General features: G+C 54.6%; 46 protein-coding genes and 1 riboswitch (1 of these 47 running past the window's edge). Of the genes, 25 read left to right on the top strand and 21 right to left on the bottom strand.

What is annotated here, in order from left to right; all coding sequences use genetic code 11:
* Nucleotides 1–18: 18 nt before the first annotated feature.
* The gene (locus tag K0H80_RS04100; RefSeq protein ID WP_220073200.1) at nt 19–1,683 is read right to left on the bottom strand and encodes a methyl-accepting chemotaxis protein; all 1,665 of its coding nucleotides are present in this window, start codon (nt 1,681–1,683) and stop codon (nt 19–21) included.
* A 306-nt stretch (nt 1,684–1,989) separates the two neighbouring features.
* Nucleotides 1,990–7,107: a S8 family serine peptidase gene (locus K0H80_RS19795; RefSeq protein WP_220073199.1), complete on the bottom strand. Its 5,118-nt coding sequence runs from the start codon at nt 7,105–7,107 to the stop codon at nt 1,990–1,992.
* A gap of 753 nt (nt 7,108–7,860) precedes the next feature.
* Between K0H80_RS19795 and K0H80_RS04090 the strand changes: the two genes are divergently transcribed.
* Genes K0H80_RS04090 through K0H80_RS04075 form a run of 4 tightly spaced genes read left to right on the top strand, consistent with a single transcriptional unit; the run spans nt 7,861 to nt 11,018 of the window.
* Nucleotides 7,861–8,697, top strand: coding sequence for a MipA/OmpV family protein (locus tag K0H80_RS04090; RefSeq protein ID WP_258406170.1), 837 nt, complete (start codon nt 7,861–7,863; stop codon nt 8,695–8,697).
* Complete coding sequence (locus K0H80_RS04085) at nt 8,687–9,082, top strand: DUF3019 domain-containing protein (protein WP_220044365.1); 396 nt, start codon at nt 8,687–8,689, stop codon at nt 9,080–9,082. The genes K0H80_RS04090 and K0H80_RS04085 overlap by 11 nt, the downstream gene beginning before the upstream one ends.
* Entirely contained in the window at nt 9,079–9,783 is a 705-nt protein-coding gene (locus K0H80_RS04080) for a response regulator transcription factor (protein WP_220073197.1), read from the top strand. The genes K0H80_RS04085 and K0H80_RS04080 overlap by 4 nt, the downstream gene beginning before the upstream one ends.
* Complete coding sequence (locus tag K0H80_RS04075) at nt 9,780–11,018, top strand: sensor histidine kinase (RefSeq protein WP_220073196.1); 1,239 nt, start codon at nt 9,780–9,782, stop codon at nt 11,016–11,018. Before K0H80_RS04080 ends, K0H80_RS04075 begins: the two co-directional genes overlap by 4 nt.
* Nucleotides 11,019–11,052: 34 nt before the next feature.
* Here the strand turns inward: K0H80_RS04075 and chrA are convergent, their stop codons facing one another.
* From chrA to ohrR, 4 genes are all read right to left on the bottom strand, one after another.
* Nucleotides 11,053–12,261, bottom strand: a complete 1,209-nt coding sequence (gene chrA / locus K0H80_RS04070) for a chromate efflux transporter (RefSeq protein ID WP_220073195.1) — start codon at nt 12,259–12,261, stop codon at nt 11,053–11,055.
* Between the two features lie 148 nt (nt 12,262–12,409).
* Complete coding sequence (gene rlmC, locus K0H80_RS04065; RefSeq protein ID WP_220073194.1) at nt 12,410–13,549, bottom strand: 23S rRNA (uracil(747)-C(5))-methyltransferase RlmC; 1,140 nt, start codon at nt 13,547–13,549, stop codon at nt 12,410–12,412.
* Nucleotides 13,550–13,591: 42 nt separating this feature from the next.
* Complete coding sequence (locus tag K0H80_RS04060; RefSeq protein WP_220073193.1) at nt 13,592–14,833, bottom strand: glycerol-3-phosphate dehydrogenase/oxidase; 1,242 nt, start codon at nt 14,831–14,833, stop codon at nt 13,592–13,594.
* Nucleotides 14,834–14,866: 33 nt separating this feature from the next.
* On the bottom strand, nt 14,867–15,334 hold the full coding sequence (gene ohrR, locus K0H80_RS04055) for a transcriptional regulator OhrR (RefSeq protein WP_258406169.1): 468 nt from the start codon (nt 15,332–15,334) through the stop codon (nt 14,867–14,869).
* A 322-nt stretch (nt 15,335–15,656) separates the two neighbouring features.
* On the opposite strand from ohrR, the gene K0H80_RS04050 reads away from it, so the two are divergent.
* The 4 genes from K0H80_RS04050 to K0H80_RS04040 all read left to right on the top strand — a co-directional run bounded on the left by K0H80_RS04050 (nt 15,657) and on the right by K0H80_RS04040 (nt 19,065).
* Nucleotides 15,657–16,094, top strand: coding sequence for an OmpA family protein (locus K0H80_RS04050; protein WP_220073191.1), 438 nt, complete (start codon nt 15,657–15,659; stop codon nt 16,092–16,094).
* Between the two features lie 541 nt (nt 16,095–16,635).
* On the top strand, nt 16,636–18,054 hold the full coding sequence (locus K0H80_RS04045; RefSeq protein WP_220073190.1) for a cytochrome C biosynthesis protein: 1,419 nt from the start codon (nt 16,636–16,638) through the stop codon (nt 18,052–18,054).
* Nucleotides 18,055–18,160: 106 nt separating this feature from the next.
* Entirely contained in the window at nt 18,161–18,358 is a 198-nt protein-coding gene (locus K0H80_RS19730) for a hypothetical protein (protein WP_011864602.1), read from the top strand.
* 302 nt (nt 18,359–18,660) lie between these two features.
* Nucleotides 18,661–19,065: a hypothetical protein gene (locus K0H80_RS04040; RefSeq protein WP_011864601.1), complete on the top strand. Its 405-nt coding sequence runs from the start codon at nt 18,661–18,663 to the stop codon at nt 19,063–19,065.
* Between the two features lie 27 nt (nt 19,066–19,092).
* On the opposite strand, the gene K0H80_RS04035 is transcribed toward K0H80_RS04040, so the two are convergent.
* The 4 genes from K0H80_RS04035 to K0H80_RS04020 form a co-directional block, all read right to left on the bottom strand.
* Nucleotides 19,093–20,277: a GGDEF domain-containing protein gene (locus tag K0H80_RS04035; RefSeq protein ID WP_220073189.1), complete on the bottom strand. Its 1,185-nt coding sequence runs from the start codon at nt 20,275–20,277 to the stop codon at nt 19,093–19,095.
* Between the two features lie 112 nt (nt 20,278–20,389).
* On the bottom strand, nt 20,390–21,955 hold the full coding sequence (gene ahpF, locus K0H80_RS04030) for an alkyl hydroperoxide reductase subunit F (protein WP_011864599.1): 1,566 nt from the start codon (nt 21,953–21,955) through the stop codon (nt 20,390–20,392).
* A 176-nt stretch (nt 21,956–22,131) separates the two neighbouring features.
* Complete coding sequence (gene ahpC / locus K0H80_RS04025) at nt 22,132–22,701, bottom strand: alkyl hydroperoxide reductase subunit C (protein WP_011864598.1); 570 nt, start codon at nt 22,699–22,701, stop codon at nt 22,132–22,134.
* Between the two features lie 197 nt (nt 22,702–22,898).
* Nucleotides 22,899–23,642 carry a spermidine synthase gene (locus tag K0H80_RS04020; RefSeq protein WP_220044353.1) on the bottom strand — a complete coding sequence of 248 codons (744 nt, stop codon included), beginning with the start codon at nt 23,640–23,642 and terminating at the stop codon, nt 22,899–22,901.
* Between the two features lie 328 nt (nt 23,643–23,970).
* Between K0H80_RS04020 and K0H80_RS04015 the strand changes: the two genes are divergently transcribed.
* Both K0H80_RS04015 and corA read left to right on the top strand, forming a co-directional pair.
* Entirely contained in the window at nt 23,971–24,522 is a 552-nt protein-coding gene (locus tag K0H80_RS04015) for a mechanosensitive ion channel domain-containing protein (protein ID WP_220073188.1), read from the top strand.
* Between the two features lie 16 nt (nt 24,523–24,538).
* Entirely contained in the window at nt 24,539–25,507 is a 969-nt protein-coding gene (corA, locus tag K0H80_RS04010) for a magnesium/cobalt transporter CorA (protein ID WP_220073187.1), read from the top strand.
* Between the two features lie 89 nt (nt 25,508–25,596).
* Here the strand turns inward: corA and K0H80_RS04005 are convergent, their stop codons facing one another.
* Together K0H80_RS04005 and K0H80_RS04000 are read right to left on the bottom strand one after the other, a co-directional pair.
* The gene (locus tag K0H80_RS04005; RefSeq protein ID WP_220058984.1) at nt 25,597–26,334 is read right to left on the bottom strand and encodes a dienelactone hydrolase family protein; all 738 of its coding nucleotides are present in this window, start codon (nt 26,332–26,334) and stop codon (nt 25,597–25,599) included.
* A gap of 99 nt (nt 26,335–26,433) precedes the next feature.
* Nucleotides 26,434–27,423 carry a 2-hydroxyacid dehydrogenase gene (locus K0H80_RS04000; RefSeq protein WP_220073186.1) on the bottom strand — a complete coding sequence of 330 codons (990 nt, stop codon included), beginning with the start codon at nt 27,421–27,423 and terminating at the stop codon, nt 26,434–26,436.
* Nucleotides 27,424–27,641: 218 nt separating this feature from the next.
* Here K0H80_RS04000 and K0H80_RS03995 point away from each other — a divergent pair, with 218 nt between their 5' ends.
* The 6 genes from K0H80_RS03995 to K0H80_RS03970 all read left to right on the top strand — a co-directional run bounded on the left by K0H80_RS03995 (nt 27,642) and on the right by K0H80_RS03970 (nt 34,315).
* Nucleotides 27,642–28,058, top strand: a complete 417-nt coding sequence (locus K0H80_RS03995; RefSeq protein WP_220073185.1) for a hypothetical protein — start codon at nt 27,642–27,644, stop codon at nt 28,056–28,058.
* The gene (locus K0H80_RS03990) at nt 28,033–28,563 is read left to right on the top strand and encodes a class I SAM-dependent methyltransferase (protein WP_220073184.1); all 531 of its coding nucleotides are present in this window, start codon (nt 28,033–28,035) and stop codon (nt 28,561–28,563) included. The genes K0H80_RS03995 and K0H80_RS03990 overlap by 26 nt, the downstream gene beginning before the upstream one ends.
* A 25-nt stretch (nt 28,564–28,588) precedes the next feature.
* On the top strand, nt 28,589–28,876 hold the full coding sequence (locus K0H80_RS03985; protein WP_011864590.1) for a hypothetical protein: 288 nt from the start codon (nt 28,589–28,591) through the stop codon (nt 28,874–28,876).
* Nucleotides 28,877–28,969: 93 nt separating this feature from the next.
* Nucleotides 28,970–29,647, top strand: coding sequence for a bifunctional tRNA pseudouridine(32) synthase/23S rRNA pseudouridine(746) synthase RluA (gene rluA / locus K0H80_RS03980; protein WP_220073183.1), 678 nt, complete (start codon nt 28,970–28,972; stop codon nt 29,645–29,647).
* Nucleotides 29,648–29,781: 134 nt separating this feature from the next.
* Nucleotides 29,782–30,243 carry a transcriptional regulator AsnC gene (gene asnC / locus K0H80_RS03975; RefSeq protein ID WP_011864588.1) on the top strand — a complete coding sequence of 154 codons (462 nt, stop codon included), beginning with the start codon at nt 29,782–29,784 and terminating at the stop codon, nt 30,241–30,243.
* A gap of 220 nt (nt 30,244–30,463) precedes the next feature.
* Nucleotides 30,464–34,315 carry a S8 family serine peptidase gene (locus K0H80_RS03970; RefSeq protein ID WP_011864587.1) on the top strand — a complete coding sequence of 1,284 codons (3,852 nt, stop codon included), beginning with the start codon at nt 30,464–30,466 and terminating at the stop codon, nt 34,313–34,315.
* Nucleotides 34,316–34,434: 119 nt separating this feature from the next.
* Here the strand turns inward: K0H80_RS03970 and K0H80_RS03965 are convergent, their stop codons facing one another.
* The 3 genes from K0H80_RS03965 to K0H80_RS03955 all read right to left on the bottom strand — a co-directional run bounded on the left by K0H80_RS03965 (nt 34,435) and on the right by K0H80_RS03955 (nt 37,737).
* On the bottom strand, nt 34,435–35,541 hold the full coding sequence (locus K0H80_RS03965) for a succinylglutamate desuccinylase/aspartoacylase family protein (RefSeq protein WP_220073182.1): 1,107 nt from the start codon (nt 35,539–35,541) through the stop codon (nt 34,435–34,437).
* Nucleotides 35,538–36,896: a lysine-sensitive aspartokinase 3 gene (gene lysC, locus K0H80_RS03960; protein ID WP_220073181.1), complete on the bottom strand. Its 1,359-nt coding sequence runs from the start codon at nt 36,894–36,896 to the stop codon at nt 35,538–35,540. The genes K0H80_RS03965 and lysC overlap by 4 nt, the downstream gene beginning before the upstream one ends.
* 129 nt (nt 36,897–37,025) lie before the next feature.
* A riboswitch (Lysine riboswitch) is annotated at nt 37,026–37,202 on the bottom strand.
* A gap of 103 nt (nt 37,203–37,305) precedes the next feature.
* Entirely contained in the window at nt 37,306–37,737 is a 432-nt protein-coding gene (locus tag K0H80_RS03955) for a DUF3293 domain-containing protein (protein WP_011864584.1), read from the bottom strand.
* Nucleotides 37,738–38,314: 577 nt separating this feature from the next.
* Between K0H80_RS03955 and arcA the strand changes: the two genes are divergently transcribed.
* Nucleotides 38,315–39,034, top strand: coding sequence for a two-component system response regulator ArcA (gene arcA, locus K0H80_RS03950; protein WP_011864583.1), 720 nt, complete (start codon nt 38,315–38,317; stop codon nt 39,032–39,034).
* A gap of 421 nt (nt 39,035–39,455) precedes the next feature.
* Here arcA and K0H80_RS03945 read toward each other — a convergent pair whose 3' ends face one another.
* On the bottom strand, nt 39,456–39,992 hold the full coding sequence (locus K0H80_RS03945; protein ID WP_220073180.1) for a dihydrofolate reductase family protein: 537 nt from the start codon (nt 39,990–39,992) through the stop codon (nt 39,456–39,458).
* A 99-nt stretch (nt 39,993–40,091) separates the two neighbouring features.
* Between K0H80_RS03945 and K0H80_RS03940 the strand changes: the two genes are divergently transcribed.
* Nucleotides 40,092–40,649, top strand: a complete 558-nt coding sequence (locus tag K0H80_RS03940) for a TetR/AcrR family transcriptional regulator (protein WP_220073179.1) — start codon at nt 40,092–40,094, stop codon at nt 40,647–40,649.
* 147 nt (nt 40,650–40,796) lie between these two features.
* On the opposite strand, the gene K0H80_RS03935 is transcribed toward K0H80_RS03940, so the two are convergent.
* Entirely contained in the window at nt 40,797–43,049 is a 2,253-nt protein-coding gene (locus tag K0H80_RS03935) for a S9 family peptidase (protein ID WP_220073178.1), read from the bottom strand.
* A gap of 206 nt (nt 43,050–43,255) precedes the next feature.
* On the opposite strand from K0H80_RS03935, the gene K0H80_RS03930 reads away from it, so the two are divergent.
* Nucleotides 43,256–44,245 carry a class 1 fructose-bisphosphatase gene (locus K0H80_RS03930; RefSeq protein ID WP_144203984.1) on the top strand — a complete coding sequence of 330 codons (990 nt, stop codon included), beginning with the start codon at nt 43,256–43,258 and terminating at the stop codon, nt 44,243–44,245.
* 138 nt (nt 44,246–44,383) lie between these two features.
* Here the strand turns inward: K0H80_RS03930 and recJ are convergent, their stop codons facing one another.
* The 4 genes from recJ to brnQ all read right to left on the bottom strand — a co-directional run bounded on the left by recJ (nt 44,384) and on the right by brnQ (nt 49,474).
* Nucleotides 44,384–46,108 (bottom strand): single-stranded-DNA-specific exonuclease RecJ, encoded by a 1,725-nt coding sequence (gene recJ, locus K0H80_RS03925; protein ID WP_220073177.1) that lies wholly within the window; start codon nt 46,106–46,108, stop codon nt 44,384–44,386.
* Nucleotides 46,109–46,227: 119 nt separating this feature from the next.
* The gene (gene dsbC, locus K0H80_RS03920; protein WP_220073176.1) at nt 46,228–46,953 is read right to left on the bottom strand and encodes a bifunctional protein-disulfide isomerase/oxidoreductase DsbC; all 726 of its coding nucleotides are present in this window, start codon (nt 46,951–46,953) and stop codon (nt 46,228–46,230) included.
* Between the two features lie 220 nt (nt 46,954–47,173).
* The gene (gene xerD, locus K0H80_RS03915; RefSeq protein WP_011864576.1) at nt 47,174–48,085 is read right to left on the bottom strand and encodes a site-specific tyrosine recombinase XerD; all 912 of its coding nucleotides are present in this window, start codon (nt 48,083–48,085) and stop codon (nt 47,174–47,176) included.
* A 78-nt stretch (nt 48,086–48,163) separates the two neighbouring features.
* Nucleotides 48,164–49,474: a branched-chain amino acid transport system II carrier protein gene (gene brnQ, locus K0H80_RS03910; protein ID WP_258406167.1), complete on the bottom strand. Its 1,311-nt coding sequence runs from the start codon at nt 49,472–49,474 to the stop codon at nt 48,164–48,166.
* A gap of 529 nt (nt 49,475–50,003) precedes the next feature.
* Here brnQ and K0H80_RS03905 point away from each other — a divergent pair.
* The 6 genes from K0H80_RS03905 to K0H80_RS03880 form a co-directional block, all read left to right on the top strand.
* Complete coding sequence (locus tag K0H80_RS03905) at nt 50,004–50,723, top strand: tRNA1(Val) (adenine(37)-N6)-methyltransferase (RefSeq protein ID WP_220073175.1); 720 nt, start codon at nt 50,004–50,006, stop codon at nt 50,721–50,723.
* A gap of 89 nt (nt 50,724–50,812) precedes the next feature.
* Entirely contained in the window at nt 50,813–52,033 is a 1,221-nt protein-coding gene (srmB, locus tag K0H80_RS03900; protein WP_220073174.1) for an ATP-dependent RNA helicase SrmB, read from the top strand.
* A gap of 238 nt (nt 52,034–52,271) precedes the next feature.
* Nucleotides 52,272–53,486, top strand: coding sequence for an efflux RND transporter periplasmic adaptor subunit (locus K0H80_RS03895; RefSeq protein WP_220073173.1), 1,215 nt, complete (start codon nt 52,272–52,274; stop codon nt 53,484–53,486).
* Nucleotides 53,486–56,635, top strand: a complete 3,150-nt coding sequence (locus K0H80_RS03890) for an efflux RND transporter permease subunit (RefSeq protein WP_220073172.1) — start codon at nt 53,486–53,488, stop codon at nt 56,633–56,635. Before K0H80_RS03895 ends, K0H80_RS03890 begins: the two co-directional genes overlap by 1 nt.
* 138 nt (nt 56,636–56,773) lie before the next feature.
* Nucleotides 56,774–57,376, top strand: coding sequence for a TatD family nuclease-associated radical SAM protein (locus tag K0H80_RS03885; RefSeq protein WP_220073171.1), 603 nt, complete (start codon nt 56,774–56,776; stop codon nt 57,374–57,376).
* A gap of 140 nt (nt 57,377–57,516) precedes the next feature.
* On the top strand, nt 57,517–57,671 hold the beginning of the coding sequence (locus K0H80_RS03880; protein WP_220073170.1) for a PAS domain-containing protein. It continues 2,062 nt past the right edge of the window; the window shows 155 of its 2,217 coding nt (coding positions 1–155); it begins with the start codon at nt 57,517–57,519; its stop codon lies beyond the right edge, outside the window.

The raw sequence follows: 57,671 nt of genomic DNA, 5'->3' as shown, positions 1-57,671 counted from the left end.
CGTTACACCTTAAACTGACTACACCTTAAATTGGCCTACCAAGGTATCCAGGTTACGGCCCTCGTTGGCCAGTCCCTGACTGGTGTCCGAGGCGCTGTTACTGGCCTGTAGCAGCTCGTTGACGATCTCCTGAATCGCAAACACGTTGCGGTTGATCTCCTCGGTCACCGAACTCTGCTCTGTGGCCGCCGTGGCGATCTGGGTACTCATGTCGTTGATCGAGGTCACCGCCGAGGTCACCGCCCCCAGGCTATCGGAGATCGCCCGCGACGAGGTCACCGAGCGATGACAGCTCTGCTGGCTCGACTCCATGCTGCTCACCGCCAGCGACACCAGGTTATGCAGCTCAGACAACATCTCGTTGATCTCTAAGGTACTGGCCTGTGTCCGGCTGGCCAGGCTGCGCACCTCATCGGCCACCACGGCGAAGCCGCGACCCTGCTCACCGGCGCGGGCGGCCTCGATGGCGGCGTTGAGGGCGAGCAGGTTGGTTTGCTCGGCAATGCCACCTATCACACTCAGCACGCTGTTGATCTTCTGTGACTGCTCGTTGAGGGAGTTGATATGTCCGGCTGCCATATCGATCTCCGCCATCAGGGTCGAGACCTCATGCAGCGAGCTGTCGACACACTCCTGGGCGTTGCCCACATCCTGGGTGGCCGCCTGGGTCGCCTCGGCTACCTGAGTGGTACTCATGGCCACCTCGGAGGCGGTCGCCGACATCTCGGTGATCGCCGTAACCACCTGATCCGTCTCGTTGTTGTGGCTGATCAGCTGCTGCGCCATGGCGGCGGTCTGGGAGGAGATGTTATCCGCACCGCTCTTCACCTCGACGGTGGCCCTGGCCACATCCTTGATGATCCCCTGCAGCTTATCGACAAACTGATTGAAGGCGCGGCCCAACATGGCGATCTCATCGCTGCCCTGCACGTCCAGGCGCTTGGTGAGATCCCCCTCACCCTTGGCGATATCTTCGAGGTTCTGCACCATGTTGTGAATCGGGTTGACCATGCGTTGGGCGGCCACCAGCATCACCACGGCGGTGATCGCCACCAGCACCAGGGCGAAGAGCAGAATCATCATCGCCTTGTCGTTCATGTGCTTGGTCATCACCTCTCGATAGCTCTCCACCTGGGCGTCGATATCATCGGTGTAGGCACCTGTGCCCAAGATCCAATCTTTACCCGGCACGGTAGCGGCGTAGCCTATCTTTGGCACCAGGCCGGTAACCCCGGGCTTGGAGTAGTCATAGTTGAAGAAGCCATCGCCGCTTCTGGCGGCATCAATCAGGCCGACCACTATCTTCTTACCGTTAGGGTCTGTCATGCCGATCTGCGCCGTGCCCTCCAGCGCGGGCTTGACCGCGTGGAAACGGTTGAAGCCGTCAAAGTCGTAGATAAAGAAGTAACCGGCGGTGCCGAAGCGCACATTACGCAGCGCCTTGTTCACATCGCCCGCCGCCCCCAGGGAGAGCTGATGCTCGACGATATCCAGGGCGATATCGACCTGATCCTTTAGCTGCGCCTTACGTTCACTATAGAGACTCGCCTTGAAGGTCGACATATTCTCTTCGAGGGAGTTAGATTCCAGGTTATAGGTGATTGAAACTAAGAAGAGAAAACTCAAAATCAGGGGCAGGAGAGCAAATACCAACAGCTTATTTTTCATTCTTAATTGCCACATGTTCCACTCCAACAGGGTTTATTACATTTGTAAGTAAAATATAGCTAAAAAGTACCAGTGTCAGTGCTTAATGCTAGATAAATTGTAGTAGATCAATAATCTTAGCCAACTTGCCGGAAATTTCCGCCTAACATAAAAAAAGCCAGCATTCCATCCCTGGAATACTGGCAATCACTTCAGTAATTGGTTTGTGCTAACAAATAGTGCTTAGGTATCACTCCGATGACTAAGCACCGATTTTACGCACTCACTTTCTGGCTTAGTATCAGGCGGCTCAATAGCAAACCACCTGACACCTTACCCCGATTAGCGTACTAGCTTGCGGCGTAGGCCGGCAAACATCAGCAACATCAGGGCCGCGAAACCGAGCGCACCACCGTCGTCTTTCTCTTCGACTTCAGGTTGAGTTTCTGGCTCTGGCTGTGGCTCGACGCCATCAGACTCAACGGTCAGCATGAAGCTGGTCGATGCCGCATCGCTTGGGTTTTCCACATCGCTCACGGTAACCGTGACTTCCACTTCGCCGTAGAAGTTGGCTTCTGGCGTGATGGTGATTTCGCTACCTGAGGTATGGCCATCGACCACAGCGGTAATGTGCTCACCGGTAACGGTGATCTGGTTCACGCTGTTTTGCTCATCGGCGTACATCACGGCGATGCCTTCCAGGCTAGTGTTCTCTGCCACACTCTGGTCGGCGATAGTGCCCAGGGTGATGTTAGAGGCAACACTGACTGTGTGGCTCATGCTGATGTCGGCCATGCCTTCGACCTGGCTCACGGCGTTAACCGTTAGGTCTTGACCAGCGGCATTGTCTTTCACACGAGTCCAGGCGGTTACCTCGAACTGCGAAGACTCAGGGCCTACATAGTCGTAACAGATCACCAGACCGTCAGATAGCTTCTTATCCAACTCGCCATAGGTAAACTGCTCACCCAGGTAGGCACTCAGCGGACCATAGGCATAGACGCCGCCCTTGAAGCCTTGGATACCGATAGAACCACGGCCGTCTTGGCTACCGAAGTCCAGATTGTCATAGGCCATCATCATCTCGTACTCACCGTCGCCATGACGGGTGTTGACGTTGAAGATCAGCTCGAAGTCGAATCTGTCATCCAGCTCTTGCCACTGATAGACGCGGTTTGCATCGCGGCCCGCAGGCAGGTATGTACGCGCGTTATCGTATTCCAGGATACCCCAACCGGTTTGCGTGCTGGCGATAGAGATGCCCGAACGCTCGCTGAAGTTGTTAACCAGTGGCGCCGACAAGATAGCCTTAGGCGCACTTGGATCCAGCGCCTCGAAGCCACGCCACATCATGCCGATCGACTCGTATGGGAAGCTCTGATACGGGAAGATGTCATGGTATGGGAAGAAGAAAGGCTGACCTTCCCATAGCGACACGATACCGTGTGCATGGATATCCAGGGCGTTCTGCTTAGCAACATTGAGCTCTTCGTTGTTGTTATACAGATGGAAGCTGTCATAACGACCACCGAAGATCACATCGATTGGCAGCACGATACCGTTGCGGCTCAGGATGTTGTTGTCCTTACCATTGACGGCACGACCGTTGGCATCGTATTCCACCGGCGCGAAGCCGCTGAAGATCGGATAGATACGGAACTCTTCGAGATCCACATAACCACCCGGATTCTTGTTACCAAAGTCTGGCGTGCGACACATGGCGTCTTCCAGGTTAGTGGTGACATTGTAGCTAGGCGCTTGATCGGCGGTATTAGGTTGAACACCGCTGATGGTCAGCTTACCTTCTTCCAGGCTGATGTCTGTCACAATCGCCTTAGACGAGGTCAGTACATCTTCCACATTCAGGCTCAGGCCTGCCGGGATGTCGGCACTAATGGTGAAGGCACGATCCGCGCCGCTGTCATTAGGCTGCACCTCGAAGGTGAAAGGCACCTGCTCACCCAGATGGGCACCGGTTTGCGGTACATCCAGATGCACGTCATCGATACCACGCTCAAGCTTGAAGGCGACCTTGCCTATGTTGCCGGCGTTGACCTCTGAGGTACCAAAATCGATCAGTGAGTAGTAAACATCGCCCTCAACCATCTCAGGCAGGTTCCAGTTCACCTGGATATCGACCGGCTCCTGACCATTGCTGGCAGGCACGTCCACGCTCATGTCTGAGGCGACATTGTCGGTCACAACCGTTGTCGCGAACTGGAAGGTCTCTTCCATGAAGTCGTGGTAGTTGTTCTGCGCCGAGCCCTTTCTTGGGTTGTAGAAGATTGCCCAGTATTGGCCCTCTTCCGGCTGGTTGATGTTACAGAAGTTGTCGTACTGGATGTGGTTAGAGACACACAATAGCTCTTCGAACGGATCCGCCTTGCCATTGCCGTTGTAGTCCTTACCCACGTAAACCAGCAGGTTGCCCTTATCCAGGCTGCCTTCCAGACCACTTTCTGTGGTGCCGAACGATTCGACCATCAGACGACGGGCATTAGCCGGCACCTGAATCATCTCCACGTGAGTCGCCTCATCTAAGCGCTCTTCCATCGGCACACTCTGATCGGCATTGCTGCTCCAAGGGAAGCTACCATCGTTATCCTTCGGCAGCGTGATGGTTTTCACGTCGGCCTTAACAGGTGCGAAGATACGACCTTGGATGTTGTCGCCTTCCGGCAGACTGATCCCCTTAATGATCGCATTGCCATCATTGCGGTGAGCCGTTGCCGCCAGACGTCCTGGCATGCCGTTCTTGTCATACTTGAACACCACTGGCCAGTGCGCCTCAGACGCCGCGCCGCTGGTTTCGGTGAAGATCAGGTTAGAGTGCAGCTCAACTTCCGCGTTGCTGAACCAATCCTGGGTATCCATGATCGAGGCCTCGACCACGATATCCATGGTTTCGCCCGCTTCCAGGCTAAACTCGCTTGGGGTCACCTTGATAGACACACCGTTCTGCGCCATCTGTGAACGAGAGTCGAAGGCCCAGTTCATCACGTCGTCATGGGTCACGCTCCAGCTACCGGCGGTTGTCGCCTTGATGGTACGGATCCACTGACACTGTGGCTTACACTCGAAGTTCACCAGCTGAGGAATGTTCAGCTTGTGCACCGCACCGCCATTTTGCGGATCGGCAGCCTTAAAGTTCTCAACCGTTTCATCCATGATGAAACCGGCCTTAGCGGCGTTAGCCACGTTGATACGACCGGTACCGGCACGGTAGGTCGATGCCAGCGCCACATCACCGTTCTCATCGTTGAGTCTGTGATATTGCACCTTGTTCTCCGCCGTCATCGCCAGCGCAGATTGGATCTCGGTAGCGCTCCAGCTCGGCTTGGCCTGCTTGAGCAGCGCCATGGCACCGGCAACGTGTGGCGAGGCCATAGAGGTACCGCTGAGGAAGGCGAAATCACCTGACGAACCGCCAGAGACGAATGGATGCTCATCGGCAAAGGCGGCGTAGATGTTAACGCCAGGGGCCGCAACCGCAGGGATCAGGGCTTCTGGGGTCGATGGGCTAGGACCGCGTGACGAGAAGGCAGCCAACCAGTCGGCGCGCTCAGGATCCAGGTCGCGATCGATCGTGGTTTCAGAGATGGTCAGCATATGGTTGCTGCCCTTGGCCAACCAGTCGCTCAGGCCGTAACCCGACATGCCGTTGTCCCAGCGACCATCCCACTCCTGCTTGGTGATATGTATGCTTGGCACAGAATAGGCTGCTGTCGCCACAATGCTGTCGGCATTGGCGTAGTTGTACATGATCATGCCATCGGCGCCGCCGGCCAGGATGTTGTTGGCCTTGGCGCTACGGGCGATACCGTTAGGATCGTTCAGATCGTTACGCTTACACACCACGATCACATCGGTCGGGTTGCCATCGGCGTCGGTCAGATCGAAGGTGCCAGCCGGGAACGGCTCACCACAATACTCGTCACCATAGTCGCTAGCCTTAACCACCATACCCGTTACCGAGCTGGTATTTACCGCGCCGCCGACGATCTCGCTCCAGCGTGGTGCTTCATCGCCACCCATAGGATCGACCAGCTTGGTCTCAACCAAGATCTCACGAGAGTGAGTGCTCGCCGCCACGTTCATCAACCAAGGCGAAGCATGGTCGATGGCACCGAAATACTCTTTATATCCCTGAGGCTGACCCGAGTTACCGGCCGCAGCCGCAACCGAGATACCGGCTTCGCGAGCCGACAGGAAGGCCAGCTCGACGTCGTCGCTCCATGGGTGAGAATCCTGACCACCGATAGAGAAGTTAATTACATCGACACCGTCGCTGATGGCATCTTCGATACCGGCGATCAGGGCTTCACCCGGACAGCCTGGGTTGAGTTCGTTCGATGGGTGACACACCTGATAAGAGATGATGTTGGCGTGAGGCGCCACACCGCTCATGCGCGGGAAGAGTGCCTCTTTGACTACGCTACCATCGTTAACCGCGCCTGGCGCAGGATTAACGAAGTCCACATCCAGCAGCACGTTACCCGCGGCGGTTGAGGCCACGTGAGAGCCGTGGCCCTGGTAGTCTTCACCTACGGCTGGGCGGGTATCGCCATATTCACCACTGGTGAAAAAATCTGTGATCACTGGGTATGAGCGCACACCGATAAGCTTGTCGTTACACATGCCCTCGAAGCCCTCTTTGAGACAGTCACCTACGTACTGGCCCGCCCCCCATGGGTTTTGATGGTCATAGCCATCGTCGCCCACATCGGCAAAAGATCTGTGGTCTGTGTTCACCCCGGTATCGATAATACCGACGATCACATTCTCCCCCTTGTAGGGAACCGAATCAGTCACAGTACCTGTCCAGATCTTGTCGGCGCCGATCAACTCAGGGCCAACATCGGACAGCAGGTCATAAGTCTTAGAGCGACGAACAGAGGCGACACTTGCCATCTGAGAAACACGCTGCGCCTCCTCCTGGCTCATGGTCATAGAGAAACCGTTGACCGCATTGGTAAACTGCTGACGCACAGGACGATCGCCCAAGGTAGCCGACAGCTCAGAGATGACCGCCTGCTGCTTGCTCAGCAGCTGATCGCGGTACTGTTTGATCTCGCGGTTAACCGGTTGACCGGCCACAAACAACTTAGCCTCACCGGGCTTAGCCTTGACAGCACTACGCTCGGCGCCGCCTTGAGCCAGCAGGCTAGCGCCCGCCTGAGCCAAAGGCTGCTGATAGAGTCTGACGATGTAGACGTGCTCACCAGTCAGTCCCTCTTCGGCAACGAACTTCTGGTTCTGATGGCTGATCTGAACGTTCAGGCCATCATTTTGCAACAGGTTAACCTCTTGCGTGCTAGCGGCATTGAGTTTTTTCGCCTGTTCGGCGGTGATCTTCAGCGGCTCGAGTCTTTCGACCTTAGCCTGCTGTATCGCCGCATGGGCCATACCGGCACTGTAGAGTGCGGCTGCCACGGCTGTTACTAATGTTTTCACCTTCATGGAACTTCCACCTTTTTTGTAGTTATGCCCTGATGAAGCTTGTTGTTTGCATACTTATTCACCAGCGGACTAACATATAATCATGATGGCTTAACTAAGGTGGATAGCTTTGGTGTAGCATTTTGTAGTTTTGTTAAAAAACAAACATTTGGTTAACACTCGGTGTTTTTGGCTTATTCCAGGTCAGACCAGCGTTATCAAACAAGCTTCAAAAGCAAATAAAGTCACTTAAAAACAATCAAGTAATACGTCATTCGCGAAAATCACTCGAAACAATGCATGATAACAAAGTCGCTACAAAGTGAGGCGGAGCAGACCATAAGCGATTGGCAGGTGAGGAACATCACCTGCTTAGCCCTATGCTTGCGACATAGCAAAATGATGTTATGCTCAGGCGGCATTAAGTGGTTGAAGCATGATTATTCATTCAATAAACGCGAGTCGCCCAGTGGACTCATCATGAGTGAAAAATATCGACCGGATGACTCTGATGTCGAGCACTGATCTCGAACACTGGTGTCGAGTAAGGATGCCAGCAAAGCGATAGCGCATATTTTCAAAGCTTCAAATTGCCAAGCTTGAAATTTGGCAAGCGGCAGCTGTTGGAGATTCGATGTGAGCTAACCCAAAGCCTCTACTCGAAAAATCTCTCCAAGGCATGTAGCATTTTGTACACTTATATATATTTTTACAGACTTTTAACCTGAGATGGTTTTAGATGCTAATTTCAGTTTCGGGATGTGGATGAAGGCCATGAAGTACCTCTTGTCCGGTCTTATTTTCCTCACGGTTTTTTTCCTGTGCGAGGCTAGGGCCGAAGAGCAGATAGATGACATTATCACGGGCGAATTTCACTTCACCCTCGCCTTAGGCTATGGCGGAATCGAGAACCCCAGGGCCAAGTCGGACGATATCACCACCTACGCCCTGCCTAGCTGGTCCTACTATGACGACCGCTTCTATGTGGAAAACTTCACTCTGGGCTACAGCCTGTATGAGTCCGATAGCCTGCTGGTCGACCTGCAGACCCGTCTGAACGAAGATGGCTTCTTCTTCGAACTCGACGGCTGGAACAAGGTCTTCCTAAGCGACATTCTCGGCTTTAAACCCAACAAGCAGCCGATATTCGGCCCGGCGATCCCCGAGGTGCCGATCGAACGCAACATCTCCTATCTCGGCGGACTGAGCACCACCTGGCTCACCCCCTACAGCGATTTCACCCTGGGCTATTTTCATGACATCAGCGGCGTCCATCAGGGCAACGAGATCCATTTCAAGGCCAAGAAGAGCATGGCATTTTCCTGGGGTGCCCTGGGATTCGAGGTAGGCGCGATCCGCAAGAGCAGCCAGCTGATCAGCTACTACTACCATTTCACCGAGGAGGAGCTGGGCCGCAGCCGGGTGCAGCAACCTCAGTCGGCGGCCATCAACTACCACACCAGCGGCGTCGTCAATGTGCCCCTGTGGCAAGACATTAATTTTGTAGCCATTATCACCTACACTTGGTTAGGAGACGAGATCACTAAGAACCGCATGATAGAGAAGGATGGATACCTGTCAGGGTTCATCGGAGTCAGCTATGCCTTCTAATGCCATCAAGCTGATACAGTGCATGTTACTGCTGGCCCTGGCCACCAGCTTCTACTGCCAGGCCAATAGCACTCAGGTCAATATTAAGCCCAAGACCTGCGCGGTTCTCGAGGCCGGCACGCCCTGCCACATGACGCTCAAGATCAGCTACAAACTCGAGGCATTGGAGCAGACCTGTATCTGGATAGCCCTTAAGGAAGCCCCGGAGCAGTGTTTCGATCGCCTTAGCGTGGATCACCTGCTTGAGCTGACGCTCACCAAGGATACCCAGGTGCTGATCAAAGATCTCAACAACAAGGTGCTCGATGAGGTGACCATACAGATCGCCACCTATCAGCCCGTAAACACCCGCAAACGACGAGGACTCAACTGGAACCTGTTATGAGCAAACCTAAGATTCTCCTGATTGAAGACGATCTGGATTTGGCGGAGCTCACCCTGCTCTACCTGACACAGCAAGGCTTCGACCTGACCCACAGCGAATCGGCCCAGGCGGTGGCTAATTTGCCCGCCGATCTAAGGTTCGATCTCATCATCTGCGACATCATGCTGCCCGACAGCGACGGCTTTAGCCTGTTTGCCGAGCTACAGGCGCGCTACCAGTGTGTGATCATCTTCATGACCGCCCTCGACGGCCAGCAGGAACAAATAAAGGGTTTAGAGCTGGGCGCCAGCGACTATATCGTCAAGCCGGTCAACCCCGAACTCTTAGTGGCTCGAATCAAAGCCAACCTGAGAAAGCTCCCCAATGAGGCGCCTCCTCAGAGCGTCACCCTGCACGACTTCACCATAGATCATACCCACCAACAGCTGACCATAGGCGATCGGCAACAGAAGGTGACCACCCAGGAGTTTGACCTGTTATGGATCTTCGCCCAGCATCCGGGCAAGGTGCTCAGCCGCGAATACCTGTTCGAGCAGTATGTGGGCCGTCCTTACGATGGCCTGGACCGGGCGATCGATCTTAAGATCAGCCGCCTGAGAAAGAAGATAGACAGCTATCAGATAGACGGCCTCACCATCAAGACGGTGCATGGCCAGGGCTATCTGTTTAACTATCAGCCCCAGCTCTCGGACAAGGGATGAAGTTTCAATTCTACCGTCTCTATGCCCTGCTGATCTTAAGCAGCGCCCTGATCATCTGGTCTTTCAGCGAGATCCACGGCGCCATGCAGCATCAGGTGGAGTCCTACCAGATAGATGTCGATAGCGTGTTTCGCGGCCTGAGCGAGGAGGACAGCAGCGTGCTGATCCGCCAACTCTCCCGCGATGAACTGGCGCTACCCCAGGACCTGGCCGATAAGTTGGATGGCGGCGAAACCATCGCCCTCACCCTGAGCGGCGGCAAGACCTACTATTATCGCCAGGCCCCCGAGATTAGCGATCCAAACAACAAAGAACCGGCCAAGGTGATCGCCTTCGGCCCTGTGCTGCGCAAGCCCACTCAGGCGGTGCCCACAGAACTTATCATCTTCGCCCTCTACGCCAGCCTGGGCTGTCTGGCACTGCTGCTGATTTGGCCCCTGTTTCGGGATCTCTCCCAGCTGCAGGCATCCGCCGTGGAGTTTGGTGCCAACCCGAGAAAGATGGAGCAGACGATCAACAAGCGATCGGCCATCTATCCCCTGGCCAAGGTGTTCCATGAGGTGACTGTGCAAATCGTCGACTTCCTGCAGATGCACAAGGAGCTGTCGCGCACCATCTCCCACGAGGTCAGGACGCCTCTGGCGCGCATGCGCTTCGCGCTGCAGCTGAGTAAGGTGGAGCTGGATGAGAAATACTGGCAGCGACTCAACGCCGATATCGACGAGATAGAACAGCTGGCCAACAACTACCTCTCCTTCGCCAAGCTGGAACACAGGGAGGCGCAGATAAAGAAAGAGGCGGTGAGCACCCAGGCCTTCCTCGACCAGTTAGAGGAGAAGTTTGCCCTCTACCAGGACAAGATAGGCATCACTTTTATTGCCGACGACAGGCTTGCGGTGTTCGATACCAGCTCAATGAGCATAGCCACCCAAAACCTGATCATGAACGCCCTGCGCTTCGCCAAGCAAAACATCCAGGTGCGTTTTCGCTGCGACAGCGATCTGTGTCAGATAACCGTAGAGGATGATGGCCCAGGCTTCGAAGGCAAAGGCAAACAGCTGCTGGCCGCTTTTGCAAGGGACAAGGAACAGTCCGACGGCTCGGGCTATGGCCTTGGGCTCTACATAGCACGCAAGATCGCCATCTGGCATCAGGGCCGGCTAGAGGTGGCAAAGTCAGATGAACTCGGCGGCGCCAGCCTCACCCTGGTCTGGCGCAATCAGCCAGCAAAATAGACTCGGCTCGCCGCTGCGTTAAACTTGTCTCATCCTAAGAAAGCCCACCCAGCACGCCGAGCAGCATCCCCGTCAGCGCGAAGCCCAGCAATAGCATGAGAATGCTGGGCCGATAACGCAGCTGCCAGGCCAGTCCTATCAGTACTAAGAGAGCATCGGGCCAGGCGAGGATGGCACTGGCTATCACAGGCGAGATAAGCGCCGCCAGCAGCAGGCCCACCACGGCGGCGTTGAGTCCCATGATGGCGCCGCGAAATCTCGCCCGCCCCATCAAGCCATGCCAGCTGCGCAGCAAAGAGAGTTGCAGCAAGAATCCCGGGAGGAAGATGGCGAGTGTCGCTACCAGGGCCCCAAGCAGCGGCGACTCCAGCCAGGATTCGGCGCCGAGAAAGGCTGCCAGGGTAAACATGGGGCCAGGCACCGCCTGAGCCAGTGCATAGCCCGTCAGGAACCGCTCGCTGGTCAGCTGCTGGCCGACACTGGCCTCAAGCAGCGGCAGCACTACATGACCGCCACCAAACACCAGGGCACCCGCCTGATAAAACTGGGCAAACAGCTGAGACAGGCTATGGCCAGTCCCTAGCCAGAAGAGCGACAGACCAAACAGCAGGATAAACAGCATAAGCGGCAGCATCTGGGGCCGTAAGGTATCGACAGCGCCGCCCTCTCCTCCTTTCGCGCCTTGCCGCCCAGCATCCTGATCTATGCCCTGAAGCGCCGATGGTGCCAGCCAGACGGCGCCGACAACTGCGGCCAAGATCAACAGGCCTGACTGGCTGGCCAGGGTGCCGACAAACAGGGTGATCGAGGCGCAGAGCAGCATAATTAGCCGGGTGGCGCCACGACGACAGAACTGCTTAAACATGCTCAGCACGGCATCCGTCACCACCACGACCGCCATCAGCTTGAGGCCATGGATCAGCCCCTGAAACCAGCTGGTATCCAGCCAGCTCAGGCTAGCCACCGCCATAAGATAGAGAAGCAGAAATGAGGGCAAGGTAAACCCAAGGAAGGCAGCAAGCGCACCGGGAAGTCCCGCCCTGTGATGGCCGATGGCGAAACCCACCTGGCTCGAGCCCGGCCCGGGGATCACCTGGCTCATGGCGACTATGGCGCCAAAACGCTCGGCGTCCAGCCAGCCGAGATCATCGACGAAGCGCCGCTTGAAATACCCGATATGCGCCGCCGGCCCGCCGAAACTCATCAGCCCCAGGAGCAGAAACTGCTTAAATACCTCACCCAAGTTGTCATCCTCCGTCAAGCCTGAGCCGAGAATTGGCCACGCCGCTAAGTTGCGCGCAGCCTTTTGAAATACAGGTTAATTAGATTATGACAGACAGGTGACCGTCTGATGACAGACGTATAGAGACTCGATAATTGAGACTCAGCGGTTACTCGCCGATGCGTTGCAGCATCACCAGCACCTCGAAATGATCTGTGTGGGGGAACATGTCAAACAGCTGCACCTTGGTCACCCGGTAGCCTGAGATGCAATGTAGATCTTTGGCCAGCGTCTTGGGATTACAGCTGGAGTAGAGAATTGCCTTAGGGGCAAACTCGCTCAGGGAGTGGCACAGGGCCTCGCCGATACCGCGTCTGGGCGGGTTGACTATGATAAGCTCCGGCTTCTCTTCGCCGCGGCTGTTGCTGGCGAAGCTGGTCGAGTCCAGCGCGGTGAAGCGTACCTTATCAAGCCCCAGCGTCTCGGCCGACATCTTGGCACAGGCGATCGCCTCGGCCTCGATCTCTATGCCGGTCAGGGCCACATCCTTCGAGGCGCAGTGCAGGCCGAAACCGCCGACGCCGCAGAATAGATCCCAAATCGATTTAGGCGCCAGCTCACGGGTCCAATCTCGCGCGCTCAGGTAGAGCTTGGCCGCCACTTCGGGATGGGTCTGGAAGAAGCTCTTAGGACGAATGTAGAGGGGCACGCCATTAAACTCCTCCTCCAGCCGAGTCGCCTCGGTGAGGAAGATCTCCTCCTCACCTTCCAAAATAGCCATATGTACGGGCTGCAAATTCACCGACACCACCTTGATCTCAGGGTACTCGGCTAACAGCCTTGGCAGTTCACGTTCGATGCGGGGAATGGCCTGCTCTGAGCGCATCACGAAACGCAGCATATACTCGCCGCGTACCTGACTGCGGGTCAGCAGGATAAATTTAAGCTCGCCCTTGGCCTTATCGACCCTATAGGGCGGGATGCCAGCCTGGCGCACGAACGCCTCTAATCGGTGCAGCAACTGCTGCATATCCTGAGGATAAAGGCTGCAATCACACAGGCTCACCGCCTCGCCGCTCGGGCTCACCAGCCCCAATATAGGTTGATGGGCGGCGCCCAACACCACCATCTTGGCCTTGTTACGAAAACCGCTCTCAGGCCCCACCACGGGAGGAAGCCACTGCTCCACCGGCAGATCCTTGAGCAATGCCTCTAGGGTCGCCGTTTTCGCCGCCACCTGATCACTCAGGGGCGTGTTGAGATGACGACAGGAAAGACACTGATTAGCATCGAAATAGGCACACTTCACGGATGGTTTGCTCGCAACTTGGCTTAAAAAAGGCGCCCTACTTTAGCCTTTTTGAGGAGAAAAATCACCTTTCACCGTGGGCGACTCGCTTGATGGCGCCTCATCTGTCACGGGAGTGAGGCGCAACTTATCGACATCGGCACGTATCGGCTTGGGCCCGCGGCGACTCTTGACCCAGGCCAGTGCCTCCTTAGCCGTGTGCCTGAAGGTGGTCAGCTTGCCACCATAGACGGTAAGCAGGTTGGGATGAGTATCGCGCGACAGCATCATGGTATCCCTGGGCAGGTCGAACGCCTCGCCGCCCTGCTTGGGCAGCACGCGCACGCCGCAGTATCGCCCTGTGATGCGCCCCTCGAGCGCGCCATCATTCTCACTCAAAGGGAAGTAGTGGCGATAGATCCCCAGCAGATAAGCCTCCTCGGCCGGCGTCACACCTGCCGCGTCCACCGCATCGATGGGTGTCTCTGTGGTGCCTATCATTGTCTTACCCTGCCAGGGCATGACAAACACCACTCGCTTATCGAAGATAGACTCCAGGTAGAAGATGCCGCTGGGCGCGGGGATATCCAGCACCAGGTGACTCCCCTGCACCAGCTCCACCGGCGATACCTCCACCTTAGGGATGACCCTCTCGAGCGTCTGATTGACCCAGGGCCCAGTGGCATTAATGACGCAGCGACTGCTGAGTCGCCGCGTTTCACCCTTATGGCTAAAGCTGACGATACAGGAGTCAGGCCTGTGCTCTATCTGCTCAAGGCTGACCTGGGTAAGCAGCTCGGCGCCTAACTGCCTGGCGCTCTGGGCCACTGCGCGAGTCAATGCGCCATCGTCGGTCTGGGCGTCCCAGTAACGAAACACGGCGCGCAGCCCCTTAAGCTTGAGACCGGCCAGCTCACTCCAGCGACTGGCCGGCACAGACTGAAACTGGCCCAGGGGATCCAGCTCGCTCAGCAAGGCATACAGGCTCAGCCCGGCCCGAATGGCCAGCGGGCCGCGCTGGCTGCCACGGTAGAGGGGAATATAGAAAGGCACAGGCTTGACCAGCTCGGGCGCCAGTGTCAGCAGCGCCTTGCGCTCACTCAGAGATTGGCGCACCAGGCCGAGTTGGCCCGACTCTAAATAACGCAGGCCGCCATGGATCAACTTACTGGAGTTCGATGAGGTCTTCTCGCCCAGATTATCCTTCTCAAGCAGCACCACAGAGTAGCCGGCGGCCTGGGCACACTGGGCGATGCCCACCCCAGTTATGCCGCCACCAATCACCACTAAATCCACTGCTTGCATATCGCATCCTTTCGCTTTATGAATCTAATTAGATTAACCCTGACTCGCCGCATCCAGATAACGGTAGGCCTTGTCACACAGGCGCTTGAGCTCAATAAACTCTTCGGGCTCACCCCCTAGTTTGCAGCGCATCTGCATAGGGATCGACCGGGCCTGCTGCTGCAGCTCACGGCCTGCGTCGGTCAGCTGCAACACCCGCACCCGCTCGTCGGCTTCGCTGCGACCTCTGGTCACCAAGCCTTTGCTTTCCAGTCGTTTTAGCAGAGGCGTCAGGGTGCCAGAGTCCAGGTGCAGCTGCTCACCCAAGGTCTTGACGCTGATCCCCGGCTCCTGCCACAACACCAACATCGCCAGATATTGGGAATAGGTCAAGTCCAACGCCTCCAGCAAGGGGCGGTAGGCACGCACCATGGCATTGGCGGCGCTGTAAAGCGAGAAGCAGACCTGGTTTTCGAGGGCCAGGGGATTAGGCTGAATATCTTGGCTCGTGGGTTGACTCATGAATTGGATCGCCATCATTAAATTGCACACAACTTTTACCAAGTTTACGCCATGCGCAGGCCAAAGTGAAAAATTATCAAAAAAATTTTTTACTGCATAGTTAGTCAATAATCTGTCATCTTTACAGAGACTTAATCAAATAGTTAAGTAAAACCATCTAGATGCGGCTCGACTGAATCCTGACGCTAGGTTAAATACTCAAAAAGGCTGAAATTTCCGCACCTTTCCACCAACAAAGATGGTTGCTTTTCGAGCGATAATCCCCTAAATTCCCCCCACTATTCAGCTCGATACACTAAAAAACACAATGGAGGTGTTCACTATGAAGCAATTGCTGCTAGTGATGTTGTCATTTCTCTTTGCCGCCCAAGCCAGTGCCGCCTGCCCGCAAAACATCAGCTTTGGCGACATTCCCTTTGAGAAAAACAGCTCTTACTTCGATAGCCGATATGCCAAACAGTTGCAGTCGCTGATAAAGAAGACTCAAGCCGACAGCGGTTACCTGCTGCTGGAGTTTCCCCTCTATAAGGGCGAGACAGATAAGAAGATCAGAGACTATAACCTCTGGCTCGCCAACCGCCGCATCGAACGGGTCAAGACCTTCCTGACCAAGGCCGACTACAACCAGCCTGTAGTCACTAAGCTGCTGACGGCCAGCAAGGAAGATACCCGTACCCTGAGCCTTCACTGGTGTCAGCAGGGCGAGAGCGAAACCACCATCGCCAGCACGGTAGACCCCAGCCGTCACCAGTTAAAGTAAGCGCCTCAAGGGGTAAGCTGTAGCCAATAAGCCTTAGCTAATCACGCCCCTGCTAAACAGGTTCTAGTCGACAGGTCGCCTCCCTCAAAATTGGCGAGGCGGCAGCTTGACGATAGACAAAAATCCGCGCCAGTTAACACTTCCTGTACATTTCAAGATTTGCGTTGCAAATCTTAAACATAAACTTAGTCTCCCCCAGCGCCCGCAGTAAACTGTCCCTAGGGTCTGTTGATCTTTCCTGTTTGTTTTTGCAGCATTCTGTAGGCCATTTATACAAGACAGAGTCCGTGTAGTGTAGTTATTCTACATGAGCGGGCGATAACGCAGTAGAAATGGCCTACACAAGCTGCCCGAAGGGTTCATCTAAACGCGCCTTGCGCTGTGTTGCCTGCTATTTACATAGAATAACTATGCCGCACAGCATGCGCCTAGAGCAAAACGCGTTTAGATTGAACAAAAATTAAACCTGAAAAATAAACAGGCCCTAGAGGATTCACGCCTTTGTCATCGTCTTTTGGCAAGTCAGCCCCGGGGAGGGATTATGTTTAGAGCCCTGATGTTTTGTTTTCTGTTACTCTCGAGCGCACTACCCAGCTTCGCACAGGCCGAGGAACACGCTGCGTCTCAGAATGCCACCTGGCATTATGTCGACGCCGACGGCCAGCTGAAGATTAAGCTCTATTTCTTCTGGTCTAAGACCTGTCCGCACTGCGCCGAGGCGCACCCCTTCATCGACAGTCTGCCGGAAAAGTATCCCTGGATAGAGCTGGAGTCACACATGGTGTCTCAGGCGGGGACCCGGGAGAAATGGCAGGCAATCGCCGAGCAGACCAAGGTTGCCGCCCGCTCCGTGCCCTATATCGCCGCCTGTGAACAGGCGACCGTAGGCTACAGCAGCGAAGCCGTGACGGGACAATTTATTCTGCAGCAGCTCAAGGCCTGTTACCGCGCCCTGGGTGGTGTGGTCGCAGACAATGATCAGGTGGCCCAGACAGGGATGGCATCCGCTGAGGGCGAGCCACTGTTTGCCACCTGTAGCGCCAGTAGCGAGCCCGGTACCTGTGACCTGGGGCTGGAAGAAAGCGCACCTGCCGCGCCCGTCACTAAGGTACAACCCATAGAGCTGCCACTGATCGGCGTGGTGGCGCCAGAGCAGCTCTCCTTGCCGGTCTTAACCGTGGTGCTCGCCGGGGTCGATGCCTTTAACCCCTGCGCCTTCTTCGTGCTGCTGTTTCTGCTCTCTATCATGGTCAACGCCAAGAGCCGCAGCCGCATGCTGATCGTCGGCGGCATCTTCGTCTTCTTCTCGGGCTTTATCTACTTCCTGTTTATGATCGCCTGGCTCAACATCTTCGAGCTGCTGGGCGCAGGGAGCGACGGTGGCCTCATCATACTCGGGGCGGGCCTGATGGCGTTGGTCGCCGGTGCCATCAACATCAAGGAATACTTCTTCACCAAGGGCGAGGTCAGCCTCTCTATGTCGGCGGAAAACCGCACCGGGCTGATAAAGCGCATGGGTAAACTCACCAGCGCCAGTAGCATGGCGGCGATGATTGCCGGCACTGTGGTCTTGGCCATATTGGCCAACGCCTATGAGCTGCTGTGCACCGCAGGCTTCCCGATGATCTACACCAGCGTCTTGTCTATGCATGAGCTGCCGGCATTCGAGCGCTACCTCTACCTGGCCTTCTACAACATAGTCTATGTGATCCCGCTGGCGGCTATCGTGATCGCCTTCAGCGCCACCCTGGGTAAGCGCAAGCTCACCGAGAAAGAGGGACAGACACTGAAGCTGATGTCGGGGATCATGATGATTGGCCTGGGCGGCATGCTGGCCCTGGATCCGACCGCGCTGCAAAATGCGGGCCTGGCCATTGGCTTGATCTTCGCCTCCATCGGCCTGACCTTCATCATCAGCATGGGACGCAAATTGATAGAGAGACGCGGCGCCACCAGTTAATTTGGCAAAGGCTAAAGTTTTCCAAAACGCTGCCGATAGCACTATAGTTAACCTAAGCGAATTTTTCGGTTAACTATAGGCTCTCACCCAGTTTAAGGCGGTAATCATGGCAATAACAGTTGGAACCAGTAATCTACAACCTAATCTAAGCAATGGAAGCGTTGGGGTTAAAGTTGCACAGCTCGCCAAAGAGCAGCAGCAGGCAGAGGGAGAGATTGCACTACAACTGATTGAAGCGGTTGACTCGGCGCCTAGCGCTGGGCCTGTGGGAAATAGTGGTCACAACATTAATACCACAGCTTAGATCAGAGCGAACTTCGCAAAGCCCTCATCATGAGGGCTTTTTTTATGGCCCTTATTTGTCGCAGTTTGATGTTGCCTCAGGCTCATCACTCCCCTTGCCTGCCTCAAGGCTTGCCGACATCTAACAAAGATATTTGGCTAACGCGCTAAAAAATACTAAGCTGGGCCGACCCTGCTATATGCCAAGGCGTGCATCTCAAACAGCATTGGGCGCCAAAGCTGGTTACAGATATCAAGTTACAGACAGCAAGGCACAGAAAGCTAGTCACAAATAGTGGAAGATTAATTATGGAGGATAACAAGATGCGAGGAGCCGGCGGCAGTTCCGGAGGAATAGGCCTGTTTTTAGTAGGCCTGGTGATGATGTGCGGTGGTTTCTACCTGCTGCTGAACGCCATTTCAGTGACTTCAAACTTTAGCCTTGGCTATCGACTCTACAACGTCGGTGGCATGGGGATCACCGGCGGCACCATACTGATCCCGCTTATCTTCGGCATAGGCATCATCTTCTATAACGCCAGAAACCTGCTGGGTTGGCTCTTGACCCTGGGGTCGCTCACGGCGCTTATTTTTGGTGTACTCTCCAGCGTCAGATTCAACCTCAGGACCATGACCACCTTCGATCTCCTGGTCATACTGGTGCTGGCAATTGGCGGTTTGGGGCTGTTTTTACGCTCGCTCAAGGCCATAGACGCCAAATACAGCTAGCCTTATGGGCGCCTTCCAGAGGCGCCCTCAAGACAGGTAGGAACTGACGACCTTATCTTCGGCCGCCTCCCCCTTGGCCACCCCAGTACTACATCTATCCCGTCCCTGGGCCTTGCTCTGATAGAGAAGCTGATCGGCGCTGGCCAGCAGCTCATCCGCATCTAACCCCGGCTGCCATAGGCAGACGCCCTGAGAGACGGTGACATAGGCGCCGAGTGTCGAGTCGGGATGGGGGATCTCGGCGTCCTTGAGTTCATAACGTATCTGCTCGGCAATATGACGCGCACCACTGAGATCTGTATCGGGCAAAATGATGGCAAACTCCTCGCCGCCGTAACGCGCCGCCAGATCCCGAGGCCGGGAGGCCACCCCGTGTAACACCTCACCCAGCCTTACCAGACAGCGATCGCCATCGCTATGGCCCAGGCTGTCGTTAAGGCGCTTGAAGAAATCCACGTCCAGCAGGATCATACTCAGGGGGTCACCGGTGCGCTCGGCAGCCTTGATCTCCAAGGCGAGCACCTCATCGAAATGACGCCTGTTACTCAGGTCAGTTAGACCATCTATCAGCGCCATACGCTTAAACTGCTGCAACAGCTGCTGTTTCTCGGCGTCGCGCAAGATTGCCTTACGAAACCATTGCAGCAGCACCTTCTGCCCGGTAATGATGATCACCAAGAGACAGACAAACTTGGTCAGGGCAAAGATAGGATTTTCCGGGATCTCGATAAGCCGGGTCACCAGGCTAACCAATAGCAGAGGCACCACGCTGACCAGGAGCCAGCGGCGCACCGGGAAAAGAGAGATGGCGAAGGTAAATACCAGCACGTCGGTTACCGAATCGACTGTGGCAAGAGAGCCATATTCACCCAACAGGTTATAGGAGCTGGTGAGCCAGTAATGGCCCACCACAAAGTAGATCCAGGCAACTTCTAACACCAAGAGATAGGCCAACACCAGCCCCATGCGATGCTGCTCTGGCTGACGATAGAGGATCCCCGCCAGACCAAACAGGGCGATGCATAGGGTCGGCATCTGCAGCACCAGAAGATCCTGCAGCGTCAGAAGACTATTCTTCTGTAGCATGGACGCAAGGAAGATGGCGACAAGTAGGAACACGGATAGATAGGCGGTCCATTTTACCGAGCGACAAAGATAGATGTGGGTCTCTTGGATTAGGAGTTCGTCAAAGCTTTTTGGCTTACTATTCATCGTGTCTGTGCCCGCCCTCTTCTGCTTTCGTCATAAGCTTAAGTAATTATAAAGACGAAAAAAAAAACAGCCAGCATAAAGCTGACTGTTTATTTTGTGGCATTTTGTACCTTTAGGCGGCTTCCGCGTCCGCCGGCTCGCCGAGACGGATTAGGTAATCGAAGGCGCCCAGAGAGGCTGTCGCGCCGCTGCCCATGGCGATGATGATCTGTTTAAAGGCTGAGTTGGTCACATCGCCTGCGGCGAATACGCCCGGCAATGACGTCTGGCCCTTGGCATCGACGATGATCTCGCCGCGTTCGCTAAGATCAACTGTGCCCTTGAGCCACTCGGCGTTAGGCACCAGACCTATCTGTACGAAGATACCCGCCAGGGCAACATGGTGCTGCTCACCCGTGGCTCTGTCTGTGTAGTTCAGGCCCTGTACCCGGGTGCCATCGCCCACCACTTCTGTGGTCATCGCCTGGGTGATGATCTCTATGTTGCCCATGGAGGCCGCCTTACGCTGTAGCACCTCGTCGGCGCGTAGCTTGCTGTCGAACTCCAGCACGGTAACATGCTCGACGATATTGGCCAGATCGATGGCCGCCTCTATGCCCGAGTTACCACCGCCAATCACAGCCACGCGCTTGCCCTTAAACAGCGGGCCGTCACAGTGCGGGCAGTAGGCGACGCCTTTGCCGCGATACTCTTTCTCGCCCGGCACATTCATCTCGCGCCAGCGAGCGCCCGTGGCCAGAAGTACCGTCTTGCTGCGCAGCAGTGCGCCACTTTCGGTCTGGATCTCAAACAGCTCTCCTGACTTGAGGCTCAGGGCGCGCTGGTTATCCATGATATCGACATCATAGTCGTGAACATGGGCTTCCAGGTTAGCCACCAGCTTAGGCCCCTCGGTCGCCTTGACCGAGATAAAGTTTTCGATGCCCACGGTTTCTGCCACCTGACCACCGAACTTGTCCGCCAGGATGCCGGTTCTCAGTCCCTTACGGGCCGCATAGATGGCCGCCGATGCGCCAGCCGGGCCACCGCCGACCACCAGCACGTCGAAAGCCTCTTTCTGGCTGAGCTTTTCCGCCTGACGGCTGGCCGCATTGACGTCCAGCTTATTGAGGATCTCGACCACGCTGATACCACCGACAGAAAACGGCTCGCCGTTCAGGTAGACAGAGGGTACCGCCATGATGTTGCGCTCGTTCACTTCATCTTGGAACAGGGCGCCGTCTATCATGGTGTTTTGAATGTTAGGGTTGATCGCCGACATCATGTTGAGCGCCTGCACCACCTCGGGACAGGTTTGACAGCTGAGTGACACATAGGTCTCGAAGCGATACTCGCCCGGCAGGTCGCGGATCTGCTCTATCACCTCAGGTGCGAGCTTAATCGGATGGCCGCCTGTGTGCAGCAGGGCCAGCACCAGAGAGGTAAATTCATGGCCCATTGGCAGGCCGGCGAAATGGATCTGACTGCCGGTGTCAGGGCTAGTCACAGTCATCGACGGGGTACGCTCACCCACAGATTCGGTCAATGACACTAATTCTGAAAGCGCGGCAATATCGGTTGCCAGCGACAATAACTCTTTTGCTTTAGGACGCTCATCTGCCGATACGACAAGTTCAACTGGGCGCTTGAGGTTTTGCAGATAGGTAGTCAGCTGATTTTTCACATTCGCATCTAACATGATAACTCCTAGGAAAAAGTGGCCCCCAGAAGGGAGCCAAAAACATAGGGAAAAATTGCCGGCTCGCATGCAGGGGGAGGTGAACCGGCAATGAAAAAGAATGATGATTAAACTACTTTGGCTTTCGCCGGGTCGCCCGAGATGATGAGACCCGGGCGACCTTGAGGAGGAAGATCTTAGATCTTACCAACCAGGTCCAGTGAAGGCGCTAGGGTCTCTTCACCTGGCTGCCATGCTGCCGGGCAAACTTCACCGTCGTGAGTCGCAACATACTGAGCCGCTTGGATCTTACGAACCAGCTCAGAAGCGCTACGACCGATACCCAGGTCGTGAATCTCGGCAACCTTGATCTGACCTTCTGGGTTGATCACAAAGGTACCGCGCAGCGCCAGACCTTCCTCTTCGATCATCACGCCGAAGTTGCGTGAGATAACACCGGTTGGGTCGCCGATCATTGGGTAGTTGATCTTGCCGATAGTGTCTGAGCTATCGTGCCACGCCTTGTGAGTGAAGTGAGTGTCGGTAGATACAGAGTAAACTTCAACACCCATAGACTGTAGCTTCTCGTAATGGTCAGCCATGTCACCCAGCTCTGTTGGGCAGACGAAGGTGAAGTCGGCAGGGTAGAAGAAAACCACAGACCACTTACCCAGTAGGTCTTGCTCAGTCACAGAGACGAAATCGCCCTTGTGATATGCAGTGGCTGAGAAAGGCTTGATTTCGGTGTTGATGATAGATTGAGTCATTGCTTGCTCCAGTGCTCGTTATTAAGAGTAAGTTTGTGAGGTGAGGCGTTTGCCTTGACCCCGTGTTCTTTGTCGATGAGGAGATAATAACGAGACTGGATAATTAAATATAACGGATAAAAGCTATCATGCTAATCGGTTTTTAAGATTATCATTGGCATGACGACATAAAACCGATTAAGGAGAGCGAGTCGGTCTCACTCCCAGGTTTCGAAGCGGGTCAGGCTGCGGCCCAACTGAAAGTCCAGCAGCAGCGACAACTGCTGCGCCTCCGCCTTGAGTCCGCTGGCACTTATCTGGCGCGCCTGTTTACCGGCGAGCACCACCCAGTTGCCGCCACCCGTCAGGCAGGCGCGCACGTCGCTAAAGTGTTTCTGTAACAGGGCCAGCAGGGTGGCGTTACGGCTATGCTCCTTCCAGCAGTTGAGCACCAAATAACCTTCACTCTTGAGCAGGGCGGCGGCATTAGCGATAAAGGTCTCGCTAAGCTGCTGCTCGTCCACGCCGTCGCCATGGTAGATGTCGGCGAAGATCACGTCGGCCTTCTTATGATCCCCGTCTGCCAGAAACGCATTGGCATCTTGATGAATCAGGTTGAGCTTCTTACCCAGCGGCAACCAGAAATAACGCTTGGCCACCTCGATCACCGCCTCCCTCAGCTCTACCGCGGTAATATTAATCCCGCGGTCGAAGTTACGCAGTGCATGAATGAGGCCGCCACCACCCAGGCCGAGTACGATGACGCGTTTAGGCTTGATAAACAGCAGCACCAGCAACATGGCCTGCAGATAGGTATGCATGGGCACATGCAGCGCCGACTTGAGCAGCTTGCTCTGCTCATCGTTATCCCCAAAGGAGAGCAGGCGAACCTCCTTATCTTCCATGACCAGGAGTGGGCCGTGGTCATCTTCGCCGGTATATAGGGTGTTATAGTCTGACATCTGTCTCTCCGCAGGGACGCTTCATCTTAGGCGCAGGTTTTCAAACGCAACAAAGGTTAGGCGAAATAAAGGCGCTAGTATGCCGCAAAAGCCCCCACAACGGCAAAGGCAACAGCAAAGGCAACTGCGCACACAACAGCAGGCAGATCCCTTTCCTTAGCCCTTTTACAGAGCCTTATACAAAACGTGAGGCAGGCGCACGAGTTTAGTTCGTGAGTTAAGCATAAGAACTAAGCAGCCTCCCCTCCTTCGGCCCATCATTCTCGCGTTGCAATCGGGCAAGCCTTGTAGTATTTGTTTGAAATCTTTGGCTCATTTGCAATTTACCATGACACAAACCCTACTCGTCAGCTGTCTCTACATCGGCATCTTCATCTTCGCCCAGCGTCTGCTCACCAACTGGATCGCCAAGCTGGCCGAGTCCAAACAGGTCTCCTTTAAACGCACCAAGATGGTGACCCAATATATTACCTACCTGCTGTTTATCATCATCGCCTGTCTCTGGGTGATTTCACTCGGCATCGAATATCAGCAGGTGTCGCTGTTTATCTCCTCGGTATTTGCCGTGCTTGGCGTGGCCTTGGTGGCCCAATGGTCAATTTTGAGTAACATCACCGCCGGGATCTTGATCTTCTTCGTCTTCCCCTATCGTATTGGCGATCGCATCAAGATTATCGACAAAGATGAAGATGTTAGCGGCATCATTGCCGAGATCAGCCTGTTTCACGTGTTGATCGAGCGTAGCGACCGCATCACCATCACCTACCCTAACAACCTGATGCTACAAAAAGGGGTTTTGAAACTGACTCAGGCGCACACTCAGGCCAAGCCCTTGAGCGAATCGCCCGAGAAAGACCATACTCAAGTACAAAGCGATTAACCGACAGGGGGCCGCGATGCTCACGACATTACTCTATGATCCGCAAAATAATTCGCTCACCCGGGGCGACGCGTCTCAGGTCGCCAGCTGGCAACAGAGGGACAACACCATACTCTGGCTCAATATCGACGGCGAGATAGACAGCGAGCTGAGCGAGTCGTTGCAGCGGGATTTCGGCCTGCACCCATTGGCGCTGCAGGACGCCTCGCGGGATCGCCATCCTCCTAAGATAGAGGACTTCGATGACCATACCTTTATTCTGCTCAGGGGCTTGTCGGCCGATTCAGACTCCATCAACTGCGACAACATAGTGCTGGCGCTGTTTGTGGGGCCACGTTTTATCGTGACACGCCACAGCAAGCGTTCGCTCTCCATCGAGCGCACCATGACCTCGCTGGAGGCGGGCGAGCTGTCGCTGCAAAACACAGGGGCCGTAGCGCTGAAACTCAGCCGCTACGTGATCAAGCGTTATCATAAGATCCTGTTCGATCTCGAGAGCCGGTTAGAGGAGTTGGAAACCGTGATGCTCACCACGGCGGACGATAAGATCTTGGCCGAGGTAGTACTCTACAAGACAGATCTCACCCGGCTGAGACGCAACTTTCACTACCATGTGGAGCTGTTCGACAGCCTGCGCAGCGAGCCCTCTATCCCCTTCGACGACAGCCTCTACCATGAGATCAACGACGTGTGCGAGCATCAACACAGGGCGGCCAGTCTGGCGGACCTCTTCTATCAGGTCTCAAGCGATCTGATAGACGGTTACATCTCCATCAGCGCCCATAGGCTGAACAACATCATGAAGGTGTTGACCATCATCACCGCCATCTTCGTGCCGCTGACCTTTATCGCCGGTATCTATGGCATGAACTTCGAGTATATCCCAGAGCTGAAACACAAAGATGGCTACTTCATCGTCTGGGGGGTGATGCTCACCATCACTGCGGTACTGATCTGGCTATTCAGGCGCCGCAAATGGCTCTAGCTAGCCTGTAGCGCGGATTGTCTCGACTAAAGTAAAAAGGCGAACCTTAGGTTCGCCTTTTTGTTCTATTCACTTTTTACGCACGCAGATTAGCGCAGCACCCGATGGAAGAAGGCCACCGCCTGCTGATAGATCTGCAATGCCAGCGCGGGATCGTATCTGTCGCCCTCATCACGCATAAAGGCATGCTGAGCATTGACCTCGAGATAGGTAAACTTGCGCCCCGTCTCAGTGAGTCTATCGTAGATGAGCCTGCGCCCCTCGCTCGGCACGTGGGGATCTTGCTTACCAAACACCAGCACCAACTCCGCCTCAATATCTCCGGTGCGGCTCAGGGAATCATTACCCGGATTGGCTGGCAGGGTGCCGGAGTGGATGTCCGTAGGGTAGAGACAGAAGGCACCAACCACATCGATATTCAGCGCGGCGCGGTAGGCCAGATGACCGCCGATACAGACGCCCATGGCACCGACCTGATTGGTGCAGAAGGGCTGGCTCATGGCAAAGTCGACTAGGGCCTGGGTATCACTGTCGTGATGTTCCAGCGCCTTGGTAAACTTATCCTGATTGCCCTTGTCTTTGCCCTCATCGTCATAGGCCAATACAGTGCCTATGGGGTTGAGTTCATGGAAAACTTCCGGTACCAAGACCACGAAACCGTGACCGGCCAACATGGTCGCGGCCCTGGCGATTGGCGCGGTCTGCTGGAAAATCTCCGAGTAGAAGATGATTGTCGAGAACAAGCCCTCGCTGTCGGGACGATAGAGATAACAGCGCATGGTGCCCGTAGGGGTGTCTATGTCGTGAACTTCCTGTTTTACCATCATAATCTTGCCCTCAGGCCAATAAACTTATCCTTAAGTTATCAGCCTGGGCTCCCCTTGTCAGGTGAAACCCGGCTGACGAAATTAAAGTAATGAAAGAAATTAAAATAGCTGGTTAGGACACGCTTCGCCATCGAGCAGCTGACGCACATTGGTCAGGCTGGTGTGAGCTATGGCGCCCAACGCCTCTTCGGTGAGGAAGGCCTGGTGACCGGTAAAGATCACGTTGTGGCAGGCCGACAGGCGTCTGAACACATCGTCCTGGATGATCTGGTTCGACTTATCCTCGAAGAAGAGCTCTTTCTCATTCTCGTACACGTCCAGCCCGAGGGAGCCTATCTGCCCCGTCTTGAGGGCCTCCATGGCATCGAAGGCATTAAGCAGACCACCACGGCTGGTATTGATCACCATAACACCAGGCTTCATCTTATCGAAGCTTGCCTTGTTGAGCAGATGGTGGTTTTCTTTGGTCAGCGGACAATGCAGGCTGATGATGTCGCTCACCGCGTAGAGTTCGTCCAGCGACAGATATTCGATGCCCATATCCAACACTGCCTGGTTAGGGTAAGGATCGTAAACTACCACCTTACAGCCGAAGCCCAGCAGGATCTTGATGGTCGCCACCCCTATCTTACCCGTGCCAATCACGCCGACTGTGCGGCCATGCATGTTGAAGCCCACCAGCCCCTCGAGGGAGAAGTTGGCATCGCGGGTACGTTGGTAGGCCTTGTGCACCTTACGGTTGAGGGTCAGCATCAGGGCCACAGTATGCTCGGCCACCGACTCGGGCGAATAGGCGGGAACGTTCACCACCCTGATCCCCAGGCGTTTGGCCGCCTCGAGATCGACGTTGTTAAATCCGGCGCAGCGCATCGCAATGATCTTAGTGCCATTTTTAGCTAGCTCTACCAATACCTCTTCACATAGCGAATCGTTGACGAAGGCGCAGATCACCTCGAAACCATAGGCCAGCTTGACCGACTGCATACAGAGGCGATAGTCGAAATACTCAATCTGAGCGCCAAAGGCCTGGTTGGTGCGGTTGAAATGTTCCATGTCATAGTGCTTAGCACTAAAAAAACCTATTCTCATCTTAGCTACCTAAAAGTGATTCAACATTAGACAGAGATTTGTCACCCTAGTATCACAAAGCCCCTGCCTGTCTTGGCTCCATTATAGCCAAGGAAATATGTGACTTAGCAAAGATAAATCGCGCTTAGATCACGAAATAGTTAACTTTGTGAGCCGTCAATGTGTTTTATGCCGATTTCCTGCTAAGCTGGCGCAAATTTTCAGTCTTCTTTCGCCCCATGAGTCAAAAGCACAAGCAGATTTCCGAGAAACAGTTTTGGCTGCAACGCCTGAGCAAGACCAGCCTGCGCGCCCTGCACATCTTAGGCATAACAGGTGCCGGCGGCGGCATCTTACTCGGAGTGGATAAAAGCCTGTGGTGCAATTACTGGATCTTGGCCATGAGCACAGGCAGCTTGCTGATGCTGTGGGAAGTGGTCAGAGACTGGCGCTGGCTGATCCAACTAAAGGGCGTGTTGACCCTGGTGAAACTCTGCCTGCTGGCGCTATTTATTCCCCTCGCTAACTACAAGCCCGAGCTGCTGATCGCCATCGTCTTGCTGTCAGTGATCGTCTCCCACGGCCCGGCCGGGCTCAGACATTTCTCAGTAATTCATGGACGACGCCTCGATGGACGAAAAGAGATTAAAGGCTGAAGCCGCTCCGCTGCTGACGCAAAGCAGCCAGCTTCTCGAACTTAATAGCCATCCCCAGGTACTCGACCTTGCCTGCGGCACAGGGCGTAACGGCATATGGTTAGCGGCCCATGGCGCCCAGGTCACCTTTATCGACAGAGACCTTGGCAGGCTAGCGGCCCTGCCTAAGCAGTGTCAGGCCTTAGCGCTCGACTTGGAAAACGGCGAACCACAACTCCCCGAGTCGCGATATGACCTAGTCCTGGTGTTCAACTACCTGCACCGCCCGCTGTTTGAGCTCATCAAAGCGAGCATCAAACCCGGCGGTCTCATCATCTACGAGACCTTCATAGAGAAGCAGGCCGAGGTGGGCAGACCCAAGAACCCCAACTTCCTGCTGGCCGAAGGCGAATTATCGCAGCGCTTTTATGGCTGGGAGACTTTGCACGCTTTCGAAGGTAATGTAGGCTGTGAAGAGATGCCCTGCTTCAAGGCGCAATATATTGGCCGTAAACCGGCTAACTAGGATCTCACAGCGTTAAGGACGATAGATGTTTCCCTATCCCGAACAGTACCGACTCGCCGCGCCGCCATTGGTCACCGCCCTCATGGTGTTATGGTCGATAGTCTCGCGCGCCCTGTTCGGTGACGACAGCGCCATCGCCTTCTACCCGCTGTTTATGCTGTTTCCCCTCAACATCTTACTGCATGGCAAGTTGATCTGGCAGGCCAAGGGGATCGAGCGGCTTGATCAGAGCATCTACGCCTTTATCCACCTCAGCCTGGCGTTCGTCGTCTGGACCTTTGCCATCATGCATGTCAATGGCCACAGCTTTTAGGCCCGCTAAACCACGTAAGATTCGAGGGTAAAACTTGCGCCGCCCGCGCCCTAAAGGTATCTTTGCAGCCCGATTTAACACCCAAGGTTTGCCATGTCTGATTTCGTGTATGCGCCGCCCACCGAGCCCTGGCTCGAGATCCTCCACGAGGATAAAGATATTCTGGTGGTCAACAAGCCCTCAGGCCTACTGTCCGTGCCTGGCCGCGACCCCGCCTATCATGACAGCGTCTACACCCGCGTCCTGCGCGATCACCCCAACGCCCAGATAGTTCACCGTCTGGATATGGCGACTTCAGGCGTTATCGTGGTGGCCCTCAGGCGCAGCGCCGAGCGGGAACTTAAGCGCCAGTTTCGCGATCGCGAGACCCATAAGATCTACTACGCCCGGGTTGCCGGCCATGTGAAGGCTGAGCAAGGTAGCGTCGACTATCCGCTGATCTGCGACTGGCCCAACCGCCCGAAACAGAAGGTAGATCATCAAATCGGTAAGGCATCTAAGACACTATTCGAAGTCGTCAGCCGTGCCAAGCGCTCGACCCTGGTTAAGCTCACGCCGATCACAGGTCGCTCTCACCAGCTGCGCGTACATATGATGGCCATAGGGCACCCCATCCTAGGCGATAACTTCTACGCCGACCCGCTGGCCAAACGCCTGGCACCGCGTCTGCTGCTGCATGCCCAGTCGCTGAGCCTGACCCATCCCTACAGCAAACAGCCTATGACCTTCAGCACGCCAATCCCCTTCACGGATGTCACCGAGGAGCAATAGAGCCCGGTGTTAACTTATCGGCATTCACTGGGCCTGCTTCGCGATAAAATCTACTTAATTCGTTAAAAGATTAGCAGTTAGCTAACCAATACCGTAAATTACCTCATAATGTTGACTTAAAACGGTATGTAGCAATGGATAGTTCATTTCAGCGAGATCAGCTCGACAACCAGATCCTCTCGGCGCTTATGGAAGAGGCGCGCACCCCCTTCGCCGAATTGGCCAAACGTTTCGGCGTCAGCGCCGGCACCATACATGTGCGGGTAGAGAAGATGAAACAGGCGGGCATCATCACGGGCGCCCAAATCACGGTAAACCCCAAGGCCCTCGGCTATGACGTCTGCTGTTTTATCGGCATCAACCTCAAGAGCGCCGGCGACTATCCCGCCGCCATCGCCAAACTCAACGCCTTAGAAGAGGTCACCGAGGCCTACTACACCACGGGCAACTACAGTATCTTCGTCAAGGTGATGTGCCAGTCGATCGATGGCCTGCAACATGTACTGATCAACCGCATCCAATCCATCGATGAGATCCAATCCACCGAGACACTCATCAGTTTACAAAATCCTATCAGCCGCGCCGTAAAGCCTTAATCCAGTACCACTGGGGCTTACAGCCTTAGTGGATACTACTATTTAAAAACCGCTTACAACTTTTTCTTCTACCAGCTTTAACTTTGGTAATCTTTTGTGTTAAAAAGAACAAGCCGTCAACATAGCGGCAACAAAATAAGAAAAGATTAGTAACCAAAGTTACAGCAATACCAATAGTGTTTTGTGTCTCAAAACACTTCTATTTGACAAGGAAGAAGTTGTGAAAACTAAATTATCTCTAGCCATTTCAGCGGCGCTGATCTCGAGTGCGGCTGTAGCCAGCAACCAGTACACCGCAAATCCCTATGCTCCGGAAATCACTTCTGCTGATAGCTACAAGAAGCCAGCAGCTTCTCAGCCTTCACAAGTGGCTCCGCAGCGCTTCATCATCGAACTGAACTCTCCTGCCGTTGCTAAATACCAAGGCGGCATCGAGTCAATGGCGGCCACAGCCCCTAAGAAAGGCCAAAAAGTTAACGTACAGTCTGCGCCAGCTCAAAGCTACGCCAGTTTCCTAGCCAAAGAGCAGTCACAATTTGTGAGTGAACTGGCGAAGAAAGTACCTAACGCCAAAGTTGAGCAAAGCTTCAAGACCCTATTCAATGGTGTGACTATTGTTGGTCAAGGTCTGAGCATCGAGCAGCTAGCGGCCATGCCAAACGTTAAGTCTGTCTACCCTGAGACTATGTACGAAGCTAACATGGACTCATCTCACGACGTCATTAACACTGAAGCGATGTGGGAAGCGGTTTCTGGCATGGAAAACGCCGGTAAAGACATTCGTGTAGCGGTAATTGATACAGGTATTCGCCCAGAAAACCCAATGTTTGCTGGCGAAGGTTTCACAAAACCAGCCGAAGGAATGCCAAGCGACGACTACTGTTCGACAGTAGATGCAAGCTTCTGTAACGACAAACTAATCGTTGCCCGTTGGTCACAACCTACTTTTGAAGTGTGTGCCGACGAGCATATGAGCCCACTGGGTTACGGTGGTCACGGCTCTCACGTTGCCGGTACCTCTGTAGGTAACAAAGTCACCACTACCTACGAAGGTGTTGAAGTTGAACTATCTGGTGTTGCACCTGCAGCCTACCTGATGGTTTATAAGGCACTATTTACTAAGACTGACTGTGCACGCGGCAGCGGCTCTAACATCATGCTGATGGAAGCAATGGAGCACGCCGTAAACGATGGTGCAGATGTTATCAACAACTCTTGGGGTGGCGGCGCTGGTGGCGACCCAGCCAACAGCCCATACAAGGCTATGTATGAAGCTGCTGAAGCGGCTGGCGTAGTCGTTGTTACCGCTGCAGGTAACGATGGTAACGGCCCACAAACTATCGGTTGTCCAGCCTGTATCGAATCAGGTATTACCGTTGCTAACACTACTACTGGTCGTTTCTTTGCTAACACCCTAACCGTTGATGGTGAAGAGATTCTTGCACTGCAGGGCAACAATGGCCTGCTAGAGGCAGATATCACTGCACCTATCATCGCTGCAGCTAACATTGACGCAGAGAACACCCTTGGCTGTACGCCATTTGCTGCCGACTCTTTCAAAGACGGTATCGCCCTGATCTCTCGCGGTTCATGTTCATTCGCAACCAAGGCTGAAAATGCCGAGGCTGCGGGCGCGAAAGCTATGGTCGTTTACAACAGCGTACCAGGCGCTCCAATCTCTATGTTCATGCCAGATTCAACACTGCCAGCAGTGATGGTTTCTGACGCCGACGGCGCAGCTATCCTTGAAGGTCTGGGTGATGACACCACAGGTACTATCGCGGCTGAAGTGACTCGTATCGTTAACAGCAAGTTTGCCGATATCCTGAACCAGTCTAGCTCTCGTGGTCCTAACGGTAACCAAAACATTCTGAAGCCAGATCTTGCTGCGCCAGGTACCTCTATCCTGTCGGCAACTTCTCCTGATGAAGATGGTACTGACTTTACCACTATGTCTGGTACCAGTATGGCGAGCCCACACGTTGCAGGTGCTGCTGCACTGATGAGCCAGCTACACCCTGATTGGTCAGCAAATGACATCAAGACAGCGCTAACTTCTACTGCTCACATGGCAGGCGTACTCGATGATGATGCGGCGACTCCTGCCGATCCATTTGCAATGGGCGCGGGTCGTATGGATCTAGATGCCGCGGCTAAAGCAGTACTGACCTTCGACAAGCCTTCAATTGCTTCTGACTCTTGTGTCGGTCCTTGTACTTTCACTCGTACCGTATACAACAAGAGTGACGAGAAGACCTCTTGGGAGCTTTCAGCTTCTTCTGACAGCGCAGGTATCAGCGTATCGCCTTCATCACTGGAACTGGAAGCTGGCGAATCAGCAACCTTCACTGTGACTGTTGATTCAACCTTCAGCGAATACGGTGCTTGGATCTTCGGTAACGTCATGATCAAGAGCGCATCTCACCAAGACGCTCACCTACCAGTTGCTATCCTGGCTAAAGAATCAAGTGATTCTTCACTGATCTCTACCATGGCAACCAAGGCTGATCTGACAGCTGCTGAAGATATGCCAATCAAAGCCGTTGTAAACAACACAGTATTTGAAAACACTGTAACTGTTACCGCTATGGCACCAGAAGGCACTAAACTTACTTCTGCCGATGACGTTGAAGTTACGCTAAACGGCGCAACGCAAAACGGTTTCGAAGTTGATGAAGCGCTTGGTCGCATCACCTGGGTAGGTCAACTGGATCTGCCACAGATTAAGTCTGCCAAAGGTACTGGCGCTAGCCCAAGTATCTTCGACCTAGACCTGGCCTATGTACCAGCTTGTGCTGATGGTTGTGATGAGAAATCATTCACCTTCAACCTACCTGAGTTCAAGTACAACGGTGCAACTTACACCCAGCTAACCATCTCTGATAACGGTATCGCAATCGTTGGTGGCGGTTCAGCATCTGGTACTTGGAACAACAAGGAACTGCCAGATAGCGCGAATCCAAACAACATCCTGGCACCGTTCTGGAGTGACTACGACCTGAGCGACGGCACTGTCGGCGACACGGGTGGCGGACAGCTAGGTATCCAGGTTGTTTCTGCTGGTGGTAACGAGTGGATTGTTGTCGAGTGGAAAGATGCCCAGCTATATGCTGACGCCTCTGGCAACAAGTACAGCTTCAGCCTTTGGATCCAAACTGGTGACGTAGAAGATATTTGGTTCAACTACCTAGATATCCCTAACATGCCAAGCAATGTCACTATCGGTGCAGAAAACATCAGCGGTAGCGTAGGTACAACCTTCCACTACAACGGACAAGGTGGCACTGTCACTACTGACGATTATGTTGCACTGCAAGCGACCTCTTCAGGCAGCGTAGAGATCGACTATCTGGCGACGCCAACTAGCTTCAACCCAGGTCAAACAGACAACTTCTCTGTTGACGAAGAAGCGACCTTGGAAGCAAACGTGTTAGAAAACGACACTGTTAGCCAGAAAGTAGCTCGCGTCTCTGTAACTGGTGACGGCATGACAGCTAACGCACAACGCATCATCGATGTTGCGCCAGCTGGTGCACTAGGTGAAGCAACACTGGTTGACGAGCCTGCACACGGTGAAGTGACTCTAGAGAAAGATGGTTCTATTACCTATACACCAGAAGATGATTTCTTCGGTAAAGACTCATTCACTTACACCTCTAAGGATGCCGAAGGCAACCTGAACGCAGCGACCACTGTTAATGTTATGGTTAACAACATCAACGATGCACCTACCGTGGCTCCTACAGGTATGACAAGTACCGAAGGCTTCGTGGTAACCGCTAAGGCCAATGGCAAAGACGTTGATGGTGACAGCCTGACCTACACTTGGACACAGACTGCAGGTACACCTGTTACCTTCAACAACGGTGGCGCAGAAATTAAGTTTACTGCTCCAGCAGGTAACAACACCCTGACCTTCTCTGTCGTTGCCAGCGATGGTGAGCTAGAGAGTGAAGCGGGTACGGCGACTATCACAGTTAACGCCAAGGAAGAGAAATCTTCAGGTGGTGGTTCACTGGGTTGGTTCGCTCTGCTGATGCTACCATTTGCCGCGCTACGTCGTCGCAAGTAAGCAGATAGCTTGAACAGAAAAAGGGAGCCACTTGGCTCCCTTTTTTATTGATAACGCGAAAGGCGACTAAACCAAGCACTGAACGATGAAGTACAAATCCACCAGGCTAAAAGCCAAACCTAAAGCGCAAATACCTTAGTCATCACCTTATAGAGCTCTGTACCTTGATATACTGACGCCGAGGCAAAATGTAGTACGGGCACGCAGTCCACCGGCAAACTCAGAGGCACTATCGCGTCCTCCTCACCATATCTGTCGACACGCAAGATGTTAGCGAGCGGTTCACCGGCCATGAGCGGCTGCCCCACCTTAGCCTTGTACTCCACCAAGCCGCCTTGCGGCGCATGATACTTCTTATAGTCTTTCAGGTAACAGGCGTAGCGTGGCATCTCTGCTGGCTCAACCCGTTCACTTATCACGCCGCGCTTGCTCAGATAGGCCATGATCCCTTCGACATCCACCAGGGCATCTGCCAGGTCGACATTCTCCTGACTACCAAGCTCCAGGGTAAAGGCCGATACGGGCACCTCAATCTCGCGCCCCTGAGTGGCCATGTATTCGCTCAGCTGCCACCAAGGGCAGAAGATAGACTCATCCATGGCCCCGCCAAACTCATTGGGGATCAGCAGGGTATAGGGAATAGAGAAATACTTGGCAGCATCTTGGTCATACTCGGGGCAATAAAGGTGCTTGCACGACTTAGGGCCGGTATGCAGATCCAGCACGATATCCGCCTCATGGCCCATCTGCTGCAGGCTCACCGCCAGACGATGGCCCGTAGTGATCCCCCATGGCTCATGCAGACGGCTATAGCAACGCTCGACCAGCAAGGCCCTGAAATGGGCGATCAGCTCGGCATCGTTCAGGTGTTTATGGCCCTGATACCAGCTAGCAATATCCAGCTTATGGTCGAGATATTCGCGGTTCCAGTTTACCCCTGTTATGGGGTCGAACCGGCCCAGGGTAAACTCGCCACTCTTCTGATTAATTCCCAGAGGATTGGCCAGGGGCACCAAGGTGATCTTGCCGCGCAGCTCACAGCCTTCTAGGGCCTGCATCAGCTGATAGATCACCGCATTGCCCTGCACCTCGGCGCCGTGGACGTTAGCCTGAATATAGACGCTAGGCCCGGTCAGCACCTCAGGGGCAAACTCAAACAGATTCAGCTCGAGATCTTGACCCGTGGCGAGCTCGCCAATCTTTAGCGTAGAACGACCCGGCTTCATAGTGACCCTTCAAACAAGTTTTGATGCAGGGCGCTGACGACCTGAGCCGCCTCAGACTCGGCCACCAGGACACATAAGTTATGTGGGCTGGCGCCCTGACAGATCATGCGCACATTGTGGGGCTCTAACACCTCGAACACGCGGCGACATACACCCGACGTGGTGGCAATCTTATTGCCCACTATCGCCACCAGCGCCAGGCCATCTTCGACCCGCACGCGGCAATGCTGCGACAGCTCCTGCAGTAAGGCCTCGCTCAGCAGGCTGTTTCCGGCAGAATCTGAACCCGTCTTATCTAACGTCAAAGAGACGTTTACCTCTGAGGTGGTGATTAAGTCCACACTGATCTTGTGGCGCGCCAAGGTGGCGAAGGTCTCGGCCAGGAAGCCTTGAGCGTGAAGCATCTGCAGGCTATGCAAATTGAGTAGCGTCTGGTCGCGTCGCACCGCCACGGCGCGATAGATAGGCTCGTCGTTCACCTGATGACGTATCCAAGTGCCGCCAAGTTCAGGAGCCTTGCTAGAGCCGACAAACACCTGAATCTTGTGTCTGACCGCAGGCAAAATGGTTGCCGGGTGCAGCACCTTGGCACCGAAGGTGGCCATCTCGGCCGCCTCGTTGAAACTTATCTCAGGGATAGGACGCGCATTCGGCGCGAGGCGTGGATCTGTGGTGAAGATCCCCGGCACATCCGTCCAGATCTCAACCGCAGACGCATCCAGCGCTTCGGCAAGTAGGGCCGCAGAGTAGTCGCTGCCCCCACGGCCTAACGTGGTGGTGGCTCCCTGTTCATCGGCGCCGATAAAACCTTGGGTCACGATGCGCTGCTCACTAAGCAGTGGTAGCAGATGCTCAGTGCAAAGCTGCTTCACCGCCTCGATCTGCGGCTCCGCGCGGCCAAAATGGCTGTCGGTGCGCATCACCTGACGCACATCGAAGGCACTCGCCCGCTCGCCCTTCTCTCTCAGCACGGCAGCAAACAAGACAGATGAACACTGCTCACCCTGGGCAAGCAGTTCGTCTGTGGTCGCCTTATTGCGGTTTTGGGAGAGCGACTCGCTCAGGCTGGCAATCTTACTTAAGATGGCATCGAGGCGGGCGGCCACATCATGGGGCTGACCCAACTCGTCGAGGATCTTATATTGAATCGAGGCGATCGCCTTGAGCAGCTGCTTACGACGCTCAAAGTCCACATGCTCCTGAGTTAGCTCCACCAGCAGATTGGTCACGCCGCTCGAGGCGCTGACGACCACCACGCGGGTTTCAGGATTGGCCAATACGATATCGGCGCAGCGGTTCATCGCCTCATAATCGGCAACCGAGGTACCACCAAACTTAGCAACAACAATAGACATTAGCGCACCTCAACCCAAGTAGCTGACGATGACACAAAAGAAATAGATAACATTGAATACGCTCCGAACTTACTTCGTTCGAAGAGCCTGGTGCAAAGATGACGCACCCCAAGACGGGAAACAGCGATTGCCACCAGAAGCTCTCCACCAAAAAACAGGTGACAATCGGTGGGATTCAGCCCAGTCGACCGATAAATAGATGAAACCAAACATCTCTTTACCTCGGCGTTAATCTCCCTCATAAACCGTCAACGGAGTTTGGACTCCTCGGGCTTACTACCTAGTTAACGCTCCTCTTCTGTATCACTAACCTTAAGGTCAGGATGCAAGAAAACTATCAAATAACCGAATAAAAAGTCAACGATATTTTAGCTTGTCTTGATGAAAGCCTCTCAAGTTCCCCCGCCTGCTATCGGCTGATGTCGGGCAGCTCGCTAACCAGACAGACCCGGGCGGAAAACTTGCCCAGGGTGAGCTCGTCATACTCCACCAGACAAGGCACCAGTTGCAGCTCGTCCTCATCGACAAAATAGATGGCGTTTTGATTAAACACCTTGCCAAGATCCACGGCTGCGGCCTTATCGATAGACACGGCCCAGCTCTTCTCCATATGGCCTCTGTCACTGGAGGCGCCGATCAGGGCACGATAAGGATATTGAAGACGTTGAATATGACGTTGAAGCTGTTTGTCGAGGAGACGGTTTTGCGAGGGAGAAAGGTGTTGGCCTTTAGGATTATGAGCGGTAATGATTGCAAATGATAACGAAGGGGAAAAAGGTTGCGTAAGTAAAAACTGCGTTTGCTGATAGCATTGCCAAAGATGTTCGCTTGCTGTGCTCATCACTAAAATATTCCTAAATTAGATTCCGTCGATTATAGCAAAATTCCTCCGCCTTCCTAGAGGTGTGAGACAGGTCACTTTATTAAATTTTATTAATACCATCAAAATCATACACTTACACACATAAATGTGATTTACATCAAATCTCAAAGGAATTTTGTTAACATTTCATTTGTTAACAAATGACTAAAACGAGTACAATAAGTTCGTTGATTCACTTCCACTCATCTCACGATGAAATACTTTTTGTTACATCTTGTCGACGACAAGGTCATCAAAAGTTAGTCAATTTCCTGTATAAAATGTGAGCTTAGGCTGATTTAGCATTTAAACTTGAAAATATTACATAGTTAACGGAACTATTCCCAACTATTGTTAATCGAAGTGAGTAACAGTTCGCGTGTCTTTTGAAAGAGATACGTATACTTTACTAATCATGAAGTGTGTTGCTGTACCAATTGGGTTTGATAAAAGCACTACGTGAGTTCGGTAATTGTCGCGAAGACAGATAGGGCGCAGCAGCACCAACTAGCGCTCATGGTTAGAACAGTTTTAAACAAATATTAGGTAAATAAATATGCAAAACCCGCACATTCTGATCGTTGAAGATGAAGCCGTTACCCGGAACACGCTAAGAAGTATTTTCGAGGCTGAAGGATATGTGGTAACTGAAGCCAATGACGGCGCAGAGATGCATAAAGCCATGCAGGAAAACAAGATCAATCTTGTGGTAATGGATATCAACCTACCAGGTAAGAATGGTCTGCTGCTTGCGCGTGAACTTCGTGAAATCAATAACATCGGCCTTATCTTCCTTACCGGCCGTGACAACGAAGTTGACAAGATCTTGGGTCTGGAAATTGGTGCCGATGACTATATCACCAAGCCATTTAACCCACGCGAACTGACTATCCGTGCACGTAACCTGCTGACTCGCGTCAACAGCACCGGCGGCGAAACCGAAGAAAAGAGTGCCGTAGAATTCTACCGCTTCAACGGTTGGAGCCTAGAGATCAACAGCCGTTCACTGGTGAGCCCACAAGGCGAGTCGTACAAGCTGCCGCGCAGTGAGTTCCGCGCCATGCTGCACTTCGTTGAGAACCCAGGCAAGATCCTGACCCGTGCCGACCTGCTGATGAAGATGACAGGCCGTGAGCTTAAGCCACACGACCGTACCGTGGACGTGACCATTCGTCGCATCCGTAAGCACTTCGAAAGCTTGCCAGATACGCCTGAGATCATCGCCACCATCCACGGCGAAGGCTATCGTTTCTGCGGTAACTTAGAAGAAGCATAAATCACATCCAGCTAGCGCAAATGTGATTCGATTAAAAAGCCAGTCTAACGACTGGCTTTTTTGTATATGGATTGTACTTATTCCCGGTGGCCAGGGCCTGAAATGTTCCAGACATTTCAAGGCATTTCCTCCTTCCATGGAGGTCAGAAGGCCAAAGAGGGGATTTGTGTCTGGAACACTTATGCCAAAGCCCAAGGATGGATAGCTTTGGTATTTGTACATGGATTTTCTCTGTTTATAGAGAGTTATCCCCGGTGGCCAGGGCCTGAAATGTTCCAGACATTTCAAGGCATTTCCTCCCTGACCCACAGGGAAGTGGGGAATGTCTAAAATCCCAGGGAAGGATTTAGACCTAACCAAAACGATAGCTGAGTATCGAGTCGGCCTTTCGAACATTCACGACTCTCCGACAAGAAAGTCTCTATGCTCTCTTTCGGTGATAAGTGGTTTGGGTCAAAGAATCTAATACCACTTCACTCTTAATCACGTTAAAACTTAGTGGGGTTTCAAGTTCACCAAATAGGGGGACTCCACCACCAAGTAAAATAGGAAAACAAGTAATCACCATTTCATCGATCAGATCTTCTTTAAGGAAGTTTTGAATCGTCACTCCACCGTCAATGTATAGCTCATTGAATTCCTTCGCATTCAAGTCAGCGATAATATCAACTAGCTTCCCTTTAACTAAAAAAACTTTATCTTCATAACCTTGAGGAACTTCGGTCATAGTGTTACTCAACACAAACACCGGCTTACTATAAGGCCAGTCACAATCAAAACTCAGCACCATATCTAAGGTATTCCGCCCCATTACTAAGCCGTCAACTCTCTCCATCAAAGCGACAAATCCCGTATCAACATTGTTTGGATTAGGTACTGAATGTAGCCAGTCGAGTTTGCCTCGCTTATCTGCGATATATCCATCTAAACTGGTTGCAATAAATACGATGTTTGCCATGAGCACCTCGTCAAGTTTATGGTGATTGAGCCAAGCTAAAATATGGTTTAAAATAATTTCTACACCGTAGAATTAATGATAAGTTTATCGGGAGCTCAAATGAGTGTCAATGAAAAGAAACGTGGACGCCCTAATGGAAAACAGTCGCAGTTAAGTGCGCAAAGCATACTAGAAGCAGCTAAGTCTTTGATGAAAAGAGATAGTAAAACACCGAGTATCCGCTCATTGGCAACAGAATTAAACGTGGATCCAATGGCAATCTATCACTATTTTAAAAACAAGAATGCATTGTTAGAAGCCCTTACCTCTTCGCTCGTATCCGAAGTCTATCAACCTCAAGCAGACCCTGATTGGCAAGGCGAATTAAGGCGTTTATGTGTCAGCTATATTGAATTGTTGCAGCAATACAACGGGCTACTACAAATCATGCTAAGTATGACATCCCTGGGTCCCGCCCAAATATTTACCGAGCGTTATAGAAGTATTATCGCCCCTTTAGCACTAGACGAGAAAACAGAAAAAGATAGTCTAGATTTACTCGCTGACTACTTACATGGCTTCGCGTTATCAGCCAGTTGTTGCCATGATGCAGAGTTAATTAAACCCCAAATGATGGATGGGCCTTTGACTCTGATTTGTAAATCATTAGAAACCTGACTTAAAAGTTTCTTCTGAAAACTCATATTCAACTAGTAAGGCATTCTTGCTTCCCCATCGAAATTTACGACTCTCACAACAAAAAGCCCTGCTGCTTTCGATAAGCAACAGGGCTTTGATTTTATACTAAGGCCTAGTGCCGATAGCTTAGTGTTTCAGCTGCCTGTCGAGGAAGTCGGCCAGTGAGCGATAGAGGTGAGTACGCACCTTCTCACCGCGCATCGAGTGCTTAGAGCCGGGGTAATCTATCATCTGGAACAGCTTGCCCTCGTCCTGTAGCGCCTTATAGACACGGGTGCTGTTCTCAAACAACACGTTGTCGTCGGCCATACCGTGGTACATAAGCAGGCCAGACTGATAGCCTTTGACGTACGGCAGTACGCTAGAGGCCTCATAGCCTTCGGCATTGGTCGCCGGGTGTGACAGGTAACGCTCTGTGTAGTGGCTGTCATACAGAGACCAGTCGGTCACGGGTGCGCCCGAAATAGCCGCCTTGAAGTAGTCCGGCGCCTTAAACAGGCTCATCAGAGCCATGTAGCCGCCATAGCTATGGCCATAGATAGCGATATTCTTGCCATCGACATAGCTGAGGCTACGCAGGTAGTCGACACCAGCCTTCTGGTCATTCACCTCGGCCTCGCCCAGATGCTTGTAGATCACCTGCTCAAACTTAGTACCACGATGGGCCGACCCGCGGTTATCCAGCTGGAACACGATAAAGCCCTGCTGCAGCAGATACTGGGTAAAGTAGTCGTGCTCGCTCCAGCTGTTAACCACCAGCTGAGCATGGGGACCACCGTAGACACGCACCACCACAGGGTACTGCTTAGTGGCGTCAAACTGCGTCGGCTTAAACAGACGGTATTGCAGCGCCTGACCATCTTCTGCCTTTATCTGGCCAAACTCGGGCAATTGCCACTGACCAAAGTAAGGATAGAGAGGGTGCGCCTTATCCACCTTGTTCTGCTCGACCCAGGCCAGACGTTTGCCCTGCTCGTCATGAAGGCTTATCTGCGGCGGCTGCGCCAGACTGTTGAAGTAATCCAGGTAGATCGCCTGATTGTCGGCAAATACCGGCGTGTGCATGCCGCTACGCTTGCTCAGCTGCTCTATCTTGCCGCCCTTAAGCGGTACGCGAAACAGATGCTGCTCGACCACGCTCGCCTTGCGGCCGGTGAAGTAGACCCAACCCGCCTGCTCATCCACATGCACCAGCTCGTCCACCGCCCAGTCACCTTTGGTCAGCTGCCTGAGCTGTCGCCCTTGCTGGTCGAACAAATAGAGGTGATTAAAGCCGTCACGCTCTGACGCCCACAGCATCTGCGGCGACTTCTTGAGGAAATGCAGGTCGTTATTCAGGTTCACCCAGGCGTCACTCTCCTCGCGGATCATGGTCATGGGCGCATCTTGACTGCGAAGATCTAAGATCCGCAGATCCAGTCTGTGCTGATCTCGGCTCTGCCACTGAAACGACAGCTGCAGGCTATCAGGCAACCACTTCACTCTCGGCAGATAGATATCCTTCTCCTCACCCAGATCGACCCAGCGTACCTGTTTATCAGCAAGCTTTACCACACCTAGGGTGATGGCCACGTTATTCTTGCCGGCATAGGGGTAGCGCTGCTCGGTCAGCTTGATGCCATCGGCATAGATCTCGTTGCGAGTCACCAGCTCGACACCCGACTCGTCGATACGGGTAAAGGCGATGGCCGACTCATCCGGCGCCCACCAATAGCCCGTCATTCTGTCCATCTCCTCCTGGGCGACAAACTCGGCCATGCCGTTCTTAATAGCGCCGCCACCGTCTGTAGTCATGGCGGTCAGCTTCTGGCTGCGCAGATCGAAGACATAGAGGTTCTGATCCCGCACGAAAGAGACATAATGGCCTTTAGGCGACAGCTTGGCATCTGTAGTAAAGCCCTCCCCTACCGGCAGCGGCGTCACTTTGTTATCGCTCAGCGAATAGTAATAGAGGGCGCCAGATGCCGGGATCAGCAGCGCCTGGCTGTCATCCGCCCAGAAATATTCCATGATCCCCTGACCATAGATGCGTTGACGCTCGCGCCGCGCCTTCTCCTCATCGGACAGCTCGCCGCTCTTCAACTTGTCGGCATCCAGCAGCAGGCTCTGTTTACCCGTTGCCACCTCCATCTGCCAGAGATCGTAGAAGTGTTGATCCTCTACCCGGCCAGCCAGATAGGTCACACGCTTACCATCGGGCGACAGCTTTAAGCCCCTGGGACTGCTGCCCGCCAGTGCGGGAGAGGCATAGAGCCTCTCTATGGTGAGGGGTTCATTGCCGCCAACAGGCTGCGCAAGTTGGGGTTGTGACGCACTTACCGCGTGAGATAAAAACATAGGCACCGCCATCAAGGCTGAACTTATCCATTTTTTAGTCATTATTATGTCCTGGATAGAAAACAGGTATAGGTCAAATTGCAGGCTAGCATTGTGCCCTAAAGTGACACAAAACGAAAACCGCGATCCAGACGGGCTAAATTGCCGCTGAAAAAATGATTCATCTGGGGTAGAATCGCCCGCATAACAAGATAAACAAGATCTGACCTCCAGTGCGAGCCTAGCTCCCATTTGTCATAGGAAATAACATGCAAACTCTGGCACAACACCTTAGTTCTCAAGGAATTCAAGCCCCGCTGGCCCAGCTGTTAACCACGCTGGCCGATACCTCTAAAGCCATCAGTCACGCAGTTCGCCACGGCGCCCTCGCCGGCGTACTGGGCGCCACCGAACAGGAAAACGTTCAGGGCGAAACCCAGAAGAAGCTCGACGTGATCACCAATGACATGCTTAAAGAGGCACTCACGGCCGACAGCACGGTACGAGGCCTGGCCTCAGAAGAGGAAGATCATATCGTCGAGGTAGGTCAGAGCGGTGACTTCCTGGTCTGTTTCGACCCACTGGATGGCTCATCTAACATCGACATCAACTCACTGGTAGGCACCATCTTCTCGGTACTGCCGGCTCCAAGCGGTGAGCTGAGCGAGCAGAGCTTCCTACAGCCAGGCCGTCAGCAAGTGGCCGCAGGTTACGTGCTATATGGTCCCTCGACCATGTTGGCCCTCACCACAGGCCAAGGGGTGCAGCTGTTTACCCTCAACCCAGAGACCAACGAGTACCTGCTGACCAACGAAGCCATGTCCATCAGCAAGGACACCAGCGAATTCGCCATCAACATGTCTAACCAGCGTTTCTGGGAAGCGCCGATGCAGACCTATATCGCCGACCTGCTGCTTGGCAAGATAGGGCCGCGCGAAAAGTCATTCAACATGCGCTGGATCGCCGCCATGGTTGGCGACGTACACCGCGTACTGTCACGCGGCGGCCTGTTCACCTACCCAACCGACAACAAGAACCCAGAAAAGCCATACAAGCTACGCCTGATGTACGAGGCAAACCCTATGTCTTTCCTGGTTGAGCAGGCGGGCGGCAAGGCCTCTACCGGCTATGAAACCATCATGGACATTCAGCCAAGCGAGATCCACCAGCGCGTCGCTGTGATCTTAGGCTCGGCCAACGAAGTCGATGCCTGCCTCGAATACCATGGTCAGGACTACAGCGAAGAGCCAAGCCTGTAAGCTAGTCTGCTTCTTTAAAAAGTAAAAAGTCGCCAACAGGCGACTTTTTTATTGCCTCATGGCAAGCATATTAAAAGCCAATTCACGACTTTGATTCCAGCAGTTCCCTAAGTGGCGCCGGCAGTAATATTACCGAAGCTACTTAGGTTCGATCTGCTCAACCATTAGCTGTAGACTCTCGTTGCCACGAAACTCATTGATATCCAACTTGTAGGCGATCTCCGCGTATTGGATGGTGGCATCGGGCCAGGTGGTGAGGTCCACGTTGAAGGCGATGGCATCTACCATGGTCTGGCCGCATTCACTCTCGAGCACGAGTTTGAGGTGACGCTCGCCGACGATCCGCTGCTGCTGGATACGAAACACACCGTCGAATATCGGCTCGGGGAAGTTCTGCCCCCAGGGGCCTGCACTGCGCAGTTCCCTGGCCAGTGCCATGTTGAGTTGAGCCGGGCTTAGCTCGCCGTCGCTGACGATCTCGCCGGTCAGCTGCTCGGGTGCAAGCAGTTCACGCACCGCCTCATCATAGGCCTTGGCGAAACGCTCGAACTCACCGGCGCGCAGGGACAGGCCCGCGGCCATGGCGTGACCACCGAACTTGATGATCATTCCGGGATGGCGGGCATTGATAAGCTCAAGCAGGTCGCGCATATGCAGCCCCTTGATGGAGCGCGCCGAGCCCTTGATCTCCCCCTCGCCCGCCTCGGCGAAGGCGATCACCGGCCTGTGATATTTGTCTTTGATTCGCGACGCCAGGATGCCGATCACCCCCTGATGCCAGTCTTGCTGGTAGAGGGCGATCCCCCAGGGCAGTTCGGCCTCATTAAGCGACAGACTCTCTAGGCTCTTTAGCGCCTCCTGCTGCATGCCGGTTTCCAGCTCACGCCGCTCGGCGTTGAGTCCGTCCAGCTCGCAGGCCATGCGGCGCGCGCGCATCATGTCGTCGCACAGTAAGGTCTCGACCCCCAAGGCCATCTCGTCCAGGCGCCCGGCGGCGTTCAGTCTGGGGCCGACCGCGAAGCCAAAATCGGAGGCGACGATGCGGGAGGTGTTACGCTTGGCCACTTCCAAGAGCGCGGTAATTCCCGGGCGGCAGCGTCCGGCGCGCACCCGCTTGAGGCCTGCGTCGACCAAGATGCGGTTGTTGGTATCGAGCGACACCACGTCCGCTACTGTGCCCAGGGCGACGATATCCAGCAGGGTGGCGAGATTGGGTTCCTGTATGCCCTGTGCCTGATACCAGCCACGGCTACGCAGCTCGGCGCGCAGGGCCGACATCAGATAGAAGGCGACCCCAACCCCGGCGATCGCCTTGCTGGCGAAGCCACAGCCTAGCTGGTTAGGGTTCACTATCGCATCGGCCTGGGGCACGCTATTGCCCGGCAGGTGATGGTCGGTGATCACCACCTGCATTCCCAGCGCCTTGGCCACTGCGACCCCTTCGATGGAGGAGATGCCGTTGTCGACGGTGATCAGCAGCTCAGCCCCCTTCTGCTGGGCCACCTGAACGATTTCAGGACTGAGGCCATAGCCGTAATCGAAGCGGTTGGGAATGAGGTAATCCACATTCGTCGCGCCCATCATTCGCAGGGCAAGCAGGCAGACACTGGTGGAGGTGGCACCATCGGCGTCAAAGTCGCCGACGATCAGAATCGACTGCTGCTTGGCCATGGCATCGGCGATGATGGCCGCGGCCCTGTCCACATCCTTGAGTGTGTCGGGGCGCAGCAGGTTAGCCAGCGCCAACTCGCAGTCATCCACTGTGCAGCCTCGGCTGGCGTAGACTTGCTTTAGGATGGGAGAAAGATGACTCGGCAGATGGCTGTCATCTACCTTGGGGCGGCGCACTATCTTATGGATCACGACTCAAACAACCTCTAAAAATCTTGCCGCTAGCATAACAAAGCCAGCTCGGAACACACAGCAAAAGATGGCCAAAAAAAAGGTGAGCCCAGGCTCACCTTGTTTCGCGCGTTAGCGGCTTATTGGATGCGGTCCAGCACCTGGATCAGCTGCTCAGGCGGCTGATAACCCGGGATCATGGTACCGTCTTCCAAGATGATGGCCGGCGTGCCGTTAACACCCAGGCTCTGACCCAGGTTGTATTGCTGGGCGATCTTAGCGTCACACTTGGCGCCGCCGATCTGCTTGCCCGCCTTGGCATCGGTTAGCGCCTTGAGTGGGTCGGCCGAGCACCATACGGCTTCCATATCGCTGGCATTCTTCGATGGCACGCCCTGACGAGGGAAGGCCAGGTAACGAACCGTGATGCCAAGGTCGTTGTACTTGTCTATCTGGTTGTGCAGCTTGCGGCAGTAGCCACAGGTGATGTCGGTAAATACAGTCACCACATGCTTCTCATCCTTGGCCTTGTAGACCAGCATGTTTGGCTCAAACGGCTTGATCGCCTCCATACGTGGGCCAGCCAGAGCGGCCTCGGTGAGGTTCTTCATGCCATTGTCGAGATCGTACAGGTTACCGTGAAACAGCTTAGTGCCGTCTTTGCTGATGTAGAGCACGCCACGGTTGGTGATCGCCTCATACAGGCCTGGGATTGGCGACTGGCTAAGGTTTTGCACCTCGACGCCTAGGGTATCTGATAATTTCTGCTTCAACTGGTCGCCATTGTCGACCACGTTGTTTGATGCCGCCATTAGAGGCGTGGCCACCATGGCAACAACTAAGGTGAGCGCTCGGGTAAACTTCATTAGAATTCCTATAGGGTGTTAGGGCTAATAGCATTAAAGCAAAATAGGCTGCCGGTTTTCCAACCTAAATTGTTACTAAAACTTGCTATGACCAAGATGTCATTGTTATAGACCGGCCTAGAGGCAGAAAAGTTACATGCTCGAGGCCGTTAAAGCAAACGAATAATCGCAATGGAGGCCTTAACTTAGGCCTTCGCAGTGCAATTTTGTGGCTTTCGCATCAACCTCTGGGGTGATGGGCTTGATGCAGCTGGGCCAATCTGGCCTTGGCCACATGGGTGTAGATCTGGGTCGTGGAGAGATCGCTGTGGCCCAGCAGTAGCTGCACCACCCGCAGATCCGCGCCATGATTGAGCAGATGGGTGGCGAAGGCGTGTCTCAGGGTGTGAGGCGACAGATGCACCGCAATCCCGGCACGCTGGGCGTAGAGCTTGATCCTGTGCCAGAAGGTCTGGCGGGTCATCATATTGCCGCGCTTGGAGGGAAACACCACGTCGCTGGCCTTGCCTTTTAACAGCTCGAACCTGGCCGCCTTGAGGTAGTCCTCAATTTCTGCGCCCGCCTGCTCGCCAAAGGGCACCAGGCGCTCCTTGCTGCCCTTACCCACTATGCGTACCACACCTTGCCTCAGACTCATCTGATCCAGCGTCAGCCCCACCAGCTCAGACACCCTCAGTCCACTGGCATAGAGCAGCTCCAGCATGGCGCGATCCCTGGCCTCGACGGGATCTTCCCGGTTGGGCTCGCTAAGCAGACGATCCACGTCCGCCTCGCTCAGGGCATCGGGTAACTTTCTCGCCAGCTTGGGCGGCTTGATCATCGCCATGGGGTCAACTTCTATCAGCTTCTTGGCCAGCAGGTATTTATAGAAGCGCCGCAGGCTACTGAGTAGCCTGGCACTGCTGGTCTTGGCAAAGCCATGCTCGACCCGTAGCGCGAGATAGTCACGCACCTCAGCCTGACTGGTCGATAGCAGGCTGGAGCCCTGTTTATTTAGGTAACGATCGAAGTGGCTGAGATCGCTGCGATAGGCCTGCAGCGTGTGATCGCTCAGTCCCTTAGCGGCCCAGAGATCATCGAGAAACGGCTCGATGAGGGGATCGGTCTGATATTCGTTGCTCTCAGCTAGCACATGAAATCCTTTAGATACAAAAACGGTGCTAACTCTTAGAGTTAACACCGCTATCTTACGCTATGGCTTAGGCTGGCATCAATTTAATACCGCTTCACCTCGTGGGCGTTTGACCATCAAACAGGCAAAGATGGTAATTGCCGTCGGAATTAACCATGCCATGCCCTGAGCCGACAGCGGCATCACGTCGAACATGCTCATGTTGACACCCGCAGCCTTGAGGCCGTCGATGATGCCGAACACCAGGGCCACACTCAACACCATGCGGTGGGCAAAGGCAGGCTGGGCGAAACGCTCGGTCAAGTAGGTCACCGCCACCAGGGCGATCGCCACTGGGTAAATGGTCACCAACACAGGAATGCTGATGTTGATCAGCTGCGCCAGACCCACGTTAGCCACCACGGCGCAGGTGACGCTCATCACCACCACCAATAGCTTGTATGAGAGGCTAGGCATCAGCTCGTTGAAGTACTCGGCGCAGGCAGACACCAGGCCGACAACCGTCGTCAGACAGGCCAGGGTCACCACGGCCGCCAGCAGCAGCTGACCCGAGGCGCCAAACTGATGGTTCACATAGTTAGTCAGGATCACCCCGCCGTTATCGGCGCCCACGGCCAGGTCACCGGCGGTCGCGCCCAGGTAGAAGAGTGATACGTAGACGAACGCCAGGCCACCAGCGGCGATAAAGGCCGCGCGCACCAGATACTTGGTCTGCTCTCTTGGCGAATCCACGCCCTTCTTACGCAGCAGGTCGATGATCAGCATGCCGAAGATCAGCGATGCCAAGGTGTCCATGGTGTTATAGCCTTCGATGATCCCCTTGGTTAGCGGGTTCGTCTGATAGTCGCCCACGGCAGCGGCCACGTCTGAGCCTGGTAGCACAACCACAGAGACCGCCAGACCCACCAGCAGGATGATCATGATAGGAGTAAGCACCTTACCTACGCTGTCCAGTAGCTTACCGGGGAACAGCGACAGCAACATGGCGATGCCGAAGAAGATGCTGGTATAGAGAAGCTGTGAGCTGGTGAAGACGACACCGGCGACTTCAAAACTCGCCTGAGCATCTTGGATAAAAGGCTTGTAGCCCATCTCATAGGCCACCAGGCCTGCACGAGGCGCGGCAAAGGCTGGGCCTATGATGATGTAGATGGCGATCGCCAGCATGGTCGCGGCCAGAGGTGGCAGTAGCCCCATCACCTTGCCGTTGGCCTTTGCCACGGCAATCAGGGTCACCAGCGGCAGAGTCACCGCGGTCAGCAGGAAGCCGATCATGGCCCAAGACATGTTCTCACCGGCAAGGAATCCGGCCAGCGGCGGGAAGATCAGGTTCCCCGCGCCTAAGAAGAAGGCAAAGGTCATGAAACCTAAGCCCAATGTATCCGTCATACTCAATTTATTGTTCTGCACACAACGCCCCGTTAATCTGCTTTGTATAATGATCTTAATCGCTTAGTGGAAATTATTGGCTAATGACCGCGACCTTCATTGCGTGTAAACTTCTTATTACACGTCTCCGTGGTAAATCTAGCCCATTCTTGGCTACTTCTTGAACGACAGCAGGATTAACTAACGCTAAAAATGCATTCAAACTGGCTTACCTGGCTCAAATCAAGGCTTTCAGCCCCGATAGGAGGACCTACTATTAGCAAAAAGGCCGCCGAGACACAAGATTGCGGCGCCAGATCGATGCAAATGAGAGCCTAATTTTAACAAACTCGCCACAGGCTGTTTTCACCCTTCACACCAGGCAACATTTGGCCCTAGCAAGATTCACTGTTTTGCGCCCCTGTAACAGTTGACTTTCAGCGCCAAGCGAATTTCTGGCTCAAGCGAGTTTCAGGCGTTGGCGGGTTTCTGCATTGGGCGGGATCACGTACAATGCGCCCCACGCATCTTTAATCTCCAACGTTAGGCCATGCCCTTTACCTTCAAGCAATTTCACGTCGATGACAGCCACTGCGGTATGCCCGTCAGCACAGATGGCGTCCTGCTGGGCGCCTGGGCACCACTCACCCAGGCCAAAACCATACTGGATATCGGCGCCGGCAGTGGTCTGCTGAGCCTGATGGCAGCCCAGCGCAGCGAGGCGGCGATACAAGCGTTGGAGATAGACCCCCTGGCGGCGCAGGACTGCCAACACAACATCGACCAGAGTCCCTGGGGCGATCGCATCAAATTGATCCAGGCGGATCTGCTGGCGTGGTATCCCGGCGTACAAACGAAGTTCGACCATATCCTCTGCAATCCACCCTATTTCGACAACGGGCCTCAGTCTCAGTGCAGCAAGCGCGCCCAGGCCAGACACACAGACAGCCTGGCGTTTGACCAGCTATTGTCAGCCATCAAGCAGCTGCTGGCCCCCCAGGGCAAGGCCAGCCTGATTTTGCCAAATGCCAGCCTGGGACGATTTCTGCCCCTGCTAGCCGATTTTGAGCTCAAGCTAAATGCCTGGGTCGACATCACCACAGCGCCCACTAAGGCGCCTCAAAGGCATCTGCTCTGCCTGAGCCACGGCGTCTCGAGCGCCGAGTTTAGCGAAGCGATAGAGGCTGAGCACCTCAGCATTCGAGATGCCTCTGGGGCCTACAGCCAGGCTATGGCTGCCCTGACTCAGGCCTTCTACCTCAAGCTCTAAAACAAGGTTAATCGTCGAGGCGAGCGGCCTCGCACTTTACTCAGGTTTGGGTGTATAATGCGCCGCTATTATTTAGAGAGACGCAGCGCATGCAATTTGAAGATTTCCACCTTGACGACACCCTGCTCGAGTCGCTCAAGGCGATGGGCCATCTTGCCCCGACCACCATCCAGCAACAGACGATCCCCCTAGCCCTGGAACACAAAGATATCCTGGCAAGGGCACCGACAGGCACAGGCAAGACCGCCAGCTTCCTGCTACCGGCGCTGCAGCATCTGCTGGACTTTCCCCGCCGCTACTCGGGCCAAGCGCGCGTGCTGATCCTCGCTCCAACCCGTGAGCTGGCCAGCCAGGTACACAGATACGCCAGCCACCTGGCTACCGGCCTGGGACTGGATATCGCCATCATCACAGGCGGCGTGCCTTACGCTCCGCAGGAGCAGGCGCTCAAGAAAAATATCGACATTCTGGTGGCCACTCCCGGCCGTCTGATGGAGTACCTGGACAAGGAACTCTTCGACGCCCAATCGGTGGAGATCTTGGTACTCGACGAGGCCGACCGCATGCTGGACATGGGTTTCTCCTCGGCGGTGCAGTCTATCGCCATCGAGGCGCAGCAGCGTAAGCACAATATGCTGTTCTCTGCGACCCTGGAAGGCGGCGGCGTGAGCCGCTTCGCCGAGATGCTGCTAACCAATCCTGTGACCATAGAAACCAAGCCGCCCCGCAGCGAGAAGGCCAAAATCCATCAATGGATGCACCTGGCCGACGACAAAGAGCATAAGTTTGCCCTGCTGTGCGACATCCTCAAGCGTGAAGAGGTCAGCCGCGCCATCGTCTTCGTCAAGACCCGCGAGGTCGTAGCCAGCCTGGAAGGTCAGCTGCAACAGGCCGGTATCCACTGCGCTTTCATGCGCGGCGACATGGAGCAGAAGGCGCGCTTTCAGGCACTGGGTCGCTTCACCAAGGGCGAGGTTAACGTGCTGCTGGCCACAGACGTGGCGGCCCGTGGTATCGACATCGATGGCATCACCCATGTGATCAACTTCGATATGCCGCGCTCGGCAGACACCTATGTGCACCGCATCGGCCGTACCGGCCGCGCCGGTAACAAGGGCACGGCCATCTCTCTGGTCGAGGCCCACGACATGCGCGTCGTCGCCAAGATCGAGCGCTATATCGAACAGCCGCTGAAACGCCGGGTGATCGACTCGCTGCGCCCTAAGCACAAGGAAGCTAAGGTGCCCACCAAGAAGAAGGTGAAGAGCAGCGACAAGAAGAGCCCGAAGAAAGCCAAGAAGAAGCGCTAGCGTTAGGCTCACCAAACGCCCGCCGTCTCGGCAATTAAGCGTCCCTTTGGGGGCGCTTTTTTTATGGCGATTTAACAAATTGGTAGCAAGTGTCACCAGCTTCACTTGATTTTCAATATGTTAAATTGGTTTAACAGAGTAAATTTGACACATTTTATTTACAAAAAGACTTTTGCGCACAGCGGAGACTCTGGTAATTTATAGGGCATTCAGCTCAGCACGGAATAGCATGAAGTCAATGATAAAAATTATCCTACGAAGAGTTTTCCCCCCTTTTCTTATCCTGATCGTCTTCGGCCTGTTTGCCGCCCTCTTGATGAGTACTCAGGAAGCCCCAGAGCAGAAAGAGGAAGAGATGCCGGTCCCCATAGTGGACGTGATGCCGGTACGAAGTGAAACCGTTTCATTAAACCTGCCCTCCTACGGCGTGGTACTCCCCAAGAACAAGACCCAGCTGGTCACAGAGGTGCAAGGACGCATGCTGACCATCTCGGACAAGTTTGTCGCCGGTGGCATAGTCAAGCGCGGCGATATGCTGGCGCAGATCGAACCCTCGGATTACGAGGCGGATCTGATGCAGGCTCAGGCCACCCTGGCCCAGGCCAAGGCGGCGCTGGATGAAGAGATCGCCCGCGGCGAAGTGGCCAAAGAGGACTGGAAGGGTTACGACGGCGGCGTGCCGCCAGAGCTTGGCCTGCGTGTGCCACAGCTCAAGAAGGAGCAGGCTAACGTCAAGTTTGCCGAGGCCGCCCTGGCCCGCGCCCAGCGTAACCTGGAGCGCACCACAATACGCGCGCCGTTCGATGGCATCATCAAGTCCCGTAACGTGGATCTGGGCCAGTATGTCACCCTGGGCACGAATCTGGGCGAGCTGTACGACACCCGCATCGCCGAGATCCGTCTGCCGCTGGCCAACCACGAGCTGGCCTACCTGGAATCTATCGACAATCCCGATACCCAGGTGACCCTGAGCGCCGAGCTGGCGGGTCGCACGGTGAACTGGACAGGCAAGATAGTGCGTAGCGAAGGGGTGATCGACGCCGACAACCGCATGGTCTATCTGGTGGCCGAGGTGAAAGACCCTTACTTAAGACAAAACAAGACTGAAGGCCAGCTGCCGCTGAAATACGGCAGTTTCGTCAACGCCATCATCAAGGGCCGCACCGTCGAGGGGATCGTCAAGCTGCCCCGCTATATCGTCAGGGATCACCAGGTCGCCGTGGTACGCGACGACAACACGCTAGAGATGCGTGAGGTCAACGTGGTGCGCAGCGATATCGACAAGGTCTATATCAAGGACAGCCTCAAAGATGGCGAGCGCATCTCTCTGACCACCATCAACAACATGGCCACCGGCCAGCTGGTGAAGGTGATCGGCGAAGAGGACAAGTCTCAGAGCCAGGACAACGAGGATGAGAGCCAGCAGACCCTAGTGGCAGCAGGTGATCAGTAATGGAGACCAATACCAATAAGGGTATCATTGCCTGGTTCGCCCGCAACAGCGTGGCGGCCAACCTCTTGATGTTTGCGCTGCTGATCGGCGGCCTGTTCAGCACAGTGCTGATCAATAAGGAGGTCTTTCCCTCCTTCGAGCTGAACTATCTGCAGATCACCGTCGCCTACCCCGGCGCCGCCCCTCAGGAGATCGAAGAGGGGATCAACATCAAGATCGAAGAGGCGATCCAGGATATCAGCGGCATCAAGAAAGTGACCTCAGTCGCCAGCGAAGGCTCTGGCAGCGTCACCATTGAGGTGGAGGACGGCTTCGATGCCCAGGATATCCTGGACGAGGCCAAGCTGCGCATCGACGCCATCGCCACCTTCCCCGACAATATCGAGAAGCCCAACATATTCCGCATCAAGCCGGAAAACAACGTTATCTGGGTTTCAGTGTATGGCGACATGAACCTGCACGAGATGAAGGAGCTGGCCAAGAGCATACGTGAGGAGATCACCGCCCTGCCCGCCGTCACCCGCGCACAAGTCACCGGCGTGCGTGACTATGAGATAGGCATTGAGGTGTCCGAAGACAAGCTGCGTGAATATGGTCTCAGCTTCGCCGACGTGGCGATGGCGGTGCGTAACTCCTCCATCGACCTGCCCGGCGGCTCGATCCGCGCCGAGGATGGCGACATCTTGCTGCGTACCAAAGGCCAGGCCTACACGGGGGATGATTTTGCCAAGATAGTGGTCAAGACCCGCAAGGATGGCAGCCGCATCATGCTGCCCGAGGTGGCCAACATTCGCGACGACTTCGAGGAGCGTCTGGAATATACCCGCTTCAACGGTAAACCGGCGGCCATTATCGAGGTGCTGAGCGTCGACGATCAGAACGCGCTGGATATCTCCTCTCAGGTCAAAGCCTATGTAGAGGAGCGGCGCGCCACCCTGCCCGCCAGCGCCCAGCTAGATACCTGGGGCGACCTGACCCACTACCTCAAGGGTCGTCTCAACATGATGCTGTCGAACATGTTCTACGGCGCCCTCTTGGTATTTATCATTCTGGCGCTGTTCCTCGACTTGCGTCTGGCCTTCTGGGTGATGATGGGCCTGCCGGTCTGTTTCCTCGGCGCCATGTTGCTGATGCCGCTGGAGCCCTTCTCGCTGTCGATCAACATGCTGACCCTGTTCGCCTTCATTCTGGTGCTGGGTATCGTCGTGGATGATGCCATCGTCATCGGCGAGAGTGCCTATACGGAGATCGAGCGCCACGGCCACTCGCTGGACAATGTGATCAAGGGCGCCCATAAGGTCGCCATGCCCGCCACCTTCGGCGTGTTGACCACCATAGCCGCCTTCATCCCCATGTTGATGGTATCCGGGCCCATGGCGATCATCTGGAAATCCATCGGCCTGGTGGTGATCCTCTGTCTCGCCTTCTCACTGGTGGAGTCTAAGCTTATTCTGCCGGCGCACCTGGCTCACTTAAAGCCGCGTCGCCCGAGCCCTAACCCTAACCTGTTTGTGCGCTTCAAGACGGCGCTTAACAACAAGGTGCAACACTTCATCCACCACAGCTACCGCAGCTTTATCGGTCGCTGTATCGAGCACAGATACAATGTGGTCGCCACCTTCGTGGGCGTGCTTATCCTCTCGGTGGCACTGGTTGCCAGCGGTAAGGTGCGCTGGGTCTTCTTCCCCGATATTCCGTCTGACTTCATTCAGGTGCGGCTGGAGATGGATGTAGGCAGCTCAGAGGCCAACACCCTCAAGGTGGTCAAGGAGATCGAGAACGCCCTCTATGTGATGAACGATCAGATGGAAGACGAGTACGGCTATCCGGTTGTGAAGCACAGCTTCATCAACATGGGCTCGCGCACCTCGGCCTTCATCTTCGCCGAACTGACCAAGGGTGAAGACAGAGACGTGGACGGTGTCACCATCGCCGATGCCTGGCGCAAGGCGCTGCCTGAGCTGATCTCGGTGAAGAAGCTCAACATCAATGCCAGCACCAACGACGCCGGCGGCGATATCTCCTTCAGGCTCACCTCCAGCGATCTCGAGCAGCTCTCCCAGGCCGCCGACGAGCTGAAACAGAAACTGCGCACCTACGAAGGGGTGTATGACATCTCGGATAACTACTCCTCCGGCAGCCACGAGATCCGCCTGGCGATCAAGCCCGAGGCCGAGGCCCTGGGGCTGACCCTGTCGGATCTGGCCAGCCAGGTGCGTTACGGCTTCTACGGCTATGAGGCCCAGCGTATTCTGCGCAACAAGGAGGAGGTCAAGGTGATGGTGCGCTACCCGCTGGAACAGCGCCGCACCCTGGGGCATCTGGAAAACATGATGATCCGCACGCCCCAAGGCACCTCTGTGCCCTTCTCCAGCGTGGCCGACATAGAGCTGGGTGATTCCTACTCGTCGATCACCCGTGTCGACGGCCGCCGCGCCATCACGGTGATCGCCAACGCCAACAAGAATGTGGTCGAGCCTTCCAAGGTAGTGGGCGAGATCCAGAAGGATTTCCTGCCCTATCTTGAGAGCAAGTATCGCCACATCTCCACCACACTCGATGGTGGCAGCGCCGATGAGCAGAGCGCCATGATAGGCCTGATCCAGGGCTTCTTCTTCGCCATGTTCACCATCTATGCGCTGATGGCTATTCCGCTCAAGTCCTACAGCCAGCCGCTGATCATCATGTCGGTGATCCCCTTCGGTATCATCGGCGCCCTATTCGGCCACTTCATCCTGGGGCTCTCCATGAGCGTACTCAGCCTGTGTGGTATCGTGGCATTGGCCGGGGTGGTGGTAAACGACTCGCTGATCCTGGTGGATTTTGTCAACCGCGCCCGCGCTCAGGGCCTGCCGCTTAAAGATGCCGCTATAGACGCGGGCTGTTATCGTTTTAGGGCGATCATCCTTACCTCTATGACCACCTTCGTCGGTCTGGTGCCCATCATCCTCGAGCGCAGCCTACAGGCGCAGATTGTGATCCCCATGGCCACCTCGCTGGCCTTCGGTATCCTCTTCTCCACCGTGGTGACCCTGGTGCTGGTGCCCGTGCTCTACATCATACTCAACGATATCAGGCAGCTCACCGGCCGCATGTTCCGTTGGTGGTGGCAGCCCCGCAGCCATCATGTCGAGGGCGAGCAGTCCTAATCAATCTAGATTCAAAGGGAGGCTTAGCCTCCCTTTTTGATCCAGCAGAGGTTTTCGCCGCGCCAAACGCGCTAGACTCCTGCCATTCCCCTTGCAATTCATTTTTCCAAGGGCCAGTCAATCACAGCGTCGAGTACCATGAGCCAGTCCACCTTAGTCTACGACATTCGCAACAGCCGCTACCTCAACATCACGGGACGTTGCACCCTGAGATGCCAGTTCTGCCCTAAGCATAACGGCAGCAAGCAGGTACATGAGTATCAGCTGGATCTCGACCATCAACCAAAAGCCGATGAGCTCATCCCCCTACTGGGCGAGGTGAGCCAGTTCGACGAATATGTGTTCTGCGGCTACGGCGAGCCCACCCTCAACCTCAATACTCTGCTTAGCGTGGCAAGAGAGATCAAGCGCCGCGGCGGCAGGGTGCGGGTCAATACCGACGGTCTGGGCAACCTGTTTCACCGGCGCAACATACTGCCTGAGCTGGCCGAGGTGGTCGACGCCCTCTCCATCTCGCTCAACGCCGATACCGAGGCCGCCTACCTCAAACATTGCCAGCCCAAGCTTAAAGGTTCTTATCAAGCGCTGTGGGACTTTATCCGTATGGCACCCGACTATATCGACCAGGTGCAGGTATCTGCCATCGAAGGCTTAGAAGGGGTGGATATCGACAGATGCCGCGCCCTGGTGCTCGATGCCAAGGCGCAGTTTAAACACAGAAAGCTCGGCGTCGTCGGTTAAGCTATCTGGGCGCCGCAGGTTGAAATAGCGGGGCGTCATCCGATGATTTACCGGGGCGTTGCCGGTTTGTAACCGACTGTGTTCTGCGGCGAAAATCATGCTAACATAGCCGCAAAATCACTGGGGAAACACCGCTTGCAATGCTGACGCAGAAACAACCACAACTGATCGCCGGACAGGGGCTGCACTGGTCTGCGCAACGCATCTTCTCGGTGGTCACCCAGATCATCATCTTGCTGATCAGCGTCTTGCTCCTCACCAACGTCATCATCACCCTTGGCGAGCGTCGCCTGCA

Source organism: Shewanella aegiceratis, assembly GCF_019457495.1.
Classification (GTDB): domain Bacteria; phylum Pseudomonadota; class Gammaproteobacteria; order Enterobacterales; family Shewanellaceae; genus Shewanella; species Shewanella loihica.
This window is presented reverse-complemented; position numbering and strand designations above follow the sequence as displayed.

Excerpts from the sequence above, each read along its gene's own strand:
- K0H80_RS04020 (WP_220044353.1), bottom strand. The coding sequence starts at position 23,642 with ATGTCAGACTATAACACCCTATATACCGGCGAAGATGACCACGGCCCA.
- ahpC (WP_011864598.1), bottom strand. The coding sequence starts at position 22,701 with ATGACTCAATCTATCATCAACACCGAAATCAAGCCTTTCTCAGCCACT.
- K0H80_RS04085 (WP_220044365.1), top strand. The coding sequence starts at position 8,687 with ATGCCTTCTAATGCCATCAAGCTGATACAGTGCATGTTACTGCTGGCC.
- brnQ (WP_258406167.1), bottom strand. The coding sequence starts at position 49,474 with ATGACGGATACATTGGGCTTAGGTTTCATGACCTTTGCCTTCTTCTTA.
- K0H80_RS04040 (WP_011864601.1), top strand. The coding sequence starts at position 18,661 with ATGCGAGGAGCCGGCGGCAGTTCCGGAGGAATAGGCCTGTTTTTAGTA.
- lysC (WP_220073181.1), bottom strand. The coding sequence starts at position 36,896 with ATGTCTATTGTTGTTGCTAAGTTTGGTGGTACCTCGGTTGCCGATTAT.
- K0H80_RS03965 (WP_220073182.1), bottom strand. The coding sequence starts at position 35,541 with ATGAAGCCGGGTCGTTCTACGCTAAAGATTGGCGAGCTCGCCACGGGT.
- K0H80_RS04005 (WP_220058984.1), bottom strand. The coding sequence starts at position 26,334 with ATGATGGTAAAACAGGAAGTTCACGACATAGACACCCCTACGGGCACC.
- arcA (WP_011864583.1), top strand. The coding sequence starts at position 38,315 with ATGCAAAACCCGCACATTCTGATCGTTGAAGATGAAGCCGTTACCCGG.
- K0H80_RS03995 (WP_220073185.1), top strand. The coding sequence starts at position 27,642 with ATGAGTCAAAAGCACAAGCAGATTTCCGAGAAACAGTTTTGGCTGCAA.
- K0H80_RS03935 (WP_220073178.1), bottom strand. The coding sequence starts at position 43,049 with ATGACTAAAAAATGGATAAGTTCAGCCTTGATGGCGGTGCCTATGTTT.
- K0H80_RS03940 (WP_220073179.1), top strand. The coding sequence starts at position 40,092 with ATGAGTGTCAATGAAAAGAAACGTGGACGCCCTAATGGAAAACAGTCG.
- ahpF (WP_011864599.1), bottom strand. The coding sequence starts at position 21,955 with ATGTTAGATGCGAATGTGAAAAATCAGCTGACTACCTATCTGCAAAAC.
- K0H80_RS03955 (WP_011864584.1), bottom strand. The coding sequence starts at position 37,737 with ATGAGCACAGCAAGCGAACATCTTTGGCAATGCTATCAGCAAACGCAG.
- K0H80_RS04045 (WP_220073190.1), top strand. The coding sequence starts at position 16,636 with ATGTTTAGAGCCCTGATGTTTTGTTTTCTGTTACTCTCGAGCGCACTA.
- K0H80_RS04080 (WP_220073197.1), top strand. The coding sequence starts at position 9,079 with ATGAGCAAACCTAAGATTCTCCTGATTGAAGACGATCTGGATTTGGCG.
- K0H80_RS03885 (WP_220073171.1), top strand. The coding sequence starts at position 56,774 with ATGAGCCAGTCCACCTTAGTCTACGACATTCGCAACAGCCGCTACCTC.
- asnC (WP_011864588.1), top strand. The coding sequence starts at position 29,782 with ATGGATAGTTCATTTCAGCGAGATCAGCTCGACAACCAGATCCTCTCG.
- K0H80_RS04050 (WP_220073191.1), top strand. The coding sequence starts at position 15,657 with ATGAAGCAATTGCTGCTAGTGATGTTGTCATTTCTCTTTGCCGCCCAA.
- K0H80_RS03895 (WP_220073173.1), top strand. The coding sequence starts at position 52,272 with ATGATAAAAATTATCCTACGAAGAGTTTTCCCCCCTTTTCTTATCCTG.
- K0H80_RS19730 (WP_011864602.1), top strand. The coding sequence starts at position 18,161 with ATGGCAATAACAGTTGGAACCAGTAATCTACAACCTAATCTAAGCAAT.
- K0H80_RS04000 (WP_220073186.1), bottom strand. The coding sequence starts at position 27,423 with ATGAGAATAGGTTTTTTTAGTGCTAAGCACTATGACATGGAACATTTC.
- K0H80_RS04035 (WP_220073189.1), bottom strand. The coding sequence starts at position 20,277 with ATGAATAGTAAGCCAAAAAGCTTTGACGAACTCCTAATCCAAGAGACC.
- corA (WP_220073187.1), top strand. The coding sequence starts at position 24,539 with ATGCTCACGACATTACTCTATGATCCGCAAAATAATTCGCTCACCCGG.
- K0H80_RS04090 (WP_258406170.1), top strand. The coding sequence starts at position 7,861 with ATGAAGTACCTCTTGTCCGGTCTTATTTTCCTCACGGTTTTTTTCCTG.
- K0H80_RS03990 (WP_220073184.1), top strand. The coding sequence starts at position 28,033 with ATGGACGAAAAGAGATTAAAGGCTGAAGCCGCTCCGCTGCTGACGCAA.
- srmB (WP_220073174.1), top strand. The coding sequence starts at position 50,813 with ATGCAATTTGAAGATTTCCACCTTGACGACACCCTGCTCGAGTCGCTC.
- dsbC (WP_220073176.1), bottom strand. The coding sequence starts at position 46,953 with ATGAAGTTTACCCGAGCGCTCACCTTAGTTGTTGCCATGGTGGCCACG.
- rluA (WP_220073183.1), top strand. The coding sequence starts at position 28,970 with ATGTCTGATTTCGTGTATGCGCCGCCCACCGAGCCCTGGCTCGAGATC.
- K0H80_RS03905 (WP_220073175.1), top strand. The coding sequence starts at position 50,004 with ATGCCCTTTACCTTCAAGCAATTTCACGTCGATGACAGCCACTGCGGT.
- K0H80_RS03985 (WP_011864590.1), top strand. The coding sequence starts at position 28,589 with ATGTTTCCCTATCCCGAACAGTACCGACTCGCCGCGCCGCCATTGGTC.
- K0H80_RS03945 (WP_220073180.1), bottom strand. The coding sequence starts at position 39,992 with ATGGCAAACATCGTATTTATTGCAACCAGTTTAGATGGATATATCGCA.
- K0H80_RS04075 (WP_220073196.1), top strand. The coding sequence starts at position 9,780 with ATGAAGTTTCAATTCTACCGTCTCTATGCCCTGCTGATCTTAAGCAGC.
- K0H80_RS04100 (WP_220073200.1), bottom strand. The coding sequence starts at position 1,683 with ATGTGGCAATTAAGAATGAAAAATAAGCTGTTGGTATTTGCTCTCCTG.
- K0H80_RS19795 (WP_220073199.1), bottom strand. The coding sequence starts at position 7,107 with ATGAAGGTGAAAACATTAGTAACAGCCGTGGCAGCCGCACTCTACAGT.
- K0H80_RS03930 (WP_144203984.1), top strand. The coding sequence starts at position 43,256 with ATGCAAACTCTGGCACAACACCTTAGTTCTCAAGGAATTCAAGCCCCG.
- K0H80_RS03890 (WP_220073172.1), top strand. The coding sequence starts at position 53,486 with ATGGAGACCAATACCAATAAGGGTATCATTGCCTGGTTCGCCCGCAAC.
- K0H80_RS04015 (WP_220073188.1), top strand. The coding sequence starts at position 23,971 with ATGACACAAACCCTACTCGTCAGCTGTCTCTACATCGGCATCTTCATC.
- ohrR (WP_258406169.1), bottom strand. The coding sequence starts at position 15,334 with ATGAGTCAACCCACGAGCCAAGATATTCAGCCTAATCCCCTGGCCCTC.
- K0H80_RS04060 (WP_220073193.1), bottom strand. The coding sequence starts at position 14,833 with ATGCAAGCAGTGGATTTAGTGGTGATTGGTGGCGGCATAACTGGGGTG.